Origin of the sequence: Teichococcus coralli, from assembly GCF_009829925.1 — a bacterium.
GTDB classification, from domain to species: Bacteria; Pseudomonadota; Alphaproteobacteria; order Acetobacterales; family Acetobacteraceae; genus Pseudoroseomonas; species Pseudoroseomonas coralli.
The window spans coordinates 389,932-445,852 of record NZ_SNVJ01000001.1 but is presented as its reverse complement, the minus strand read 5'-3'; the positions used below and the strand labels follow the sequence as shown (position 1 = coordinate 445,852).

Below are 55,921 nucleotides of genomic sequence, written 5' to 3'. Positions count from 1 at the left end.
CGCGCGCTGGGAATCTGAGGTGAAGGAGGCGGTGAAGAACGGCCTGGCGCCGCCGATGGAGCCGCCGACAGCGAAGGAACCGCAACAGCTCTGGAAGCGCCGCGCCCACAGCACTGATCCCACCGTCGAAGCGGCCCGTGATCTGAGCCGCGCCAATCCGCGCGGGCTGCTGCTGCACCGGGACGAGCTGGTGGGCTGGATCGCCAGCATGGGCCGCTATGGTGCGGGCAGCGGTGGTGGCACTGCGGACCGGAGTTTCTGGCTGCAAGCCTATGAGGGAAGCCGCTGGACTTCTGACCGCGTAAAGGATGGCGACGACGGCGCCGACATTCCGCACCTGACCTGGGGAATTCTCGGCGGGGTGCAGCCCGACCGCCTGGCTTCGGTGATACTGGCCGGTGACGATGACGGCCTCGCCGCCCGTTTCATCTACACCTGGCCGAACACGCCACCCGGCAAACCGAAGCGACCCAGCGGCGATGGCTTACCCTTTCTCTTGATGCCCGCCCTCCGCCGCCTGCGGGAACTCCCGATGCCAAACGGAGAGCCGGTGACGCTGACCTTCAGCGCTGAGGCCGCCGACCTGTTCGACGAATGGCGCGGCGAGGTGAAGGAGATGGAAGCCGACGCCGCCGGGCTGTTCCTCTCCTGGATAGGCAAGCTTCCGGGCATGACGGTGCGGCTGGCGGTGATCTTCGCCCATCTCGACTGGCTCGCCGCGCCGGATGGTACGCCGCCGCCCGACCACATCAGCGCCGATGCGGTGGTGCGCGCCCAAGGCTTCCTGGCCGACTATGCGGTGCCGATGGCAAAGCGGGCTTTCGGTGAGGCGGCATTGCCCGAGGCGGAGCGGGACGCGCGGCGGCTGGCCCGTTGGATGCTGCGACAACGCCCGCGCCGCGCCGTTCTCAACGCGCGACAGATGCGCCGGGAAGCCAACGGTCCGGGGATCGTCAGTGCTCCACGCATCGAAGCGGCCTTGCAGGAACTCGCGGCGCTGGGCTGGGTGCGCCCCTCCGACAGCAAGGCCGGCGGACGCCGCCGTGCCGACTGGGACGTGCATCCCGCCGTCCGGGAGGCTGGCTAATGAGCGGATGGCGGCGGCACCTCGCCGCCCTTCACGCGGCGGACATGCCCATGCCGGAAGTGCCGGAACTGACGAAAGGGGGTTTTGGCAGCTTTGGCACTTTTGACAGCGGCATATCTGGTGAGAGGAAGGATGCGCCGCTGCCTCGCGCCCTGGTTCGGAACGGGCTGCAATGCCCGCCCTCTTGGACGAACGCATCCGCGCCGCCCGCGCAGGGTGCCTTCTGCGGTTGCTGTGGGCGACACAGCCCCTATGCTGGCGGGCGATGGTGGCAGGAGCGTGAGGACCCCTCCGGTTGGTGCTGCTGGAATTGCCATCCACCTGTGCATCTGACGGCGGACGCGGTGGTGGAGGTGCGCACGTGAGGGCGCCTGTCCGCTCAGCGCCCTTCTCAGACATCCGGGTGGCCGATGAGCTTTCCGGAGAGCGGACATGCGCCTCCACCCGCCACTGGCCCAGATCGCGTGGACGGCAGACCTGCGCGACCACCTATCAGACGCGGCTGCTTGTGAGAGAGACATCTCGACCGCTGGGGTCCGATCGTGGCGCAAGCGGGCGTTATGGACGGCTGGCCAAATACGCTAAGCAGAAGAGCCGCTCCGAAGAAGAACGGCGAAGCGTGCCTGCGCCTGAAAAAGCCTCTCGTAAGGATACGATCATGAAGCGCCGCCATCTCCTGCCGCTTCTTGCGGCACCTGTCCTGATCACCCGTGCCCGGGCGCAGGGCAGCGCCCAGGGCCGCCCCATCACCCTGATCGTGCCCTACGCGGCGGGGGGCGGGACGGACATCGTGGCGCGCGAGCTGGCGCCGATCCTTATGGAACAGCTTGGTCAGACCGTGGTCGTGGAGAACCGCGGCGGCGCGGCAGGCCATGTCGGCGCCACCTCCGTTGCCCGCGCGCGACCAGACGGCACCACTTTGCTGTTCGCCGTCTCGACCAACATTGTGGTCAATCCGCACCTGCAGCGGAACGATAAGATCAACCTGTCCACCGCGCTCACGCCGGTCACCAAGGCCAGCTCCTACCAGTATGTGCTGGCGGTCGACCCAAAGCTGCCGGTGACCAGCCTGCGGGAGCTGATCGCGGCCGGGAAGCAGCCCAACGCGGATTTCAGCTTCTCCTCCGGTGGGGTCGGCTCCAACAATCACCTGGCGGGCATCCTGTTCGCCGAAGCAGCCGGGCTGCGGATGGAGCACATCTCCTACCGCGGCACGGCGCCCGCCCTGCAGGACGTGGTGGCCGGGCGGGTGACGATGAACTTCTCCTCTCCGCCGCCCGCGGTGCCGTTGGTCAAGGATGGGCGGCTGCGGGCGCTGGCGGTGACGGGTAACCACCGCCTGCCGTCGCTGCCGGAGGTGCCGACGCTGTCCGAAGCTGGGCTGCCCGGCATCGTCATCCTGGGCTGGCATGGCATCTTCGCGCCCACGGGTACGCCGGAGGCCGAGATGAGCCGCCTGGAAGCCGCGGCCAACAAGGCCATCCGCGACCCGCGGTTCGCTAAAAGCCTGGAGCGGGACGGGCTGGAGGTCGCGGCCGAGCAGCCGCGTGCCGACTTCGCCAAGGCCATCCGTGAGGAATACGAGTTTTGGGGTGTGAAGGTGCGAGAGTTGGACCTCAAGGCCGAGTAGCCGCCGATTGGAAGTAAGATGTGTCCGCTTTGCCTGAGCCTCTGCGCAAAGCGGACAGTCTGCAGACGGCCAAACCCGGACTTCAGGCAGTATGTGGCAAAGCCCATCGAAGGGCTGACGGCAGCAGTTCCCTCCGGGTTTTAACCCTAGTCGCCTGTCGCTGGGGCTCCTCTGGCGCTTCCTGAAAGTGCAGGGGTTCGATCCCCGCCGCCCTCCTAGGTGACAAACTGCCCCAAGGGGTTCCGCCTCCTCTTCCTCGGAAATCCAGCAATCAAGAGGCGAAAGCGTCTCATTCTGCGCTGCCCTGCCGCATAGAGGATAGAGAGATTCCTCTCTGCGTCGTGGCTAGACCGCAAGGTGGTGGCGCGACTCGGGAGGCTATTCCGACTTGGCTGCGGTGGCGGGAGAGGTAACAACCCCAGCCCCTCCAACGCGCCTCAGGGCACGACCGCGCCCTGCGATGGTTCACTCGGCACAAGCCGAAGCAGCGGAGGGTAACAGCGTTACTCTCTTTCCCGGCCCATAGCTGACCTCGGAACGCGGTACGAACTCCCCTGATAGCGGGAACATCCCAGGGGCCCCGCCGCAGGAGGGAGGGGGATGTGAAAGCCTGCCCAGCTTGCGTGATCTGACCGAAGCGGGGCTCCCTTTGCGGGGAGAGCAAAAACTGACGGGGGGCTTTCGAGAAATTGCTGCACTGAAGGGAACTGAGAGGGAAAACCCCTGTCACCTCTCTGGCCAAACCGCGCCCGCATCCACTTTTTGCTGTGTGCGAAATGAAATCTGAAAGCGGCGATCCGGAACCGGGTTTTGTGGATGCGCGGATTCGACCAAGGGCGCGGTCCCAGGGCAGAAATCGGTGGAGATTGAGCCCGCCCCTCCCGCTCCCGGCTTGCAGAAGGGAAGGACGGTGCCCTCTTCCCCCTTCTGCCTCTATATCCGTCTATGGCCAGCTACGTTTTTGTTGGGGGTAGCGTTGGGGGTAGATTGCTGGCGCCGAAGCGAAAGCCGCAGAAAACCTAAGACGCTGGCAGACACCCTCTCCGCCATCTTCCTGATCTTGCTGAGATATCTTCGCTGAGACCGCCTTGGGCACCCCCGTGGCCCAGGATAAAGCCCGCTCGGCGTTTCCGAACGCACCCCTGCACCGGGATTTTGCAGCACCGGCGTGCCGTTCCAGGCTCGATCGCACCGCTCACCCGTTCTCGGCAGTTCCACCGCCGCCTTCCGCCGGCGGCGGCATCGAGCGACCGCAACGACCAGAGGCACAACATCCTGCGGCAGGGCAGCGATACCCCGCTGCCAATGGCGAATGGCCCCAGGGGCATCGAGGCAATCGCCGGCCCATCCCTCAGGATGAGGCCCGGTTCCGCCGGCCATGCCAGCGCCGTCATGACCCTCCCGCTGCGGACCGAGGCTCCGTTCAGGGTGGTGATGGTCGCGCAACTCCGGCGGGAGGGCCGCCTTCCATGCCCGCATTCGCCCTCATGGCGCTCGAGGTTGAGATCAAAGCGCGAAGGCTTTGTCCGGAGAGCCGCGCGGAACGCTTCGAGGGTGATCGAAGGCCCGAGCTCGTCTTCCCCAGCGGACAGGACCGGCTGGCCCAAGCGTGGAACAATCCGTAAGAGGATGATCCGAACGGCGAAAGGAGCTGGGCAGGATGCGCTGGGGGAGCCTCGATGGGAAAGCTCGATCGATTGAAGCCGCCCCGATGGTGCGGGAGCGGGCGGGACGGGCGGTGGAGCCTTCCATTCCTCTCGGCCCGATCCGTGCCAAGGAGGCCGCCGCTGCGCGGCGCGGCCGGAACGTCGTCCCCCTCGCCGAGCCTTTGACCTCGCCAGGCGTGATGACTGACGCCTGAATGCGGCCGAACGAGGCATCCAGCCGCTGGCGCCTGCTCCGCTGGTTCATCTCCTCCGCCACCTTCAGCGTGCCGCAGGCGGCAGGACCCATCGCGTTCTCGCTGGTCGCCCTGAGCCTCACCGGCGACGCCAGCGGCGGCGCGGCCATCATTCTCGCGATGACGCTGGCCCAGGTGGCTGGGGCAGTCCCTGTCGCCCGGATCGGCAGGAGCCTGCCTGCGGCGACGTTCCTGAAGCTGCTGGTGGGCATCCGAACCGCAGCTCTCGTTCTGATCGCCGTGCTGGCGGCCGGCGGGGCATCGCTCATCTGGCTGATCCTGGCCGCGGCGGCCGGCGGCCTGGTGAATGGTGCGGCCCACGGGTTTCTGCGCGCGGTGCTCAACCAGTTGACGACCGCCTCGCACCTGCCCCGGGCGCTCGGCATCGCAGCCACGCTCAACGAGCTGACTTTCGTGCTGGCCCCGGTGGCCGCCTCGGGTCTGGGCACCGTCTCGCCGGCCTTTGCCGTGCTGGCGCTTGCGGCTCTGGGCGCCACGCCGATGCTGCTGGTGCCACGGACCCGTTCCACCCCCACCGACGGCACGCTCCACGCCGGCGGCGCGGTGCTCACCCCCGCCATCCTGCTCTGGCTCATGTGCGCCGCTGCAGGCGGCGCCACCGTTGCGGCCATCGAGATCGGTGCCGTCGCGCTGGCGCTCAGGTTCGGCTACGAACCAGCCCTGGCGTTCCTGTTCACCGTTCCGCTGTGCCTGGCCTCGGTGGCTGGCGGGATTTGGGTCAGCCTGCGGAACCGCCTGGCCACGCGAAAGGTCGTGGTGCTCCAGCTGTCCATCATGACCCTGGGTGCCGCTCTCGCGGCGCTTGAGCTCTCGGTGGCTGCAACCATTCTTGGCGCCGCACTCGTGGGCTCCGTTCTGGCTCCCTTGGGCACCCACTATTCGCTCGTGCTGGACGTGCTGGCTCCGCCGCAGAGGCGGGCGGAAGTCTTCGCCCTCCTGCGCACCGCGAATTCGGTCGGGGTGATTTTCGCCAGCGCGGTGCTGACCGTGGTTTCGCTGTCCGTGACGTTGATCGCTGTCGCCGGCCTGATGGCCGTCGCCACCCTGGCAGTCGGCATCGCCTCCAACGGGCGCCGCGTCCGTCCTTGCCAGGGACAGGCCCGGGCGGGCGCGCCATCATGCGAACCTGCCTCGGCACCGGATGCGTGCCTGGCGAAGGAGCCTGTCGGCCCCCGGTGCGAGGCCGAAGGCCGGCTGGCCAAGCAGGCCCGCACCGGCGGTTCGCGCCGCCGCTGACCGCCTCCACCGGTTGGCGCTGCCTGCCGCCTTCGGGCATGAATTGGGTGACATCGAGGAGGCGCGTGATGCGGGAGATGCCGAGGTTGAGGTTCCCGGAGGGCAGCCTGCTGGCGGCCATGCTGGGCGAGCACGCGCCCCCGGATATCCGGCGCGCGGCGCGGCGCCTGCGCGCGGAGGGCGCGGCGGCCCTGGCGATCGACGACGATGTTGCCGGCCTGGCGCGCGGGCTGGCCCTCTCCGAAGTGTCGCGCTCGCCAGCCGTGCCGGACGCTCTGCCGCCGTTGTTCTGGCTTGAAGCGCGCTGGCTGGATGGATCCAGTGCCCGCGGGATCGGCGGATGGCTTGTGGAAAAGAAGCCAGGCGGCCTCGCTGTCCGGAGCTTCGCCATCGCCGATGGCAACGACGCCGTGCCCGAGCCGAAAGGCGCCGTGACGGTGTCGTTCGGCGCGCACGTTCAGCAGGAAGAGGAGGACACCCGCTCCGTGAGAGGCCTGCTCACCGCCGTCAGCCTGCCCGATATGATGTCGCAGATGGGAGAGAGTTCTCCCGTCGTGCTGATGCCGGCCGATGCGCCGGAGCGCGATGCGAGCCTTCTGCGTGGCTTCAGGCTGTCCGTGGCGGTGTCACGAGACGCGGTGCCAAGCTGAGCCTGCCTGTTTCAAGGCGCCGGCCGCCACCGCGCGCAGGTCGGGGCTGAAGGATGGCGGCGATCGGGGCATGGACTGAACGTCCGGCCCGCGCTCCGGAGCGGGAGGACATCAAGGGAACCACTCAGCCCGTTGCCGCCGGACACCCCCTGGACGCCAGGCTGGCATCCGTCGGGCGCTGAAGGCGCCTGGCCTGCGAAGGCCCTCTCGGCCATCGGAAATCCCGTCCATTACATCTTGTTCACGGAGGCGGTTTCAGGGCCTAGGATCATGGACTTCCGGAGGCATTCGACGTTCCCCGTCTTCGATGAAAAAAGCTTCCCCACGGCTTGTGCAACCGGATGAGCGCGGCCCGGTGCTGATCGAGCGGCGCAACCTCAAGATGGCCGCTTCCGCCCATGCCTATGTGCGGGGCAGCACAGTTCGCTTCTATGAGTGGCTGGAGCAAGGCGGGCGAACAGAGTTGCCGGAGGGGCCGGGAGTCTGGATCTGTGGGGATTGCCATGTCGGCAACCTCGGGCCCATCGGCGGTGCGGATGGCGATCTGGAGGTGCAGATCCGTGATCTCGACCAGACGGTCATTGGCAACCCGGCCCACGACCTGGTCCGCCTGGCCCTTTCCCTTGCCACCGCCGCCAGGGGATCCGACCTGCCGGGCGTCACCACCGCGCGCATGCTGGAAGCCATGATGGCGGGCTACGAGGCGGCGTTCGAAGCAGGCGCGTCAGACGACCGGCGCGATCAGGCTTGTGCGGGCAGTGAGGTGCCTGCTGCAGTCAGGAAGCTGATGCGGGATGCGGCGCGCCGTTCGTGGAAGCACTTGGCGGACGAACGCATCGAGGGGCTTGATCCGGTGATCCCGCTGGGGCGCCGTTTCTGGCCCTTGCAGGATGAAGAGCGGCAGGCGCTTGAGGAACTGGTCGCCTCGGAGGAGGTGCACGCCCTGGTGGCCTCCCTGCGAGGCCGCGACAGCCAGGCGAAAGTGTCGATCGCCGACAGCGCCTTCTGGCGCAAGGGCTGCAGCTCCCTCGGGAACCTGCGCTTCGCTGTTCTCGCGGCGATCCAGGCCGCCGAGGACAGGCGCGCCCGCTATTGCCTGCTCGACGTGAAGGAGGCGATCACCGCCGCCGCGCCGCGATACGCCGACGTTGCGATGCCACGCGACAACGCGGCCCGTGTGGTGGAAGGCGCCCGTCACCTTTCTCCCAATCTCGGCCAGCGGATGCTGGCGACACGGCTGCTTGGCAAAGGCGTCTTTGTGCGTGAGTTGCTGCCACAGGACCTCAAGATCGAGATTGAACGCCTTGTTCAGGACGAGGCCGCCGCGCTGGCCCGCTACCTCGCCACCGTTGTCGGGCATGCGCATTCCCGTCAGATGAGCATCCAGGAACGCAAGGCATGGCTGGGTGAGTTGCAGCGGAACCGTTCAAAGCGGCTCGACGCCCCTTCCTGGCTCTGGCGGGCCGTTGTGGAGCTCGTGGCCAGCCATGAGGCGGCCTATCTCGAGCACTGCCGCCGCTACGCCCTGGAGACGCGAGCGGCCTGAAGCAAGAAGCCACCGGCCGGATCGCAGGCGCGCAGGGTGGGGCGGTGCTCGGCCGGGGCCGGCCGTCTCCCGCGGCCGATGTGCGGCTTGCCCGCGGCGCGGGCTCCCGAGGGGGAGAACGCGGCCTGCATGCCTTCGGAGGCCGGGGCGGTGAGCCCTGCCGGCGAGGCGCATCCCCTGGATGTCCGATCGGCCGGGCGCAGGGCCGCGGACATCCCGGCCGGAACGGTTCCACTGGAGCGTGCCGGGAGAATGAGCGGCTCTGGGGCACCTGCTTCCGCCGCGTTGGGAGGCATCAGGCTGGCCGACGGCCTCCGGTGAGCGCACGGCAAGCCTTCCGCCGGGATCGTCGGCCCCTCAGAAGGCGTAGCGCACCCGGCAGTAGGGCATGCGGGCGGCCAGCAGGTCCTTGAAGCGTTGCAGCCAGCGGCCCTTCCATCCCGCGCGGTAGCGGAGATTGACGCCGCCGCTTTCGGAGACCTTCTCCTCCTGGATGTCCGGCCGCCAGAGCAGCTCCTCCGCCTTCGGGTGCCAGGCGAGGTTGATCTCGTGCAGGTCCCGGTTGTGGGTGAGCATGATGATCTCGGCCGCCAGTTGATCCTTCACGGCGGCAGGCAGGATGTCGTCCAGCGCCTCGAACAGCGCGCCCCATTCCGCCTCCCATCCCTCGCGCAGCACGACCGGGGAGAAGTTCACGTGGACCTCGTAGCCCGCGCGGTGCAGATCCGGAATGGCGGCGATGCGCTCCGCCACGGGCGAGGTCCGGACGTCCAGCAGCTTCGCAAGTCCAGGCGGCATGAGGGACATGCGGATGCGGGTGCGGCCCGCCGGATCATAGTCCAGGAGGTCCGGGTTCACCCACTTCGTCGCGAAGCTGCCCTTCGCGTTCGGCAGGGTGCGGAACAGGGAGACCAGGTCGCGGACGTTGTCGGAGATGGCGGCGTCCACGGAAAGGTCGCCGTTCTCGCCGAGGTCGTAGACCCACGAATGCGGGTCCACCTGGTTCGGCGCTGCCTTCGCACCCTGGCGCGCCGCATGGCCGGCGATCGCGGCAAGCATCGCCTCGATGTTGACGAAGACGCTGATGGGGTTCGCATGCCCCTTGCGGCGGGCGACGTAGCAATAGGCGCAGGCCATGGCGCAGCCGTTGGATGAGGAGGGCGCGATGAAGTCCGCGCTGCGCCCGTTGGGCCGGAAGGCCAGGCCCTTCTTCACGCCGAGCACCAGGGCCTGGCGCTTGGCGGCCAGGTAGTCACCGGGATCGCCCTCCCGGAGTTCCGGGATGCGCCAGTGGGAGGCGACCGGGATGCGCTCCGCTTGCGGGAAGCGGGCCAGGATCTCCCGCCCGCGGGCGTGCTGCTCCACGGCGGATTCGAGGTAGATGCGGCTGATGTCGAGCGGGATGGCGGCCATCCATGTGGGATGTGGGGGTGGCACTCGCTCTTTCCAGGAGCGGGTCCGGATCGCGGGCTGATCCTGGCCCGCTTCTCCGGGCCGGTCCCAGGGTGCGCCTCGGCATCCCGGTGCCCGCTTCGGTGACGCCGGGCGTGCCATAGGCGCCAAGCGGCAGGCCCCGTTCGCGCCGCGTGCGGGCGGCCGCCCGTTTCGCCGCGGTCCACTTCACGACCCTCTGGCGGAAGCGTGACCAAGGGTGCGTGAACAACGCTTCCGCGACGTTCCCAAAGCCGATCCGCCCCCGTTACGCTGCTTCAAAGCGCATCGGGGGGATGGCGCATGGTGGGGGATGTGAGCCGGGCCAGTTCAGCCCGCGGGGAACGCTTCCTGGCCTGGATGGCGATGCATCGGCTCAGGGCCGACCCGAGCCTGCAGGAGGCCGGCCTCGATCTGGCGCAGGTCGAGCATTTCGGCCATGGCTACCGCAGCCTGCCCGGGAACTCGGCGGAGGCATGGGCGCAGGCCTGGAAGGCGTCCCTCAGGCAGCAAGGCGAGGGACGCCTCCGGTGGCAGGCCTATCGCGAGCTTCCCAGCCAGGCGCCCTTCCGCCGAGACGCCGCGCTCTACGACATGGCGTCCGGGCTTCGCCTTCTGCTCGGCGTTCCGCTCCGGCAGGTCGCTCTGCTGCCCCTTCGGGATCCCGCCAGGGAGCGGCGCCTGGTCGTCGGCCCCGAGGGCGACTGGGTGCTCTTCTGCCAGCCCCGGCTGCTGGAGGGAATGGGCGCCGATGTGCCGCCGTTGGAGCGGGTCTGGCATGCTGAAGGCCCAGCGCTGGGTCTCGACGCCATCGACGAGGCGGTCCTGGACCAGATCGCGGATGGCTGGCGGCCTGTTGGCCAGGCGGAATTGCAGATCGACGCCGATGCCGCCCAGGCGGGGCTGCCCGAGAAGGCGGGAATGAGGATTCCGGTGTTCCCTGCCGCGGAAAGGATCAGGGGCTTCAAGCGCGCGCTCGGGATGGGCAAGCGCACCCGGTCCTGCCTGATCCCGGAGGACCTGGACGGCGCGCCAGGCCGCTACCCGCCGCTTCTGGCCGCCGCCGCTTCCGAACTGCTGCTTGGCGCCGCGGCCCGGAAGGGTGAGGGGGCAGCCCGAGGATACCTGCGGCTGCTTCCCGACATGGCCTGCCGGGAGGTGGTGGAAGCCCTCGACGGCCTCTTCGGCGGCAACTGGTCGCTGGGAGCCTTCGCGGCCGGGGGCCTGGCCCCGCTTCCCGGCGCGGTCGTCTGCTGCCCCGGCCACCCCGTCTCCTGCACTCTCCTGGAGCCCGACTGGGATGACCGGACGCGCTGCGCCCGCTTCGACAAGCTTCCCGGCATGCCGACACTGCCGCAGGCGGAGGTTGTCCGCATCCGCCAGGGCGGCATTCCCTCGCCGGGCCTTCAGGCCAGCCTCGTCGGTCGTTCGGCCGTGGTGGCGACACTGACGCCCTAGCTTTGCAGTTTCCCCATCGGCGCTCCCGAAAGGCCTCCCCGGTGGTGCGTTCGCGCCGGTGGGGCATTTCCTGCGTCGCGGAACCCAATTATGGGTGGCGCCTTTCCGGCCCTGCGAGTTCCCATGCCCGACGAGCAATACGCACCGCTTCAGCCTCCGGGGACCGTCCCTGGCAGTCCTGGCGTCCCGCTGGATCGCCTTGAGCGGGCGGTGCTCGACCTGGCAGCCAGGCTGGAGGAGCTGCGGAACGCCTTCGCCGCGCAGACTGGCCGGGCCGATGCCCTGGAACGGCAGGCCACCGACCTTGAGCGCCAGCTCGCCATCGCCGAAGCAAGGCTGGCGGTGGAGATGATGCATTCCGCCGGCCTGGCGGCACAGGCGTCCCACCTGATGGCTGTCGCCGCCGAGGCCGACCTGCCTGGCCTGGCCGGCCTGGTGGAGGCGGGGAGCGTCGGAGGAGCAGCGACGAGCCGGCTGGCGGAGATCTACGCAGCGGCCTTTGACGCCAAGGCGGCTGAACTCGGCATCGAGGATCCGGCGCGGTTCCGGGACGCCTGAGCGGCGGGGCGGAAGATCAGGTCGCCTGCTCGGAGGAGGCTGCGAGGCGGCCGGCCCCCGAGCCGCCATGTCGGGCAGCTTCTGCACCACGGGCGCATCTTGCCGCCTCGCCGCCGCCGGCCTGCCCTTGAACGGCCGCACCGCCGGAAGTGGCGGAGGAGCGGAAGCCGACTCAGCCCCGGCCGGCGAGAAAGGGGTTGGACCGGCGCTCCTCGCCCAAGGTCGAGCCCGGGCCGTGGCCGCACAGAAAGCGGATGTCGTCGCCGAGCGGCAGCAGCTTGTCCTTGATGGCCGCGATCAGCGCCACCGGGTCGCCATAGGGGAAGTCGGTGCGGCCGACCGAGCCGCGGAAGATCACATCCCCCACCACCGCGACCTTGAGGGACGTGGAAACGAAGGCCACGTGGCCGGGCGTGTGGCCGGGGCAGTGCAGCACTGCGAACTCCTGGCCGGCGATCGCAACCGTTTCGCCTTCCACCAGCCAGCGGTCAGGGCTCACCTTCTCCAGCCCCTCGATGCCGAAGCTCGCTCCCTGGTCCGCCAGGCCTTCCAGGAGGAAGGCATCGCGGCGGTCCGGCCCTTCGATCGGCACGGCCTCACCCTGCCGCGCTTCCAGCGCGCGCTTCAGCGCGGCGGCGCCACCGGCATGGTCCAGGTGGCCATGGGTGAGGAGGATACGGTCCACGCCGAACCCCGCCTTGTCCAGCGCGGCAAGGATTCGCGGCACATCGCCACCGGGGTCGATCACCGTGCCGCGCCTGGTTTCCGCGTCCCAGATCAGGGCGCAGTTCTGCTGGAAGGGCGTAACCGGGATCTGTGCAGCCTGGAGTTGGGGCATGCGCCTTGCCTGCCATGGCGGGCCGAAGGGGTCAACGACCGGGCTTCCCCGACAGGCTCCGCCATCCCGGGGACGTCTGGCCCGGGCCGCGCTCGGGGAGCCGGTACGATGGACCGGCATGGAGGCAGGCCGGAACGGCGGGCGGCCTTGCCGTCCCCCGGCTCTTCCTCCGCGGTTCCGCCTTCGCACGGCGTTGTCCGCCACAGGAGGAGGGAGGGCCTGGCGGCCCTGAACTTTTCCGCCTGTGCCCTATGCCCCGCGCAACCCTATCCTGGTGCGCCATGACCGACACCTGCTGCTGCCCGCCGATCGCCCCGCGTCCGGAAACCTCTCGGCCCGACACCGCACCCGTTGTTCCCGCCGCTACCGGCACGGTGCCGCCGGCGCCGATCCTTGCCCTGCCTGGCGGCACCGTGACGGTGGGCACCGCCGATCCCGTGCTGCGGGAGGATGGCGAGGGACCGGCTCGGCGCGTCACGCTGCGCCCCTTCCGGATGGACGCGCATGCCGTGACCAACCGGCGCTTCGCGGCCTTTGCCGCGGCCACCGGCTACCGGACGGATGCGGAGCGCTTCGGCTGGTCCTTTGTCTTCCAGCTTCTCCTGCCGCCCGGCCATGGCGGCGGCCGGGTGGAGGGCGCGCCCTGGTGGGTCCGCGTCGAGGGGGCCTGCTGGGCGCAGCCGGAAGGGCCGGGCTCGTCGGTCGCGGCGCGGATGGAGCATCCGGTGGTGCATGTCTCCTGGAACGACGCCGCCGCCTTCGCCGCATGGGCCGGCGGCAGGCTGCCCGGCGAGGCCGAGTGGGAGCATGCCGCCAAGGGGGGCGACGATGCCGCGCGCTTTCCGTGGGGAATGCAGGAGCCCGGCGAGCAGGATGCCCTGTGCAACATCTGGCAGGGCGACTTCCCCCGCCACAACACGCTGGCGGACGGCTTCCTCGGCACCGCGCCGGTGGACAGCTTCGCGCCCAACGGCTTCGGCCTGTTCAACGCCTGCGGCAACGTCTGGGAATGGTGTGCCGACCCGTTCCGCGTCCGCTCGCTGGCCGGCGCCGCGAAGCAGCGCAACCGCATGGCGCTCCAGGAGGGCGAGCGGGTGATGAAGGGCGGCTCCTACCTGTGCCACCAGAGCTATTGCTACCGCTACCGCATCGCCGCCCGCTCCGGCCGCAGCCCCGACACCTCAGCCGGGCACACCGGCTTCCGGATCGCCTACGACGCCTGACGCGGCGCGCCCGGCATCGGCCGGCGTGGCCGCCAGCAGCACGCGCGCCACGGCGATCAGGCGCGCCACGGTCGGCGCCGTCTCGCCACGGCGCCAGGCCAGCATCATCTCGGCGAAAGGCATGTTGCGCCCCGCCAGCGGCCGGTAGATCACGCCCTCCATGCCGAGCCGCGTGGCGGAGGCCGGCATCAGGGCGACGCCCACCCCCGCGCCGACCAGCCCGGCGACGGCGGTGAGCTGGTTCACCTCCTGCACCACATGCGGGCGCACCCCGGCCCTTGCGAGGGCGCCGCGGAAGCGGCTGTCCACATAGCCGGCCATTCGCGGCGAAGTGGCCACGAAGGGCTCCCCGCGCAGCGCGGCGAGCGGCACGGACTGCGCCGCCGCCAGCGGGTGCTGGGCGGGCAGCGCGACGACATAGGGCTCGCGCCACAGCACCAGCCGTTCCAGCTCCTCGGTTTCCGGCATCGGGCGCAGCAGCGCCGCATCCAGCCGCCGCGTGAGGATCGCGGCGGCGGCATCCACGGTGAGCATCTCGACCAGGCCGAGATGCACGTCGGGGCAGGCCGCGCGGAAGCGGGTCACCAGCCGCGGCAGGATGCTCATCGGCGCGGCCTCGACGAAGCCGAGGGCGAGCTGCCCCACCTCGCCGCGCGCGGCACGGCGGGCGGCCTCGGCGGCGGCGCCGGCCTGCGCCAGCGTGGCCCGTGCCCCCTCCAGGAAGATCGCCCCGGCCACCGTCAGCGAGACGCGGCGGCTGCCGCGCACCAGCAGCGCGACGCCGATCTCGCCTTCCAGCCGGGCGATCTGCTGGCTCAGCGCCGACTGGGTGAGGCGCAGGCGCGCCGCCGCGCGGGTGAAGTGCAGCTCCTCCGCCACGGCGACGAAGCAGGCGAGCCGCCGGGCATCCAGCGCGGTTCCGTCTTCCATCAGCAGATCTGATTGTTCCATTAGCGGAAAGCGCCGGAAACTTATGGCAACGGCCATCCGGCGGGCAAGCCGGAGGTCATCAGGAGAGGGACGGCACCCATGGTGACTGCGCGCATTCCGGCTTCCATCGCACCGCGGCCGCGCCCGACCCGGCGCGCGCTGGGCGGGTTGGCCTTGGGGGCGCTGGCCGCCGGCCTTCCCGGCCGCGCCATGGCGGCCTGGCCGGACCATCCCGTCACCGCCATCGTTCCCTACCCTCCGGGGGGCAACAACGATATTCTTGCGCGGCTGCTCAGCCCGGCGGTGGAGCGGGCGCTGGGCCAGACCCTGATCATCGAGAACCGGGGCGGTGGCGGCGGCACGATCGGCGCCACGGCGGCGGCCCGCGCCGAGCCGGACGGCTACACGCTGGCCTTCCTGGACATCGGCACGCTCGCCATCGCGCCCTTTCTTTTCGCGCGGCTGTCCTACCAACCGGAGAGCTTCGAGCCCCTCATCCGGCTGACCGAGGTGCCGCTGACCGTCGGCGTGCCGGCCGGCAGTCCCTACCGGACGCTGCAGGACCTGCTGGCCGCGGCGAAGGCGAAGCCGAACGGCATCACCTATGCCTCGCCGGGCAACGGCACGGCCGGGCACCTCGCCGCGCAGATGCTGGTCTCGCTTTCCGGCGCGCGCATGGTGCACGTGCCCTATCGCGGCAGCGGCCCGGCGGTGACCGAGCTGACGGCCGGGCGGGTGGACCTGCTGATCGACGGCACCCTGCTGCCCGCCGTGCAGCAGGGCCAACTGCGCGCGCTGGCCACCACCGGCCCGCATCGCTCGCCCTTCCTGCCGGATGTGCCGACCGTCGCGGAGGCGGCGCTGCCGGCCTACTCCTTCCTGTCCTGGCACGGCGTGGCGGCGCCGAAGGGCACGCCTGCGCCGGTGCTCGCGCGGCTCAACGCGGCCTTCGACGCCGCGCTGCGCGATCCGATGGTGGTGGAGCGCGCGAAGCAGCTCGGCCTGCCGCTGAAGGGCGGCACGGCGGCGGAATTCGCCGCCTTCGCCTCGGAAGAGCGCAAGAAGATGGAGAAGCTGGTGCAGGAAAGCGGAGCGCGCGTGGAATGAGCGGCATGACCGGCGATGCCGCGCAGCGGCCGAACATCCTGCTCGTGACGGTGGACCAGTGGCCGGCCTCCCTGACCGGCTACGAGAACCATCCCGCCATCCTGACGCCAACCCTGGACCAGCTCGCCCGCAATGGCGTGCGCTTCCCGCGCACCTATTCGGAATGCCCGATCTGCATCCCGGCGCGGCGCAGCCTGATGACCGGCACCACGCCGCGCAAGCATGGCGACCGTTCCTTCGACCCCGCCGCGCGGATGCCGGCGCTGCCGACGCTCGCCGGCACGCTGCGAGGGGCGGGCTATCGCTCCGTCGCCGTGGGCAAGCTGCACGTCTATCCGCCGCGCGACCGCATCGGCTTCGACGAGGTGTTCCTGGCCGAGGAGGGAAGGCCACACCTCGGCGGGCCGGATGACTACGACATGTTCCTGGCCGACCAGGGCTTCGCCGGGCAGGGCTTCCTGCACGGCATGAACAACAACGACTATCTCTGGCGGCCCTGGCACCTGCCCGAGCGCACCCATGTCACGAACTGGACGACCTGGCAGATGTGCCGCGAGATCAAGCGGCGCGACCCGACGCGGCCGAACTTCTGGCACCTGTCCTACACCCATCCGCACCCGCCGCTGGCGCCCTTGCAGGCCTATCTCGACATCTATCGCGACGCGGAGCCGCCGGTGCCGCCGGTGGCCGACTGGGCGCGCGACGAGGCGGCGCTGCCTTATGCGCTGCGTTCCATCACCGACTACTGGGCGCATGTGAAGCCGCACCACCTGCGCGGCATCCAGCGCGCCTTCTACGCGCTGTGCACGCATATCGACCACCAGTTCCGTGTCGTGCTCGGCACGCTGCGCGAGGAGGGGCTGCTGGACAACACCGTGGTGCTGTTCACCGCCGACCACGGCGACATGCTCGGCACGCATGGGCTCTGGGCCAAGCGTGTCTTCTACGAGGACAGCGCGCGGGTGCCGACCATCCTGCTCGGCCCCCAGGGCGACCCGCGCACGCCGCCCGGCGCGGTGGACAACCGCCTGGTGCAGCTCGCCGACGTGATGCCGACGCTGCTCGACTTCGCGGGTGTGGCGGTGCCGGAAGAGGTCGAGGGGCGCTCGATGATCGGCGACGCGCGGCGCGAGATCCTGACCGCCGGCTGCCGCGACGACGCCTCGGCGACGCGCATGGCGACGGACGGGCGGTTCAAGCTGATCTGGTACCCCAACGGCAACCGCATCCAGCTTTTCGACCTGCAGGAGGACCCGCAGGAGATGCAGGACCGCGCCGGGGACGCCTCGCTCGCACCCCGGCGTGCGGCGCTGGAGCAGGCGCTGGTGGAGGCCGCCTGGGGCGTGGATGGCGACTGGATCTCAGGCGGCCGGCTGACCGGGGCGCCGGCGCGCGCATTCCGGACGCAGGCCAACCGCGGGCTTTCCGGCCAGCGCGGCAACCATTTCCCGCCGCCGCCGCAGGCCGGGGCGGATGTGGTGGTCGGCACGCCGGGATGAGTGCGGCGCGTTCCGGCCCCGACCCCGGCCCCGATCCAGGCCATCGCCTCGCCCTGCGCGGCGCCGGCAGGCGGCTGATGGAGGCGGCGGCCGGCCCTTCGGGGTGCAGCGGACCTTGCGCGACCCGGTCTTTCGTCCGGTGCCGCTCGCGGTGGCGGAGGTTGAGTTCGCCGCCGCGGAACATCATCCGTCGGTACAGGAAAGGCAGGAACCTGGTCTTCAGCAGCCGGGCGCTGCGGCGCGGCCTGCGTGGATCCAGCGCAAAGCTCGGCCTGACCTTGCCGCCATCGGTGAACGCCGCCAGCCCCACCTGTCCGTAGGCCATACCTTCCTCGTCCTGCCCACGGTGTCGGTCACCGCGAAATGCGCGGTCCCGCCGGGGCCAGGCACCGCCTTCAGCCGGGGGCGGCGCGACCAGCGGCCACGGTGATGCCGGCGCCCTCCACGATCAGCACGGCCGCGGCCGCCTCCGGCGTGCCCGGCGGGCTGTCGCCCGCCTTGGGGCGGGCTGGCAGCCCCTGCGGAATGTCCCTGCTGTCCTCCTGATCGGTTGCCGGAGTGCCGGGCGCATCGCTGGAGGGCATGCTTAAGAAATCAACACTTGCGGAATGCGTTAAGCGACATAGTATCCGGAAGTGTTCCGGCGCTGCTGCGGCGGCCAAGCTTGAGAGGCGCGGGAAAAGGTTGTGTCTGGCGCGTGGCGGATGGCTGGTCGCTTCCGCCTCCCTCCAGGGCAAGGACAGAACATGAGCGAGTCGCTTCCACAGACTGCCGGGCCGCCGCTGCTCCACGACGCCGCCCCGCATTTCCGCGCCCGCACCACCATGGGCGACCGTGCGCTGTCCGATTATCGTGGGGGCTGGCTGCTGCTGTTCTCCCATCCCGCCGACTTCACGCCGGTCTGCACCAGCGAGTTCATCGCCTTCTCCCGCGCCGCCGAGCGGTTCGAGGCGCTCGGCTGTGCGCTGCTGGCGCTCTCAGTCGACAGCCTGTTCTCCCACTTCGCCTGGATCCGCAGCATCCACGCGCAGTTCGGCGTCAAGGTGCCGTTCCCGATCATCGAGGATCCCTCGATGGCGATCGCGCGCGCCTATGGCATGATCGCCCCGCAGGCACCCGATGCCGCCATGGTGCGGGCCGTCTTCGTGATCGATCCCGAGGGCGTTATCCGAGCCATCAGCTGGTATCCGATGACCACCGGGCGGAGCGTTGAGGAACTGCTGCGCCTGGTGGAGGCGCTGCAGACCGCAGATGCGCATGACGTCTCGACCCCGGAGGGCTGGCAGCCCGGCGACAACGTCATCCTGGCCCCCGAGCTGACGCCGGAGGCCGCCCTCGCGGAGCGCGGGCAGGGCGGCGACTGGTACTTCAGGACCGGCCCGCTGCCGAAAAACGGAAAGGGCCGCCTCCGATGATTCCGGGCGCCGTGAACATCGCCGAGGGTGCCGCCCTGCTGCGTGTGCTCGCCAACCCGGCCCGCCTCCGCATCGCCCTCCATCTGCTTGGCGGCGAGCGCTCGGTCGGGCAGCTGGAGGAGGATCTGGCGCTGAAGCAGCCCAACCTTTCACAGCATCTCGCTGAGCTGCGGGATGCCGGGCTGCTGCTGGCGCGGCGGGAATCGCGGGCGGTGTTCTACCGGGTGGCGCCCGGGCAGCCGCGGCACCTGCTGGTCAGCCTTCTGCACGGCCTGGGCGGCGCCGCGCCGGCCGCCGCGCCGCCGCCGCCTCGGCCGATCCGTCAGCCGGTGGCCGCGGCCAGCTTCGCCGTGGTGGAAGCGGCGCGATGAGCGGCCGGCCCGCCTACGCCTGTCCGCCACCAGCCGCACTCCGCATGGCGGCGGGCAGGAGCGACCCGCCGCCGGCCATCGAAGGACCGGCCGCGCTTCCGCTGACCCCTGGAGCTTGAGCATGGTGTTGCAATCCGTCCTGGCCGTGCTCTCCGGCAGCCTGGTGGGCTTCACCCTCGGCCTGATCGGCGGCGGCGGCTCCATCATGGCGACGCCTTTGCTGCTCTATGTCGTCGGGTTGCAGCCGCATGTCGCCATCGGCACCGGGGCGCTCGCGGTCTCGGTCAACGCCTTCACCAACTTCGCGGGCCATGCGCGCGCGGGCAACGTCCGCTGGCGCGACGCCGTGCTCTTCGCCACCGTCGGCGTGGCCGGCGCGGCCACCGGCGCATGGTTCGGCAAGAGCTTCGACGGGCAGCGGCTGCTTTTTCTGTTCGCCGTGCTGATGGTGGCCGTTGGCATCCTGATGCTCCGCCGGGGCCGTGCGCAGCCCGCCGCTCCCGGAGAGCAGCAAGACCCGGACGCCGGGCGCCGGACCATGCTGGTCGTGGCCAGCGCGCTCGGCGTCGGCGTGCTTTCCGGGTTTTTCGGCATCGGCGGCGGCTTCCTGATCGTGCCGGGGCTGCTGTTCTCCACCGGCATGCCGATACTCGCCGCGGTCGGCTCATCCCTGCTCGCGGTCGGCGCCTTCGGGCTGACGACGGCGGTCAGCTACGCCTCGTCCGGGCTGGTCAACTGGGTTGTCGCGGCGGAATACATCGCCGGGGGCCTCGCCGGCGGCTATCTCGGCATGCAGCTCGCCTGCCATCTGGGCTCCCGCAAGGCCACGCTGAACCGGATCTTCGCCGGGCTCGTCTTCGTCGTCGCCTCCTACATGCTCTACCGCAACGCCGCCGCCTTCGGGCTTGCTCCCTGAGGCGCGGCCGGGCACCCGCGGCCGGGGTGCGGAAACCGGCTCCCGACACTTCCCGCAAGGGCCCCTTGCTCCCGGTGAACGCGGCCTCCCTGCACGACATATGCCCCGCGGCACGCCCCGGAGGGCGCAAGCGCCTGGGGCGATGCCGCGGTCACCGCGGGGAGCGGAGGGCGTCTCCTGCCGGTTGCGCCGCCTTCAGCACAAGCTGGGCCAGGGCCTGGCCCAGGCAGTCGTGCAGGCGGTCCGTCGTTGCCCGGTGCTGCCCCGCCGGCGCGCGCTCGATGTCGAGCCGGTCGTTCTCGGCCCAGGTCTGCATCAGCTCATAGCGCTGCAGCAGCGGTACGCCGCTGCCCAGCGCGGCCATGCGCAGGACGTCGCGGTAGGTATCCACCCGGGCGTTGGCACGCAGGAAACGCGAGAACTGCTGGTCCATCAGCACCACGTCGCTGCCCGCCGCCTGCGCCGAGGCAATGCCGTTCTCCAGGGCCGACGCCATCTCCTGCGGATCGGTGTTGCGGACGGTCTCGACCGTTCCGGTCTGCCAGACCACCAGATCGAGGGGCAGGGCGCGCAGCGACGCGGCGAGCAGCGTCCGCTGTTCCTCCGTCGTGCTGCCGCGCTGGGCGCGGATGTCCAGCCGCACCTCAAGGCCCGGCACCCGGGATCGCAGCGCTGCGGAAAACCGGTGTGGCCAGGCCGCCTCCGGCGAGGAGTTCCCCGCCCCAAGCCCCGAGGCGGTGCCCAGCACGAGCAGCTGCAGCCGCCCTTGCCGCAAGGCCTTCGCGACATGCGGCAGGCTGGCGCCCGGATCGGCAAGCTCCTCCGGCACCTCGCAGGCCGCGCGCTCGGGCGGCACGGGAGATGTTTGCGCCGCGGCCTGCCGCAGCGGCCATGCCACGAGCGCCATGAGCAGCAGCCAACGGAGCAGGGTCATGAATGTGACTCCCGTGCGGGGGAAGGAGGGGGGACGAGAAGGGGGGAAGCATCCGCCGGCGCTTCGGCCGGGGGCCGGCGTTGCGAGCGGGCGGCGCGGCCGAACCAGGCGTTGACCATGGCGACCCCGGCAAGCGCGGCGAAGCCGATCAGGTTCGTCGCCGCCTGCGCCAGGGCGCTGTCGTCCTGCTCCAGCACGACGCGCCCCAGGAAGGACAGCAGGATGCCGGCGCAGAACACCGGCAGACCCTGCTGCCCCATCAGGATCAGCGGCGCGACGAGGCGCCCGCGCAGCCAGGCGGCGTCAAAGGGGACGAACCAGGCGACCAGCCAGGCCAGGGAGAGGATGGAGAGCAGCCGGAGCGGATGCAGCCCGGTCTTGTCGATGGAGCTGAGCACGCGGGCGATGCGGCCCGGCAGGCCCGGCGCGACGTCGGGAACCGCCCAGAAGGCGAGCATGGCGGCGGCGCCAAGCAGCGTGACGAGCATGGCGCCCGCCGTGATCGTCGCCTGCAGCGGGGCGATCCGCGGCACCGCGAGCGGGCGTCCGCCGGGCGGCGCGTAGCCCAGCACGCAGCCGGTGAAGAACAGGACCTGCCAGGCGAAGGGGTTCAGGAACCACCCGCCGCCGATCCAGTTGGGCAGGTTCAGGCCGGTGATCCGCACCGCGACATAGCCAGCGATGGAGAGCGCCATGAGCACCAGCGGGTGGCGCCGCAGCGCCAGGGCCGGCGCCAGCATCAACAGCAGCGCCACGTAGAGCGGCAGGATGTTCAGCAGGTTCGGCTGGTAGCGGAGGAGCAGCGCCTCCAGCAGGGCGCGGTAGGGCTCCGTGACAAAGGGATCCAGCAGCATCTCCTCGACATAGGCCGGGTTCAGCAACTCGGCCGAATAGCCGACCTGCGCCGTCACCAGCACGAACACGAGGATGTGCGCGACGTAGAGCGTGGCAGTCCGGCGCAGCACATCGGCCGCGGCGAAGATCCAGCCATGCTTGTCGGCCGTCGCGCCGTAGGAAAGTCCGGCGGCATAGCCTGCAAGCAGGACGAAAGCTTCGGTTGCGTCGCACAAGGCCAGGTTGCGCAGCGTGTACTCGTTGAGCTGGTTGCCCGGTATGTGGTCGATGAAGATGAACAGCAGCGCCACGCCACGCGCGAGGTCAACGCGCAGGTCCCTCTGGGCGCTGGTGCGGATAAGCCTCGTCATGGCCTTCAATCCCGGGCGAGAGAGGTGCGCCGGAGGCGCTGGAACGGCTTGTGCCACCTTGCCATGCTCGTTACCTTCTCGTGACTAATAGCCGAGGTCTGCTGCACCGGACCAGCCCGGTCATGCCGCTTCGAGATTGGCGCGGAGGCAGAAGTCAAGCTGATGCGGCTTGTTCGCCTGTTCACGATTGCAGCCAGTGCCCTCGCCCTGGCCTTTCCTCCAACGACTGCGCGGGCGGGCGATGCCTGTCCGGTGGTGCAGCGCGAGGAACTCGTCCTGCCGGCCACCCGCGCCGCCCTGCGGGCGGGCCGGCCGGTGACCATCCTCGCCCTCGGCTCATCTTCCACCGAGGGAGTGGGCGCCAGCTCGGCCCAGGGAACCTACCCCGCCCGGCTGCAGGCAAAGCTCCGCCATGCGCTGACCGGCCACGCTCTCAGCGTCGCCAACCGTGGCAAGGGCGGTGAGGACGCGGCCCAGATGGTGGCGCGCCTCGGCCGCGAACTGGAAGCGACGCATCCGACCCTGGTCATCTGGCAGGCCGGCGCGAACAGCGCCGCCCGGCGTGAGAATCCGGCGCGCTTCGCCGCCCTCATGCAGGAAGGCATCGCCCGCATCCAGGCAGCCGGGGCCGACCTCGTGCTGATGGACAACCAGCGCTCTCCCGTCATCCTGGCCTCCACCGGGCACGAGGCCTTCGATGCGGCGCTCGCCCGGCTGGCCGATGCGAACCATGCCTCCCTTTTCTCTCGTGGGGCGCTGATGCGGCGCTGGGAGCAGGCAGGCCTGCCCGCCACCGCCGTGCTCTCGGCGGACGGCATGCATCACAACGACCTCGGCTACGAATGCCTCTCGGCGGCGCTGGCGGAGGCGATCCTGGCCGCGACCAGCCGTGGCGCAGCACTCGCCGCGATGCATTAGGCCGCGGCGCACGACCCTCCTCACGCTCCAGGCGGACGTGTGAAGGGCTGAACCCTTCCTCGCGAGCGGCGTTCATGCGCCATGCACTCCCTGGCACAGACCGCCCCGGCTGCCGGAAAGGCGCCCTTCGACTTTGATGAGGCGTTCCGCCGGCTGCGGGCCGCCTTGGGCGATCTGCCCAAGGCCGCCATGTTCGAGCTGCGGGACCGCGGCTATGGCAGCCTCTTCGAGCAGCTGGTGGCAAGCCTGATTTCCGCCCGCACACGGGACGAAACAACCATTCCCGTCTGTCTCCGTCTCTTCGAGGCGGCGCGCACGCCGGAGGCGATGGCGACTCTGGACGAGCCGGCCCTTGTGCGCCTGCTGCACGGTGCGACCTTTCCGGAGCCCAAGGCGCGCGACATCCTGGCCTTGTCGCGCAGGATCATCGGCGAGCTCGGCAGTGTGGTGCCGGACACGCCGGAGGGGCTGACCGCCTTCCGCGGCGTCGGCCCGAAGATCGCGGCGCTGACGCTCGGCGTCGCCCTCGGGCAGCCGCGGATCGCGGTGGACATCCATGTCCACCGCATCGCCAATCGCTGGGGGATCGTGGCAACCTCCACGCCGGAGAGGACGCAGGCGGCGCTGGAGACCGTGCTGCCGGAGCGCTACCGGGTGGAGATCAACGAGCGCCTGGTGCCCTTCGGCAAGCATGTCTGCACCGGAGAGCGCCCGCTCTGCTCGCGCTGCCCGCTGCTGGACATGTGCCGCCAGGTCGGCGTCACCACGCACCGCTGAGGTTCAGCCCTCCAGTTCACGCCGGACGATTGCCGCGCCTTCCGCCATGGCGCGCAGCTTTCCGAAGGCGCGCGCGCGCGGCAGGTACTTCATGCCGCAATCCGGTGCCACGACCAGCCGCCCCGCGGGGAGCCGCTTCAGTCCGGCGCGGATGCGGGCCGCGACGGTCTCCGGCGTCTCCACCTCGGCGCTGCCGAGGTCGATCACCCCGAGCATGATCCGCTTTCCCGGCAGATCGCCAAGCACGGCGAGGTCGAGCTTTGGCTGCGCCGCCTCGATGGAGATGGTGCCCGCCTTGCAGTCGGCGAGCTGCGGCAGGAAGGAGTAGCCGGAGGGCTTGTCCTTCACCACGGCGGCATAGCCGAAGCAGACATGCACGACGGTTTCGCCCGTCAGCCCTTCCAGCGCGCGGTTGAGCGCCTTCACGCCGAAGCGGGCGGCGGCCTCGGGGCGCGCCTGCATCCAGGGCTCGTCGAACTGGATGACGTCCACCCCGGCGGCCTTGAGGTCCTTCGCCTCCGCGTTCACCGCGGCGGCGTAGTCCATCGCCATGGCTTCCTCGTCCCGGTAGTGCTCGTCCGAGGCCTGCTGCGAGAGGGTGAAGGGGCCGGGCAGGGTGATCTTGGTTTTCCGGTCGGTGTTGGCGACGAGGAACTCCACGTCCCGCACCTCCACGGGCCGGTTGCGGCGGATTCTGCCGATCACGCGCGGCACCAGCGTCTCCTTGCCGGCGCGGCCCATGGTGCGGGCGGGGTTGTCCACGTCCACGCCGTCCAGCGCCAGGGCGAAGCGGTTGGAATAGCTTTCCCGCCGCACCTCGCCATCGGTGATGATGTCGAGCCCGGCGCGCTCCATGTCGCGGATGGCGATCAGCGTGGCGTCGTCCTGCGCCTGCTCCAGCACCTCCTCGGGGATGCGCCACATCTGCTTCATCCGCACGCGCGGCACCAGGTTCTTGGCCAGCACGTCGCGGTCCACCAGCCAGTCCGGCTGCGGATAGCTGCCGACGACGGTGGTGGGCAGGAGGGTGTGCGTCATGCGTCAGACCTTCGGAGCAGGGGGTAGTGCGGTGGGCTGGTAGGCGAGGAGGCGCCATTCTCCGCCTTCCCGCGCCCAGAGGGCGAGGGTGAGGCTGGCGATGCGCCTCTCCGCGCCGTTGCGGATGATGCGGGCGCTCATGCGGCCGAGCGCGGCGGCGGCGTCCGGCCCGGCTTCGAGCACCGTCTCGGTCTCGTGGCCGACATCAAGGTAGCGCAGGCCGCCGTTGGCGATGCTGGCGAGATACTCCTCCTTGCTGTCGCGCGTCGCGTCCGAATGGGCATAGACGGCGCGGTCGGAGAGCAGCGCGGCGAGGGCCTCCACGTCGCCGCGCAGCATGGCGTCGTAGCGTTGCGCCTCCAGGGCGCGAATCTCGTCCTGCATGAGCACCTCAGCGGCGATTGGGCGCGAGCAGCCGCTCGGGCCAGGTGGCGAGACGAAAGAAATCCAGCTCACCCTCGCCGCTGGCTTGATAGGCGGCGGCGAACTGCCGGGCGAGCGCGGCGAGCGGCATGGGCGCACCCTCCCGTTGCCCCACGGCGAGCGCGAGGTCGAGATCCTTGGCGATAAGGTCGAGATCGGCGGCGGGCGTCCAGTCGCGCGCCTTCAGCATCGCGGCCTTGTAGGCCAGCAGTGGCGAGGCGACGACGCTCCTGGACAGCGCCTCCACCATTCCCTCCCAGTCAAGCCCGAGGCGCCCGCCGAAGGCCAGCGCCTCGCCAATGACGACGGGCGTGAGCGCGACGACGAGATTCACCATCAGCTTGACCGTGCGCGCCTCCTCGCCGGCACCGCAGCGCAGCGTTTCCTTGCCGAGAACCCCGAGCAGCGGCGCGCAGCGGTCCAGCGCCTGCTCCGGCCCGGAGGCGAAGAGGGTCAGCGCACCCGCCGCCGCCGTGCTGGTGCTGCCGGAGACGGGGCAGCGCAGGTAGTCCGCGCCGCGCGCCGCAACCGCCTCGGCCACCTGGGCGGAACAGGCCGGAGAGACGGTGCTGAGGTCGATGAAGACCTGCCCCGGCCGGATCTCCTCCGCGAGGCCGCCCGGGCCAAGGGTGGCGGCGAGCAGCGCCGCGTCGTTCGGCACCATGGAGAGGATGATCTCGGCCTCCTGCGCCAGCGCCGCCGCGGTGACGGCGGGCCGCAGCCCTTCACCGGACAGGCTCGCGAGGCGCGCGGGGTCGGTGTCGGTCGCGGTGACTTCCGCCCCGGCGTCCAGCAACCGCCGGCAGAGCGGGGTGCCCATCCGCCCGACCCCGATCCAGCCCAGCTTCCAGCCTTGCAGCGCGCCCATCGCTCACCGCCTCCCTGTCACAGGCCGAGATAGAACTTGCGGACCAGCTCGCTGTCGCCGAGCGCCGCCGGGGAGTCGCCCTGGAAGGCCACCTTGCCGTGCACCAGCACATAGCCCCGGTCGGCGATGCGGATCGCCTGGTGGAAATTCTGCTCCGCCATCAGCACGGTCAGCCCCAGCCGCTCCTTCAGCTCGCCGATCTTTTCGATGGTGCGGGCGACGAGGATCGGCGCGAGGCCGACCGAAGGCTCGTCCACCAGCAGGATCTTCGGCGCGCACATCACCGCGCGGCCGAGCGCCACCATCTGCTGCTCGCCCCCGCTCATGCTGCCCACCGGCTGGGAGCGGCGCTCCTGCAGGCGCGGGAAGGCGTCGTAGCAGAAGTCGAGGTTGCGCCGAAGCACAGCGCGCGCGCTGCGACGATAGGCGCCGAGCAGCAGGTTCTCCTCCACGGAAAGGCGCGGGAAGAGCCGGCGCCCTTCCGGCACGATGGCGATGCCGAGATCAACGATCTCCTCCGGCGCGCGGCCCACCAGGTCCACCGACTGCCCGTCGAACGTGGCGAGGATGCGACCGCGCGTCGGCCGCAGCAGGCCGAGGATGCAGCGCATCAGCGTGGTCTTGCCGTTGCCGTTGGTGCCGAGCAGGGCGACCGTCTCGCCCGACGCCACGGCGAGCGAGACGCCGTCCAGCGCGCGCACGGCGCCGTAGCCGGCGTCCAGCTCCTCGATGCGCAGGCTAGCGGCCAAGATAGGCCTCCTCCACTTCGGGCAGGGCGAGCACCTCGCGCGGGGCGCCGTCCGCCACCTTGCGGCCGGCGACCAGCACGGCGAGGCGCTGCGAGAACTCCGTCACCGCGCGCATGACATGCTCGATCATGATGATGGTGGTGCCGCCGGCGTTCAGCCGGAAGAGCAGGGCGAGGATCTGGTCCACCTCGGCATGGGAAAGCCCGGCCATGGCCTCGTCGGCGATCAGCAGTTCCGGGCGCAGGGCGGTGGCGCGGGCGAGTTCCAGCCGGCGCAGCTCGACCTGCGTCAGCTCCTTCGGCATCCGGTGCGCCTTGGCGGACAGTTCCACCGCTTCCAGGCATTCCATGGCGCGGGCCTCGGTGGCCGCCTCCCGTCCGGCATAGGCGAGGGGAACGCGGATGTTCTCGATCACCGTCAGGCCGCGGAAGGGGCGCGGAAGCTGGAAGGTGCGCGCCAGCCCGCGCCGGGCGCGCTCATGCGGCTTCAGCCCGGCGAGCCTCTCGCCCTTGAAGGTGAAGGTGCCGTCATGGCTTGCGAAGGCCCCGGCGAGACAATTCGTGAAAGTGCTCTTGCCCGAGCCGTTCGGTCCGATCAGCCCGAGCCGCTCGCCCGCGCGCACCTCCAGATCGATGCCGGAGAGGGCGGTGAAGCCGCCGAAGCGCTTGCCCACGCCCTCGGCGCGGAGCACGATGTCATTCATCGCCGCCCCCGGAACAGGCCGATGATGCCGTGCGGCGCCACGCAGACGAAGACAACCAGCACCCCACCGACGATCAGCAGGTTGGCGGCGGAGGAGATGGTCACGGTGGCAGCCTGTTGCAGCGAGGCCAGCAGCACCGCGCCGATCAGCGGCCCGGCCCAGCTGGCGGTGCCGCCGATCAGCGGCATGGCGATGGCGTTGACCGCATAGGCCAGTCCGAAGGCCGAGTTGGGCTCCACATAGGAGCCGAGATAGGGCAGGGGGGCGCCGGCCACCGCCATCATGGCGCCGCTGATCGTGGTGGCGACCAGCTTGAGGCGCAGCGTCGGCACGCCGGCGGCCTCCGCGGCCGCCTCGTCGTCGCGGAGCGCCGCAAGGCCGAGCCCGAGGCGGGATTTCTCGATGGTCCGCGCGACGGCGACGGAAGCCGCCGCCAGCACCACCGCCACGGCGCAAAGATAGCCGCTGTAGCTGTCGAAGCCGAGCGGCACCTCGCGCGGGCGCAGCACATAGGCGCCCCGCGAGCCGCCGACAAAGCTCCAGTTCACCACCAGCGTCTGCAGCACTACGGCGAGGCAGAGCGTGGCGATGGCGAAATAGGCGCCGCGCAGCCGCAGCGTCAGCACGCCCGTGCCGAGGCCGAGCGCACCGCCGACGATCGCCGCGAAGCCGATGCAGGGCAGCAGCCCGAGCCCCAGCGCCTTGCCGATGGCGACGGTGGTATAGGCGCCGGCGGCGAAGAAGGCGGCGGCGCCGAAGTTCACGTAGCCCGCATAGCCGCCCAGGATGTTCCAGGCGGTGGCGAGCACGACGTATTGCAGCACGAAGGTGGCGGCGAAATAGGCGTATTCGCTGCCGAGGCCGCGCAGCGCCAGGATGACCAGCAGCGCCACCACGGTGGTGGCCAGCCAGAAACCGGCATGGCCGAGCCGGCGCGGCGCCGCCGCCGGCAGGGCGGTGAGCGTCGCGCCGCTCATGCCGCCCGTCCGAACAGGCCCTGCGGCCGGATCGCCAGCACCAGCAGCAGGCAGCCGAAGGCCACGGCGGGCGACCAGGAGGGGCCGTAGAAGGTGGCCGTCACGTTCTCCACCACGCCGAAGGCCAGCGCCGCCAGCACGCAGCCGCCCAGCGAGGCCAGCCCGCCCATGATGACAATCGCGAAGATGCGCCCGATGAAGATGTGGCCCGACCAGGCATCCACCGGCTGCACCACCACCAGCGCGCCGCCCGCCAGCGCCGCGAGCGCGACGGAAATGCCGAAGGCGAGGCGCTTGATGCGCACGGGATCGATCGCCAGCAGCCGCAGCGCCTCGCGGTCCTGCGCCACGGCGGCGATGGCGCGGCCGGCGAAGCTGCGGCGCAGGAACAGCGCCAGCGCGCCGATCGCCGCCAGCGCCACCACCGCCGGAACCAGCATGCGCAAGGGCAGGTCGATCTCGCCGAGCCGCCAGGTGGTGGAGGCGTAGGCCGCATCGGCGAAGTGCTGCTCCGGACCGACGGTCAGCACCAGCCCGACCTCGATCAGGAACATCACGCCGAAGAAGAAGGCGAGGCCCTGGATGGCCTCGTCGCCGCGCCGTTCGAAGAAGTGGTGATAGACGCCGTAGACCGCCGCCCCCAGCAGCCAGAAGGCCGGCGTGAGCAGCAAGGAGAGCAGGAGCGGGTCCAGCCCGGTGGCGCTCCAGAGCAGCGCGACGAGCAGCGCGCCCAGCACCATGAAGGCAGGGTGCGCGATGTTGACCACGTCCAGCATGCCGAAGGAGACGGAGAGGCCGGCCGCCGCCGCGGCATAGAGGCCGCCGAGCAGCAGGCCCGAAACGATCCCGTTCAGGAGAAGGGCGAGGTCCGGGTCCATCACAGCGCCATCGCCGGAGGTGGTGACCAGCGGTGTGAATCGCGCCGCATCAGGCCGCGCCCGCCGTATAGGGCTTGCGCAACGCGCCCGACTTGTAGCGCGAGGGGTAGAGGATCACCTGCGTGCCCGCCTTGCGGAACTGCTCGATGCCGTTGCCCTCCACGCCCTGGTACTGGGTGTAGAGGTTGCGCTCCTCCGTCCATTCGCCAACCTCGTCGAACTTCAGCGGGCCGATGACGGTGTCGAACGGGTGCTTGTGCATGTCGGCCGCCAGCGCCGCCTGGTCGAGGCTGCCCACGCGCTTCACCGCCTGTTCCAGCACCTGCATCTGCGTATAGGCGAGTGGCGGCACGTAGTGGCCGAGCGCATCGGCGCCTTCCTTCGCGGCCAGCGGCTGGTAGCGCTCGATAAGCGCCTGGGTGCCCGGGAACTGCAGCGTCGGCTCGGGCGCATAGACATCCCAGACGACGAGGTTGTTCAGGATCGGCCCGAGCTGCAGCTTCTGCGCGGTGATGTGCGGCCCGATCATCGGCCCGCCGAACATCGGGAAGTTCACCCGCAGCTCGCTCGCCGCGCGCAGCATCCCCGCGGTGTCCGGCGGGTAGGAGCCGACGAAGACGATGTCCGGGCGGGCCGCCTGCACCGAGCGCAGGATCGGCGTGAAGTCCACCGTGCTCGGCGGATAGGCGCGGTCATAGACCACGCGCAGCCCGTGCTGCTTCGCGAGGTAGCGCGCGCTCTCGGCGGTGCGCTGGTGGAAGTCGCTGTCGAGGTTCACCAGCGCGATGCTGCGCGGCTTCGGGTCCATCGCCATGGCGAGGTCCATGAAGCCCTTGGCGAAGGTCTCCTTGACGTTGGAGCCGGCGGGGTTGATCGAGAAGTAGCGGTCGTACTTGAAGTCGCTGTTCACGCCGGTGCCGAAGAGCGACACGAAGGTCATGTTCCGCTGCATCACCACCGGCATGGCCGGCGCGATGATCGCCGTGGCATAGCCGGAGACGACGAGATCGACCTTATCGACGTCGATCAGCTTGGTGTAGATGCCCGGCACCTGTGCGCCGGTGCTCTGGTCGTCGTAGTGCACCAGTTCGACGGGGCGGCCGAGCAGCCCGCCCTTGGCGTTGACATCCTCCGCCCAGATGCGGTGCGCGAGAAGGGCAGGGCGCCCGTTGCCCGCCAGGCCGCCGGAGAGCGACATGGAATAGCCGATGCGGATCGGCGGTCCCGAGGGTGCCGCCTGCGCGCGGGCGCTGGCCGGCACCGTGGCGATCGCTCCGGCCGCCAGGGCGAGGCGGCCGAGATCCCGCCTGCTGAAGTCCTTCATGGAAACCTCCTCCTGCGGCCCGGTTTCTTTGCCCGTGGCGCGCGTGACGTACCGGTTGGCGCGCTACTCCGCCGCGACCTTCGAGGGATCGGCGCCGACGCGGGCGGACGTGTCGTGCGGGGCGCGGCGGGCGATGCGGAAATCGTAGCGGACGCTCGGAAGCTCGGGGACGGGTGAAGCCTCCAGCCCAGTCTGCGGCTGAACGACGAGGGATTCCGAGACGCCGAACACGGTGTCGGAATCGATGTGCGCGTCGTCGCCGAGGTAGAGGGCCGTCACCAGCTCGCGGTAGCCCTCGGCGCCGATCAGCATGTGGATATGCGCCGGGCGGACGCCGTGCCGGCCCTGCCGCCGCACCAGCTCCCCCACCGGCCCGTCCATGGGAATCGAGTAGCCAAGCGGGACCAGCGTGCGGATGGCGTAGCGGCCCTCGGCATCGGTGCGGAACTGCCCGCGCATGTCCATCACGGCGGGGTCGTTGGTCTGCAGGTCGTAGGCGCCGTCGGCATCGGTCTGCCAGACCTCAACGACCGCGTTTGGCACGCCCTCGCCGGCCTCGTTCAGCACGCGGCCGAACAGCACCATCTCCGGCCCCTTGGCATGAGCCGCGATGCTCTCGCCGTAGCCGTATCGCGGTGAGGCCTCGCGGTAGAACGGGCCGAGCAGGCTGGTCTCGGTGGCGTCGCCCACGCGGTTCGCGCTGTCGTCCATCAGGTTCACCAGCCGCGAGAGGCCGAGCGTGTCCGAGAGCAGGATGAACTCCTGCCGGATCGGCGTGCAGGCCTGGCCGACGCGGGTGAGGAAGGCGATGGCGGCGAGCCATTCGCCGGGCGTCAGCTTCACCTCGCGTGCGAAGCCGTGCAGGTGGCGGACAAGGCTCTCCATCACCTCCCGCAGGCGCGGGTCGGAGGTGGAGGCCATCTGCGCGATCACGGCATCCGTGACGGTGTTCTGGTCCAGGTCAGCCATTGCTTGTGTCCTCCATCCGGGGCGGCTTCTCGCGGGCCCATCCTCGGTCGCACGTCATGGCAAGGCGCGGGGGCGCCCTAGTCGGGCCGTATGCCAGCCGCCGCGATCACGGGGCGCCACTTGGCGATCTCGTCCCGCGTCATGGCCGCCAGCTGCTCCGGCGAGCCGCCCACCGGCTCCACGCCCTGCGCGCGCAGGTTGGCCAGGGCCGCGGGGTCGGCCAGCAGCGCGTTGGTGGCGCGGTTCAGCCGCGCGACGACCTCCGCCGGCATCCCGGCCGGGCCGTAGAGCGACCAGCGCCCCTCGACCACGAAATCCTTCACGCCCGCCTCCTGCATGGTCGGCACGGCAGGCAGGATGGTGACGCGCCTGGCCGAGGTCACGGCCAGGGCCTTCAGCGTGCCGGCTTCCAGATGCGGCTTGAGGCCGAGCGGATGATAGAACATCGCGTCCACCCGCCCTGCCAACAGGTCGGTGATCGCCTGGCTGGCGTTGCGGTAGGGGACGTGCTGCGTCTCCAGCCCGGCGCGCAGGTTCAGCAGGGCCTGCGAGAGATGGCCGGTGGTGCCGTTGCCCGCCGAGGCGAAGCTCAGCGGCTTCGCCCTGGCCAGGGCGATCAGCTCCGCCACCGAGCCGGCCTTGAGCGAGACCGGCACGCCCAGCACGGTCGGCGTCGTGACGAAGGGCGCGATGGGGGTGAAGTCCTTCACCGCATCGAAGCCCAGCTCAGGGAACAGGCTGCTGTTGATGCCGTGCGTGCCATTGGTGCCGAGCAGCAGCGTGTAGCCATCGCCCGGCGCCTGCGCGACCGCCTGCGCGCCGACATTGCCGCCGGCCCCGGCGCGGTTCTCCACCACGACGGGCTGCCCGGCCTCCTTGGCGAGCGCGTCGGCCAGGATGCGGCCCAGCGCATCCGTGGTGGTGCCGGCGCCGAAGGGCACGACAAGGCGGATCGGGCGGTCCGGCCAGGCGGCCGCGGCCTGGGCGAAGGCGTGGTGGCGCAGCACCGGCACGGCGGCGGCGGCGCCCAGGAGGGCGCGGCGCGTTGCATGGTTCATGCTGAGACTCCCGCGGGGAGGGTGACGTAGTCCGCGATCGGCCCCGTCGCGACGCCGCGGCACAGCGGAAGGCAGGCGGGTGGGAAGTCCTGTGTGAAGCGGGCGCCCTGGTCGGCCAGGCGGCCCAGGAAGCGGTCGAGATGGCGCATGGCGCCGTTCGGCAGGTCATGCAGCACGAGCGCGACCGGCGCGGGGCCGCGGCACAGCGCAAGCGCCCGCTCGACCCAGCCCTCCGCATCGCGGTAGTCGCCCGGCACGGCGTTCCACAGCACGCAGGTGAAGCGGCCGCGCACCAGCAGGTCGAGCGCGGCGCCGCTCAGCAGATGTGGCCCGAGCGCGCCTCCGCCGCCTTGCGGGCGGAACAGCCGGTCGGGATGCGCGAGTTTGCCGATGAGATCCTGGGTGCGACCGATCTCGGCGGCGGCATCTTTGTCCGGCCGTCCGCCGAGCGGGCCGGAATGGCTCCAGCTATGGTTGCCGATCCAATGCCCCTCGGCATGAGCGCGCGCGGCCAGGGTGCGACAGGCAGCAAGCTTGCGGCCGATAACGAAAAAGGTGGCGCGCAGCCCACGCGCGCGCAGGACGTCCAGCACGCCCGGCGTCACCTCCGGCTCGGGGCCGTTGTCGAAGGACAGGGTGACGCAAGGGCCTGCGGTCATGGCCCGTCAGGCTCTCTGGCCGGGCACGGAAGGGCGCGGCCCCGGAGGCGAAACAGCCCGCTGCCTGCCGCCGTGCCGCGCATCGCTTCAGCCCTCGTCCTCGACGGTGTTGACCAGGGTGCCGATGCCCTCGACCTCGATCTCCACCGTGTCGCCAGCCTTCATGAAGACCGGCGGCTTGCGCGCATAGCCGACGCCGCTCGGCGTGCCGGTGGCGATCACGTCGCCCGGCTCCAGCGTCATCACCTCGGAAAGGATGGCGAGGATGCGCGGCACGGAGAAGATCATGTCGGAGGTGTGGCTGTCCTGCATCGTCGTGCCGTTCAGGCGCGAGCTGATGCGCAGCGCGTTGGGGCCCTGCGGCAGCTCGTCCGGCGTGACGATCTCGGGGCCGAGGCCGCCGGTGCGGTCGAAGTTCTTGCCCATGGTCCACTGCGCGGACTTGCGCTGGTAGTCGCGGATCGAGCCTTCGTTCATGCAGGTGTAGCCGGCGACGCAGGACAGCGCGTCCGCCTCCGTCAGGTGCCGCGCGCGGCGGCCGATGACGATGGCCAGCTCGGCCTCGTAGTCGAACTTGTCGGACACCTTCGGGCGGAGCAGCGCCTGGCCATGCGCGGCGAGCGAGGTCGGGCCACGGAAGAACACGGCGGGATAGTCGGGGATCGGGTTGTTCCCCTCCTTGGCATGCAGCGCATAGTTCAGGCCGATGCAGATCACCTTGCCCGGGCGCGGCACCGCCGGCAGCAGCCGCACATCCTTCAGCGGGCGGCGCGGCGCGCCCTCCAGCCTCGCCGCGAGGGCAGGGGCGCCTTCCGGCAGGCCAAGGGCGGCCAGTGCCTGCACCGGGTCATGCGGCAGGCCCGGCACCACATCGGCCAGGGTCACGACATCCTCGCCCAGACGGGCGCCAAGGGCCGCGCGGCCCTCATGCTCAAACGCGATCAGGCGCACGCACCGGTTCCTTCCGAAGTCCTCCTAGAAGATTTTATCGAAATTCCGGGAGCGTCAAGGAGGATTTCCGCAAACTCTTGTGCCCTTCCGCCAATCGCCCGATGATGGTTCGTCATGTCTGAGACGGCCGCCTTCCCCGACGCGCGCGATCCCACCCTCGCCACCGCCGTGCACCGGCGGCTGCGCGAGGACATCCTTTCCGGCCGGTTGCCGCCTGGGCGGAAGCTCAAGCTGCGCGACCTTGCCGAAAGCTACGGCGCCGGCGCCTCGCCGATGCGGGAAGCTCTCTCGAAGCTGGCCGCCGAAGGCCTCGCCGAGCGGCTGGAGCATCGCGGCTTCCGCGTGGCGGCGGCGGCCCCGGGCCAGCTCGACGGGCTGATCCGCAGCCGCGTCCTGGCTGAATGCGCGGCCTTGCGGGAAGCCATCCGGCGCGGCGACGCCGCCTGGGAGGAGGCCGTGGTGCTGGCCGAGCACCGGCTGAACCGTGCCGCCCGCTCACTCGACCCGCACCGCTTCGTCGCCAACCCCGAATGGGAGGCCTGCCATCTGCGCTTCCATCAGGCGCTGCTGGCCGCCTGCAGCGCACCGCCGCTGCTGGCCTTCTGCAACCGGCTGCGGGAGGAAGCACGTCGTTACCGGGCACTTTCCAACACCCTGGCTTATCCAGGCCGCGACGTGGCGGCCGAACATGCGGCCATCGCGCGGGCCACGCTGGAGCGTGACGCGGAAATGGCGGCAGCGCTGCTGGCGCAGCACTACGAACGGACCGGCGCCTTCATTGGCGCCGACCTGGGCCGCGGAATGGAATGAGCGGCGCGGGCCGTCCCTAGGAGGGTCCCTGGGAAGGGAGGCGCGCGGCCCCGTCGGCGGAGGGTCCGCTCCGGCCGGTCGGGCGCGCGGCTGGCCCGGGACAAGGCGAGAGGGCGCGGCCCGCACGCGCACAGACCGCGCGGATCGCCTGCCGGAGCTCATCCTCGCCAAAGGGTTTGCGCAGGAGGGGAAGCTTGGCGGCGGCGATCCGCTCCGGCATGCCGCCATAGCCGCTGGCAAGCAGGAGCGGCAGGTTGGGCCAGAGGCGGCTCACCGCCACGGCAAGCTCGATGCCATCGGGTCCACCACCAAGCATCACATCGGCCAGCAGGAAGTCGAACTGCGTTTGCTCCAGCGCATGCAGGGCTTCGTCGGTGCTGCTCACGCGCTGCACGGTGTGGCCGAGAGTCCTGAGCAGCTCAACCGTCATGGCGGCGACCTGGTCGTCATCCTCCACCACGAGAACCAGCATCGGCGCGTCCTGCGCCATGGGAGCCGGCGCCTCGCCCTGCGGCACCGTCACGCACTGGCCCGCGCCCTTCGCGCAGGGCAGGAGCAAGGCGATCCGCGTGCCCTTGCCGACCTCGCTGGCAACCCGCACCGTGCCGCCTGATTGCCGCGCGAAGCCATAGACCTGCGGAAGGCCGAGCCCGGTGCCCTTGCCGACGGGCTTGGTCGTGAAGAACGGCTCGAAAATGCGCGGCAGCATTTCCGGCGGTATGCCGTGGCCCTCGTCCTCCACACCCAGCTCGACGAAGTCGCCGTCCAGCCCATCCGGGTCGCTGGCGGCCTGGACATGCACCTTGCGTGCGGAAAGCGTCACCGTGCCCCCATTCGGCATGGCATCCCGCGCGTTGACCAGCACGTTGAGCATCGCCTGCTCAAGCTCGCCGCGGTCCACGAGCACAGGGCCCACGTCGCCTTCCGCCTCGGTCTTCAGGCGCATTCCGGCGCGCAGAACGGGCGCGGCCAGGCCGTGCATCTCCTGCATCCAGATCTGCAACTCCAGCGGATCGGACTGAAGCGGCTGCCGGCGGGCGAAGGTGAGCAGCCGCTGGGTCAGGGTGGCGCCGCGCCGCGCCGCCTGCATCATGCTCTGGAGCAGGCTGTTGCGCTGCTCCTCGGAATCGGCGCGCAGCAGGAGGGTCATGCCGCTGATCAGCACGGCGAGGACGTTGTTGAAGTCATGCGCAACGCCGCCGGTGAGCTGCCCGAGCGCCTCCATCTTCATGGTCTGGAAACGCTGCGTCTGCGCGGCCTGCCTCGCCGCCATCGCGGCCTCGACCTCCTCCTCCAGGAGAAGGTTGCGCCTGGCCAGCACCCGTTCCGCAGCCTTGCGGGCCGTGATGTCGAAGCTCAGGCCGGACAGCTGCATGGGATGGCCGTGCGCGTCATGCAGGAGGCGGCCACGGCCGGCCAGCCACCGCTCGCCGCCCCGCGCATCCCGCAGGCGGTATTCCACGGCGAAGTCCGGCTGCCCGCCCTTCAGGCTGCGCTCAAGCGCGGCCTCCACCGCAAGCAGGTCCTCCGGATGGACGCGGCCGGTCCAGGTCTCCCGGCAGGGTTCGGCCGAGGCGGCGTCGAGGCCGTGCAGCGCGCACCATTCCTTCGACCATGTCGCCCGGTTCTCGCCCAGCCGCAGGTCCCATTCGCCCGCGCCGGCGAAGGTGAGGGCCAGGCGCAGGCGCTCCTCGCTTCGATGCAGGGCTTCGCGGGCTGCGGCAAGCTCCGAGGTGCGGGAGGAGACGCGCTGTTCCAGCTCCTGGTTGGCCAGGCTCAGGGCGGCGTTGCCAGCCTCCAGCTCCTCGGCGAGAACCCGCATTTCCTCGAGCGCGATGCGCCCCTCCTCGTCCGGAGCGTCGCGGTCCCTCCGGGAGGCCATGACGTCAAGGAGCCGGGCGCCGGGCGTGCCGAGCCTGCCGCGGAAGTCCTGCGGCTTGCTCCGATGCATGGCGAGCTGCGCCTCGGCCTGCCGCAATGCCCTGGTGCGGACGTCGAGCTTCCGCTCAAGCTCGGCGCGCTCCTCGGCGAAAGCCTCAGCCTCCTCGCGGACCGACCCAAGGCTTAGCCGGAGCTGCTCGTTCTCGTCCTCAAGGCGCTTGGACGCGCTGTTCTGCCTTGCATGGCCTGCTTGCGTCGCATGATCCCGCCCGGCTTCGTTCATTGAATATGGTTCCTGGCGCCGCATGACGCATACAGCTGTAGCTTTCAAACCTGGTGCAGGTTGGCGGCAGACCGGTGTCAGAGAACCTCCACCTCGGAGGGTAACGAAGCAGTGGGACGGGAGGGGCGCGCACGGGGCATGACATTGTCGTGGTGGGCGCTGTCGCGGTGGGCGCTCGGGCGGGAGGTTCGGAGCGCCGAGAAAGACATGCCGCGACCGGTCCGCGGCTCGTCCGGCTACGACCCTCGTCGCTCAGCGCAGCAGGCGCGTTCCGCGGCGCCGCGGCAGCCCGCCTCCCCATTCTTCCCGATCGGCCTAGACTGGGCAGGAGGCGGGGCACAGGCGCCTGCCGGAAGGAGGTATGTTGGACCGGGATGAGACAAGGCTTGCGTCAACCTGGCAGGGAACGATGGGTGAGGTCCCGCCGCTGGTGGCGCGCCTGGAGGCGGAGGCCCGGCGCGTGGAGACGCCCTGCGGCAAGGGCAACATGGCCTGGCGCCTCTGGGGCGAGGGGCCGCCGCTGGTGCTGCTGCATGGCGGCGCTGGTTCCTGGCGGCACTGGGCGCGCAACATTGGCGCCCTGGCGCGTGGCCGGCTGGTGCTCGCGGCCGATCTCCCCGGCCTCGGCGACTCCGACCTTCCGCCGCCGCCGACGACGCCGGAGGGTGTCACCCAGGTGCTTTCCGCCGGCCTGGATGCACTCCTCGGCCCCGGCACGCGCTTCGACCTGATGGGCTTCTCCTTCGGCGCCGTTCTCTCCGGCGGGCTGGCCGCGCTGCGTGACCGCGACCTGCGCTCGCTGACGCTGGTGGGCGCGGGCGGTCTCGGTCTGCCGCGCCCGCCGGTGGTGCTGGAGAAGATCCGCGACAAACAGGGCGAGGAGCGGGCCGCCGCGCACCGCGCCAATCTCGCGCGGCTGATGCTGGCAGATCCGGCGCGGATCGACGCGACTGCGCTCGCCATCCAGAGCTGGAACAGCGATCACACCCGGATCAACTCGCGCAGCTTCATGCCGGCGACATGGCTGCGCGACACGCTGCCCGGCGTCACGGCGCCGCTGAACGTCATTTATGGCGAACGCGATGCCATCGCCTATCCGCAGCTCGAGTCGCGCTTCGCCCTGATCCGCGGCATCCGGCCGGATGCCCGTTGCCGCGCCATTCCCGGCGCCGGCCACTGGGTCGCCTACGAGGCGGCGGACGCCTTCAACCGCGCGGCGGCGGAGATGCTGCCCCCCGGCGCGGGTTAGGGCGGCGCGCCTGCCGCCCCCCCCCGGGGGTGCTCAGGCGGCGGCGCCGCCGCCCTGCGCCTGGATCGCCTGCCAGATCTTGGTCGGTGTTGCCGGCATGTCGATGTGGTGGATGCCGACCTCGGAGAGGGCGTCCACCACCGCGTTCATCACCGCCGGCAGCGAGCCCGCGCAGCCCGCCTCGCCACACCCCTTGGCGCCAAGCGTGTTGGTGCGCGCCGGCACGGGGTGGCTGCGGAACTCGAAAAGCGGCGCATGGACGGCGCGCGGCAGGCCATAGTCCATGAAGGAGCCGGTGAGGATCTGGCCCTCGGAGTCGTAGGCGGTCAGCTCGGTCAGCGCCTGGCCGATGCCCTGCACGATGCCGCCATGCGCCTGGCCCTCGACCAGCAGCGGGTTCACGATCACGCCGAAGTCGTTGACCATGACATAGCGGACCACCTCGGTCTCCCCGGTGTCCGGATCGATCTCCACCTCGGCGACGTGGCAGCCATTGGGGAAGGCGGAATCCTCGTACTGCTCGGCATGCGAGACGTCGAGCGTGCGGGGCAGGTCGTCCGGCAGGTCGCCCGCCGTGCGCAGCCGCTCCGCCAGCTCCATGATGCCGATGCCGCGGTCGGTGCCGGCGATGGTGAAGCGGCCGCCGGAGAACTCGATGTCCTCCGCCGATGCCTCCAGGAAGTGCCCGGCGAGCTGCCGGCCCTTCTCGATGACCAGCGCGCTGGCGCCGGCGATGGATTGGCCGCTGGCCATGATCGAGCGCGAGCCGCCGGTGCCGCCGCCGGCGATCAGCTGGTCGCTGTCGCCCTGCAGCAGGTTGATCTTCTCGAAGGGAACGCCGAGCCGGTCCACCAGCACCTGCGCGAAGGGCGAGGCGTGGCCCTGGCCGTAGTCCAGCGTGCCGGTGATGATGGTGACGCTGCCGTCCGGCTCGAAGCGGATGCCGCCCATCTCCTTCGAGGGCGGCGCCGTCACCTCCAGGTAGTGGCCGATGCCGCGGCCGCGCAGCTTGCCGTTGCGGCGGCTCTCGGCGCGGCGGGCGGCGAAGCCGTCCCAGTCGGCGGCGGCCAGCGCCTCGTCCAGGATGGCCGGGAAGTCGCCGCTGTCATAGGTCGTGCCGGCCGGGGTCTTGTAGGGGATCTGGTCGGGCTGGATCTGGTTGCGGCGACGCAGCTCGACGCGGTCGATGCCCATCTCGCGGGCCGCCGTGTCGATCAGCCGCTCCATGTAGTAGTTGCCCTCCGGCCGCCCGGCGCCGCGATAGGCGCCGACCGGGGTGGTGTTGGTGACCATGCAGCGCGTGGCCACCTCCACCAGCGGCGTGCGGTAGACGCCGACGACGTTCTTCACCGTGTTGCCGGTGGAGGGCAGGGTGGTGGCGTTGCTGAGATAGGCGCCAAGATTGGAGTGGCCGCTGATCCGCACGGCCAGGAAATGCCCCTCGGCATCCAGCGCCAGCTCGCCGGTCATGTCGTGGTCGCGGCCGTGGCTGTCGGAGAGGAAGCTGCCCGAGCGCTCGTCGGTCCACTTCACCGGACGGCCGAGCGTGCGGGCGGCGTGCAGCAGCGCGATGTATTCGGGATAGACCGAGGCCTTCATGCCGAAGGAGCCGCCGACGTTGCCGGTCAGGATGCGCAGCTTCTCCGGATCGATCCCCATCACCTTGGCGATGTTGCCGCGCATGCCGAACACGCCCTGGCTGCCCATGCGCAGCACGTAGCGGTCCTCGCCGGCCTCGAAGCTGGCGATCGCCGCGCGTGGCTCCATCGGCGCGACGATCACGCGGCTGTTGCGCAGCGGCACCCTGGTGACATGCGCCGCGCGGGCGAAAGCCTCCGCCACCTTGCCGGCATCGCCGTAGTGGAAGTCCACCACCAGGTTGCCGGGCACGTCGTCGTAGAGGGCCGGGGCCTCGGCGGCCTCGCGCGCCTCCGTCACCGCCGGAAGCGGGTCGATGTCGAGGATCACCGCCTCGGCGGCGTCGCGTGCCTGCTCAACGGTCTCGGCCACCACGACCGCCACGGGGTCGCCGACATAGCGGACCCTGTCGGTGGTCAGCGGCGGCTGGCGCGGGGTGCGGGCGTCGGAGCCGTCGCGGTTCTTCTGGGCGACCGTCGCCAGCATGGGGCCAAGGCCGGCGCCCTCCAGATCGTGCCCGGTATAGATCGCCAGCACGCCGGGCATGCCCTTCGCCTCGGCGCTGTCGATGCCGCGCAGCACGCCATGGGCGTAGGGGCTGCGCACCATCACGGCGCGCGCCTGGCCGGGGAGGCTGAGGTCGTCGCTGTAGCGGCCCTCGCCGCGCAGCAGCACGGGGTCCTCCTTGCGGGAGACCGGCTGGCCGATGCCAAACTTCACCTGGGCCGGATCAAAGGGAGAGTTCATGCGTCTCGGCTCGCTTGATGTCTGGGGGCGGCCCGGAGCCCCAGGGGGCGTCGGACGGCCGGGAAGGACGGAATGACCCTGCCAGAATGGACGCCATGGGCGCGGCTGAAAAGGCCGCCGGGCCGGATGGCGGGGTCTGCCAGGGCGGGCACCGCTCACGATGCCGAGCCTTGCAGGGGCGGGCAACCGGCTCGCCGGCCGCCTGGCCCTGTGCTTGGCAGCGCCGCGCAAACGCGCAAAGCTTCCCGCAAATGGGGAGAACGGACGACCATGGCGAAGCGTGGCCTGCAATTCGGCATCTTTCTCGCGCCCTTCCACCGGCTCGGCGACAACCCCACCCTCGCCATGGCGCGGGACATCGAGATGATCGAGTGGCTCGACCGGCTCGGCTATGACGAGGCCTGGATCGGCGAGCACCACTCGGCGGGCTGGGAGATCATCGCCTCGCCCGAGCTGGTCATCGCCGCCGCGGCCGAGCGGACGAAGCACATCCGCCTCGGCTCGGGCGTGACCAGCCTGCCCTACCACCACCCCTTCCTGGTGGCGCAGCGTTTCGTGCAGCTCGACCACATGACTCGCGGCCGGGCCATGCTGGGCTGCGGCCCCGGCGCCCTGGTCTCCGACGCCTACATGCTGGGCATCGACCCCGCCACCCAGCGCCGCCGCATGGACGAGGCGCTGGAGGCCATCATGGCCCTGCTGGCCTGCGACGGCCCGGTGACGCGCCGGACGGACTGGTTCGAGATGAACGAGGCCCGGCTCCATCTCCGCCCCTACAGCGACCCGCATCTGCCGATCGCGGTAGCCAGCACCCTGACCCCCTCCGGTCCGACGGTGGCGGGCAAGCACGGCGTTGGCATCCTCTCGCTCGGCGCCGGCATGCCGGGCGGCCCGGCGGCGCTGCCGGGCCAGTGGCGCATCGCCGAGGAGGCGGCGGCCAAGCACGGCAAGACCGTCCGCCGCGCCGACTGGCGGCTGGTGATGAACGTCCATGTCGCCGAGACCGACGAGAAGGCGATGGAGGAGGTGCGGATCGGCGAGCGGATGGAGACCGTCACCTACTTCGAGGATGCGCTGGGCCGCCCCCCCGGCCGCTCGGAGGACCCGCTGACCGACGGCGTGAAGTCCGGCAGCACCCTGGTCGGCTCGCCGGACACGGTGGCGCGCGGCATCCAGAACCTGATCGAGAAGAGCGAGGGCGGCTTCGGCGGCTTCCTGTTCCGCGCCAATGACTGGGCGGACAGGGAGCAGACCTGGCGCAGCTACGAGCTGTTCGCCCGCTGGGTGATGCCGCGCTTCCAGCAGTCGCTCGACACCGTCCGCTCGTCCCATGCCTGGGCGGTGGAGAACCGCAAGACCATCTTCAGCCCGAACGTCGAGGCGCTGCGCAAGGCCTTCACCGACGAGGGCCGCGCGGTGCCGGAGGGCTTCGACGCCCGGGCCTCCGGCGCGCGGGATGCCGACCGCGCCGCGGACTGAACCGCCTCAGCCGGCCGCCTGCGCCCTGAGCGCGGGCCGGCCGGGCTGTACGCCACTGAAGGTGACGGGCGCGCCGGCGAAGGCCGCGCGCAGTTCGGAAAGCGGCAGGTCGCGGCTGATCAGCACCACGGCCTCCTCGGCGCCGCGGGCGTCCGGCAGGGCGGCGGGCGGCGTGAAAAGGCTGCCCACCGCCTGCACCAGCAGCGGCGGCGCCCCGGCCTCCGGGTAGAGGAAGCCCTTCACCCGCAGCATCCGGTCCCCCGCGAAGGCGGCGAGGTTCTCCAGGAAGTCGAACTTGTCGTCCAGCGTGGCGCCTTCGCTGAAGCGCGCCAACGCCGTGGCGATGCGGGGATGCGGCAGGGCGGCTGCCGCCGGCGGGGCGAGCGCCGCTCCGGAGGGCAGCGGCGCGGTGAAGGCCAGGGCGGCGCGGCGGGCGCGGTCCGGCTCCTCCACCAGCGTGGCGAAGGGGTTGACGGTGGCCACCAGCGCGCGCGCCTCGGCCAGCGCCTCCGGAGCCGCGAGGTCGAGCCGGGTCAGCACGATGGTGGCCGCCGCCGCGAGCTGCGCCGCCACCTCCTCGAAATGCTTCGCCCGCTCGGCCGCCTGCCCGGCATCGCAGGTGGCCAGCACCCGCACCCGCATGCGGAGTGGCGCCAGCGCGCCCAGCGTGCGCAGGATCGGGCCGGGCATGGAGAGGCCGCTGCACTCCAGCACGATCCGCCGGAAAGGCGGGCTGCCGCTTTCCGCCCGCGCCTCCAGCAGCGCGCCCACCGTCTCGACGAGGTCGTTGTTCAGCGTGCAGCAGACGCAGCCGTTGGACAGCATCGCCATCGGCAGTTGGCCGCTGGTGGCGATCACCGCGCCATCGATGTCGATCTCGCCGGCCTCGTTGACGATCACCGCCGTGTCGGCTGCTTCCGGCAGCGCCAGCCAGTCCATCAGCAGGCTGGTCTTGCCGCTGCCCAGGAAGCCGGCGAGCAGCACGAACTCGCCCGGAAGGGCGAGCGCTGGCGCCTCGCTCATGCCGGCTCGGCCTCGCGCGCCTTCTGCGCCGCCACCGAGTCGCGGATATCGGCCAGCAGCGCCGCCACGTCGAACACCACGCCGGCGCGGATGGTGTGGCGCAGCGCCTGCCGCCACTCCACCTGGCCGCTCTCGTCGTTCAGCCGCATCGCGCCGGTGCCGTAGAGCAGCTTGAAGTCGTTGAGCGGGTTCTCGTCCAGCACCAGAAGGTCGGCGGCCTTGCCGACCTCGATGCTGCCCGTCTCGTCCTCCAGCCCGCAGAGCGCGGCGCCCTGGATGGTGGCGCTGCGCAGCACCTCCAGCGGGTTGAAGCCGGCCTCCTGCAGCAGCTCCAGCTCGCGCACGTAGCCGAAGCCGAAGGTCTGGTAGATGAAGCCGGAATCGCTGCCGGTGCAGACGCGGCCGCCGCGGTTCTTGTACTCGTTGAGGAACTGCATCCACAGCTGGTAGTGCTGCTTCCACTCGATCTCGTTGGTGGTGGACCAGCGGAACCAGTAGGAGCCATGCCCGCCGCGCGCCGGCTGGAAGAAGCGCCACATCGAGGGCCAGGTGTAGGTGTCGTGCCAGTCGGCGCGGCGGTAGCGCATCACGTCGCGGTTGGCGTCGTAGATGGTGTAGGTGGGCACGAAGGTGAAGTCGAGCTCCAGGAACTGCTCCATCACCTCGTTCCACTTGGCGCTGCCGGGTTCGGCGGCCTGCGGAAAGGTGCGGCCCGCGGTGGAGAAGCGGTAGTACTCGTCGTTGTAGTTGTACTCGGGCGCGTAGTCGCCGACGATGCGGCGCTCGTAGAGCGCTTCCGGCAGGCCGTAATAGTGCTCGGCGCTGGTCATGCCCCAGCGCGCGGTGGTCAGCGCGTTCATCCGCGTCACCGCCTGCTGCGCATGGTGGCAGCCGGTGCGCAGGCCAAGCGCCTTGGCCTCGGCCAGCGCCGCCTGCATCAGCGCGGGCGGCGCGCCAAAGAACTTCACGCCATCGGCGCCGCGCTCGCGGACCCCCGCCAGCCAGGCTCGGGCCTGGTCCGGCGTGTGGATCGTCTTGAGCATGTCGTTGACGCCAGGGAAGTAGGGATGCGCCAGGATGCGCGGCGCGGTGATCGCGTTCGCCGCCGAGGCCTGCTTCTGCTGCAGCACCCAGCCCAGGCCGTTGAAGCAGCCCATCTCGCGGATGGTGGTGACGCCATGCGCCAGCCAGAGCTTGTAGACGTAGCTGGCCGGGGAGGCGCCGCCATGCAGCCCGTGATAGGGCACGCCGATATGCGCGTGGCAGTCGATCAGCCCGGGCGTGACGAAGCGACCGTGGCAGTCGATCTCCTCGGCGCCGTCGGCGGGGGGACGGCGGGAGGGGCTGATCGGCTTGCCCGGCACGCCCACCGGCACGATGGCGGCGATGCGGTCGTTCTCGATGACGATGTCGGCCGGGCCCCAGGGCGGTGCGCCCGTTCCGTCGATAACCGTTGCGCCGCGAAGGATCAGCCGGCGGAAGGGACCGGCGCCATGCTCCATCGCGGTGGCGGGCGCCAGCGGCGGCATGCCGTTCTTCGCGTTGCGGGCGGTCATCTCCTCGCCAGGCGCGGCGGCGGCAATCGGGTCGTCAGTCATGGACGGTTCCTCCAGAACTCGGGCCGTGGCCGGGGGCTGCCCCCGGCTGGGAATTCCGGGAGGGGCAGCACCCCCTCCTGGTGGTCAGCGCCGGTAGCGACGCCCGATCAGTGCCGACCCGACAAGCGTCAGCACCATGGTGACGAAGAGCAGGATGAAGGCCAGCGAGGCGCCGAACGGCCAGTTGTTGCCGCGCACGAACTGGTCGTAGACCGCCGGCGCCATCATCTTGAACTGCGGCCCGCCGAGCAGCACGGGCGTGGCATAGGCGTTCATGCACAGGATGAACACCAGCACCGAGCCCGCCGCCACGCCGGGGATCGCCAGCGGCAGCACCACGCGGCGGAAGGCGGTGAGCGGCCGCGCGCCGAGATTGGCCGCCGCCTCCTCCGCCTGCCGCGGGATGCCCTCGATCACCGCCGAAAGCGTCAGGATCATATAGGGCAGCACCACCGCGACGATGCCCACCACCACCGCGAAGGCGTTGTACAGCAGCGGCAGCGGCGCATCGGTCAGGTGCAGCCCCTGCAACGCGGCGTTGATCGCGCCGTCGTTGCCGAGCAGCGCGATCCAACCCGCCGAGCGCACCACATTGCCGACCAGCAGCGGAAACAGGATCAGGATCGTGGCGAGGCTCTTCCAGCGGCTCTGCATGCGCGCCAGCCAGTAGGCGGTGGGGAAGCCGAGCACGAGGCAAAGCAGCGTGCAGCCCAAAGCCACCGCCATGGTGGTGAGCAGGACCGAGCGGTAGTAGGGGTCCTGCACCGCGCGCAGGTAGTTCTCGGCGCTCATCGCCTCCACCATCATTTCGGTGGGGCTGAACTGGTTCAACGAGATGCGGGCCAGCAGCAGCATCGGCGCCACCATGAGCGCCACCACCAGCAGTCCCGCGGGAAGGATGAGCGCCGCCATGCCTCAGGCCTTGAACTGCTTGTTCCAGAAGTCGAGATACTCGTTCAGGTGCTTCTGCAGGTAATCGTAGTCCGGCTGCACCAGCCGGCTCTCCTCCTCCTCCGTCAGGCTGATCTCCTGCATCAGGTCGGCGTCGAGCTTGGCGTCCTTCACCGTCGGCAGGTAGCCCATCTTGCGGGCGAAGGCGGTCTGTGCCTGCGGCTGCAGCATGGCGTCGAGGTAGGTATAGGCGTTGTCCACGTTGCGGGCGTTCTTCGGGATCGCCGCCTCGAAGACGATGGAATAGGCGCCCTCCTTCGGCACCACGTGCTTCACCGGGATGTCGGCCTGCTTCCACATGAAGCCGCGCGCCAGCCACATCGGCGTCAGCCACACCTCCTCCGACTTCAGCGCCGCCGCCAGCGCCTCGTTCGAGGGATACACCTTGGCATCGAGCTTGCGCATCTCCAGCAGCATCTTCTCGGCCGGCTTGTAGTCGCTCACGCCGCCGCCGCCGGCCATCGCCGCCGCCAGGGTGTTGGTGTTGTAGAGGATGTCCGAGAAGCCGACGCGGCCCTTGTACTTTGGATCCCACATGTCGGCGAAGGCCGTCGGCTTGGTGGTGACCTTGTCCGGATTGTAGAGCAGCACCAGCGCCGAATAGATGTGCGGGATGGCGTAGCTCTTCTTCAACGCCGGGATGACCGCCTCGGAGCGGCTTAGCCGCCCCTTGTCCAGGTCCTGCAGCGTGCTCTGCTGCTGCACCAGGTACATGTCGGTGTCGGAAAGGCAGGAAATGTCATAGGTGCCGCGGCGCGCCTGGCGCTCGGCCAGCATCTTGGTCTTGCGCGGATCGGCGCTGGCGACGTCCTGCAGCACCTCGATGCCCTTGGGCTGCACCAGCGGCTCGTCGATGTTCTGCCGCAGCAGGTTGCCGTAGTCGCCGCCCCAGGTGCCGACGACGACGCGCCCATCGGCGGCGCGGGCAAGGCCGGGAAGGCCGGCGGTCAGGGCGGAGAGGGTGGCGGCGCCCCCGGAAAGCGCCAGACGGCGGGTGATGGTCATGGTTCTTGTCTCCCTGTTATCGGCGATTCATTGGGCCGGCAGCAGCCGGGCGGCGGCGGCATCCCAGGTAAGCGCGACGGCGTCGCCCGGGGCGAGGCGGCGTAGCGGGTCGCCCTCCGGCGGGGTCGCCCGGATCACCACGAGCGAGGTCCCCGCATAGTCCACCACATATTCGGTCTGCGCGCCCAGATAGGTGATGGCCTCCAGCCGCGCGGCGCCCTCGCCCGGCGAAGGGGCGGCGAGGGTGATGCGCTCCGGCCGCAGCGCCAGCACCATCTCCCCCCTGGCGGAGGGCGTGCCGGCGGCGCGGGGCAGCAGCGCGCCGCCCCTGGCGCGGAAACCGGCCTCGCCCTCGGGCTGGCCCTCGATCAGGTTGCAGCGGCCGACGAAGCCGGCCACGAAGGGATCGCGTGGGCTTTCGTACAGCTCCTCGGCGGTGCCGACCTGGCGCACCCGGCCGCGCTCCATCACAACCAGCCGGTCGGCCATGGTCAGCGCCTCCTCCTGGTCGTGCGTCACGATCAGGGTGGTCAGGCCAAGGCGCTGCTGCAGGCCGCGGATCTCCATCCGCACCTCGCCGCGCAGCTTGGCGTCCAGGTTGGAGAGCGGCTCGTCCAGCAGGAACACGGCGGGGTTCACCACCAGCGCGCGGGCCAGCGCCACGCGCTGCTGCTGCCCGCCCGAGAGCTGGCCAGGCAACCGGTCGGCCAGATGGTCGAGCCGCACCATCCGCAGCGCCTCCACCACCCGCGTCTCGCGCTCGCCGCGGCCGACCTTGCGCATCTCCAGCCCGAAGGCGACGTTCTGCGCCACGCTCATATGCGGAAACAGCGCGTAGGACTGGAACACCATGCCGGTGTCGCGGGCATAGGGCGGCCGCCGCGTCACGTCCTGCCCGGCGATGCGGACATGGCCGGCGCTGGGCGGAATGAAGCCGGCGACCATGCGCAGGGTCGTCNCCGGCGCTGGGCGGAATGAAGCCGGCGACCATGCGCAGGGTCGTCGTCTTGCCGCAGCCGGAGGGGCCGAGCAGGGCCACCATCTCGCCCTGCCGCACGTCCAGGTCGACGCCATCCACCGCCACCGTGCCGCCGTACCGCTTGGTCAGCGCCTCCAGCACCAGATCTCCCATCAGCGCGCTCCTTCGGTGCGGGTCACAGGGCGGGTCATACAACCCTCGAAAGTTTCACGAAGCGGTCGGTCAGCAGCATCAGCGCGGCCACAAGCACGATCTGCACCGTGGCGACGGCGGAGAGCGTGGGGTCCATGCGGAACTCCAGGTAGCTCAGCATGGCGACAGGCAGGGTGGTGCGCCCGGGCCCGACCAGCAGCAGCGTCAGCTCCAGGTTCTCGAAGCTCTGGATAAAGGAGAACAGCGCGGCGGCGACGATGCCTGGCCGCATCATCGGCAGCGTCACCCGCCAGAACACGGTCAGCGGCCGGGCGCCGAGGTTGGCCGCCGCCTCCTCCGCCGAGCGGTCCAGCCCCGCCAGGCTGGCCGAGACCAGGCGCACCGACCAGGGGATGGTCAGCAGCACATGCGCGGCCACCAGCCCCTCCAGGGTCGCGGTGATATCCCGGTCCAGCCAGAACTCGGCGCGGAGATAGAACATGTAGAGCGCCGTGCCGGCGACCACCCCGGGCACGGCCAGCGGCCCGAGCAGCAGCGCGTTCAGCGCCTCCTTGCCGCGGATCCCGCTGCGCTGCAGCGCCAGGGCGGCGGCGGTGCCGAGCGGCACGCCGATCAGCGTCGCCAGCGCCGCAACCTCCAGGCTGGTGATGAAGCCGCGGGCGAATTCCTGCTGGCTCCAGGCATTGACATACCAGCGCAGCGTCAGCGCCTCCGGCGGGAAGCTGACGATCTCCTGCCGGAAGAAGCTGATGGTGACGACGGTGAGGACCGGCGCCAGCATCAGCAGGAAGGCGAAGGCGATGCTGCCGCGGTACAGCGCGCGGCGGAGCAGGGCGGCGTCCATCAGGGCCGCTCCCGCGGCATGTGCTGCTTGGTCATCGGCTGGGTTCCTGCCTCACCAACGCTCGTGCTTCACCACCTCGCCGCCCTTCACGATCAGCGGCATGTGGCGACCCTGGCCGGTCAGCAGCGCGAGATCGGCCAGCGGGTTGCCGTCAACTACGATCAGGTCGGCATGCGCGTCGGGCGCGATGCAGCCGATCTCGCCCTCCATGCGGCAGAGCTGCGCGGCGATCCAGGTTGCGGCGGCGATCACCGATTGCGCCGGCATCACCCGGCCGCGGATGACGAATTCCTCGGACTGGTGGCGGTGCATCGGGCCGAGCAGGTCGCTGCCATAGGCCATGGGCAGGCCGGCGCGCTGCATGGTGGTGAGGGATTCCATCCCCGCCAGCCGCACGTCGTCCACCTTGCCCACCGCCTCGGCGCCGATGCCAAGCGCCTCGCCCTCCTCGGAAAGCTTGTCGTAGGTGACAAGGGTCGGCACCGCCACGGCGCCGCGATCGGCGGCGAGGCGCGCCGTCGCCTCGGTGATCAGGTTGCAGTGCTCCAGCGAATGCACGCCGCACTCGACGGCGCGGCGGATCGCCGCATCGGTATAGAGGTGCGCCGAGACATAGGTGCCGGCGTTGTTCGCCTCTTCCACCACGGCCGTGATCTCCTCGCGGGAGAAGCCCAGGAAGTGGATGGGATCGGTGGGCGAGGCGACGCCACCATTGGCCATGATCTTCACGAAGCGGGCGCCGGCCTTGATCTCCTCGCGCGCCGCCTGCCGCACGGCGGGCACGCCGTCGCAGAGCCGGCCGAGCGCGCCAAGGCGGCGGGAGAAGCGCGGCGGCGTGTCGTCGAACGGACCGCGGAAGTCGCAATGCCCGCCGGTCTGGCTGAGGGCCTTGCCGGAGATGATGAGGCGCGGGCCGACCACGGTGCCTTCCTCCACCGCCAGCGCCTGGCCGAGGTCGGCGCCGCCGACGTCGCGCACCGTGGTGAAGCCGCGCATCAGCATTTCATGCTGCAGGCGGATGGAGCGGGCGGCCACCAGCGAATCCGGCAGGGTGGCATTGCGCGCGAGGCTGGCCTCCACCGCCACCACATGCACGTGGCAGTCGATCAGCCCCGGCATCAGCACGCGCCCGCCGAGATCAATCGTTTCCGCGCCCTGCGGGGCGCGGGCCCTGGGCGACACTTCACGGATGCGGCCATCCTCGATCACCACCCCTTGCGGGCCGGTGGGCTCGGGGGCGGTGCCGTCAACGATGCGGGCATTGGCGATGAACATGGCGGGCATGAGCAGACTCTATCTTCGGAAGTCAATGGCCGGGGCGGAGCGGAATGCGCGACGAACGGCCGGGATGCCGCGCGGTGCGCGCCGCGGGCGGGCTTCCCGAACGCCTTTCCGGAGCGCGGCCCGGCCGCCGCGCCTCGTTCCGCCGCCTCGGCCGGCCGGCGCATGGGAGCCGCCCGGGCGCAAAGAGGCAAGCCGGAATTTCCCTCTCCCGGCGGCTTCGCGGGTGGGCTTTGCCGCCGGGCCGGGCAGCCGCTGCGCCGCATGGAGGCAGACGCCCGCCCGCTGGCCGCTCAGGCGGCGAGCGCCATGCCGTCGCGCTGCGGGTCGGCGCCGCCGGTGCAGCGTCCGTTGCGGATCAGCAGCCCATGCGGCGCGCCGAAGGCGTAGCTCTGATAGGAGCGGGCGACCGGGTAGCCCGTCGCCTCCAGCGCATGGGCGACGCCGTGTGGAATGCGGTTGGCCACGTCGATGGTGTCGCTCAGCGCCACGATGCGCGGTGCGGCGACCGCCTCGGCCATGCCCATGCCGAAATCCACCACGTTGCTGATCGCCTGTGCCAGCGCGGGCACGATAAAGGTGCCGCCCGGCGCCGCCAGCACCAGGCTGGGGCGCTCGCCCTCGAACAGGATGGTGGGCGCCATGGCGCTGGCGCGGCCCTTGCCCGGCGCGATGGAGGCGGCGCGGCCCGGGCGCGGATCGAAGCCGCTCATACAGCCGTTGTACATGAAGCCCAGCCCCGGCGTGATGGCGCCCGAGGGAATGCCCAGCGTGTGGGTCAGGGAGACCGCGTTGCCCTCGGCATCCACCACGCAGACCACGGTGGTGTCCGGCGGGTCCTTCGGCTCGCCGTCGCGCGGCACGCTGGCCTTCTCGCCGGCGCGGATGCGCGCCGCCAGCGCCGCCGCATGGTCGTCGGAAATCAAACGATCCAGCGGCACATCGACAAAGTCCGGGTCGCCCATATGCGCGTCCTTGTCGATGGTCATCCACTTCATCGCCTCGGCGAGGATGCGCAGGTGCTCGGGACCGTTGTGCTCCAGCGCGCCGAGCTCGAAATGGCCGAGGATGTGCAGCAGCTCGATCAGCGAGCCGCCGCCGCAGGGCGGTGGGTTGGAGGCGACGCGCAGCCCGCGGTAGCGGCCCCAGCAGGGCGCCTTTTCCCGCACGCGGTAGGCGGCGAGGTCCTCCAGCGTGACGCCGCCGCCGCGCGCCTGCATGTCGGCGGCGATCTCGCGGGCGATCTCGCCGCGGTAGAAGGTTTCGGTGCCTCCTTCGGCGATGCGCTCCAGCGTGCGCGCCATGTCCGGGTTGTGCAGCATGTCGCCCGGACGCTTCAGCGTGCCGTTGCTGCGGAAATAGACCTGCCGGCCGGTCTCGCTGAAGCGCAGCTTGTCCTCGACGTTCACCTGGCCGTCGCCGCCATGGTCGATGGCCCAGTAGTAGTGCATGTAGGGCCGCACCATGACGCCGCGCTTCGCCTGCGCGATGGCCGGCTGCATCACCTGGCGCAGCGGCATGGAGCCGAAGCGGCTCAGCGCCTCCAGGTAGCCTGCCACGTTGCCCGGCGTGCCCACCGAGCCGTAGCCGATGTCGTTCGACTGGTCGCTGAGCAGGAAGACGAAGCCGTCGCGCGACTGGCCGATGAACTTGTCCGCCCACATCCCGGGCGTTGCGGAGAGCGGCGCGCGGGCGAAGAATTCGAGCACGGTGTGCACGCCCTGTTTCGGCAGGCAGACCTGCATCGCGCCGAAGCCGCCGATGCCGCACATCTGCGGGTCCACCACGCCCTGGCTGAAGGCGCAGGCAATGGCTGCGTCCACCGCGTTGCCGCCCTGGCGCAGCACTTCGACCCCGGCCTCGGCCGCCTCCGGCTGCGCCGCCACCACCATGCCCCGCATCGCGCCTTCCCCTCCCTGCCGCCTCGTGTGAGGAGGGCAGCCTGGATCAGCGGCCGCCGCTCCGCAACGGGGCAGCGCTCAGGCTGGGTGGGATCCTGCCGCCCGGCTGGCCTCCAGCGCGCGCCGCAGGATCATCGGGATCATGCCGCCTGACCGGACCAGAGCAACCTCGCGCGACGTGTCCAGCAGGGCGGTGGCCATCGCCTCCCGCCGCTCGCCGGAGGCGCGCCGCAGGGCGATGGGGACCGCCGCTCGCGGGACGAGGGCCGAAAGGTCCCAGCCGATCTCGATCGTGTCGCCAGGCGCGAGGCCCAGCGCCTCCGGGCGCCAGCCGGCCGGCAGTTGCAGCGGCAGCACGCCCATGCCGACGAGGTTGGCGCGGTGGATGCGCTCGAAGCTGTTGGCCAGCACCGCGCGGGCGCCGAGCAACTGCGCCCCCTTGGCCGCCCAGTCGCGCGAGGAGCCGGTGCCGTAGCGCTCGCCGGCCAGCAGCAGCACCGGCAGCCCGGCCGCGGCATAGCGGGCGGCGGCGCGCCAGACCGGCAGCACCTCGCCGGTGGGGGCGAAGACCGTATGGCCCGGCTCCAGCCCGGGGCGCAGGTGGTTCACCACCGTGCGGTTCACGAAGAGCCCGCGCAGCATCACCTCCCAGTTGCCGCGGCGGGAGGCGTAGACGTTGAGGTCGCGCGGGTCCTCGCCATGCTCCACCAGCCAGGCGGCCGCGTCGCTGGTGGATGCGATCGCGCCGGCGGGGGAGATGTGGTCGGTGGTGATGTCGTCGCCGAGCACCATCAGCGGATGGGCGCGCAACGTGCCGCCCTCCGTGGCTGCTTCCTGGCCGAGGCGCACGAAGGGCGGGCGGCGCAGATAGGTGGAGGCCGGGTCCCAGGGGAAGCGCGGCGTCGCCGGCGCCGCCAGCGCGGCCCAGGCGGCGGAGGCGTCGGCCTCGGCCCCGGCCGCGGCGATGTCGGCGGGGTCCACAGCGGCGGTGGTGGCGGCCTCGATCTCCGCGCTGCGCGGCCAAAGGTCGCGCAGGAAGACAGGCCTGCCGTCCTTGTCCTGCGCCAGCGGCCCGGCGGTGATGTCGAACCCCGCGCGCCCGGCCAGCGCATAGGCCACCACCAGCGGCGGCGAGGCCAGCAGCCCCGCTTCAAGCTGCGCGTGGACGCGGCCGGGAAAGTTGCGGTTGCCGGAGAGCACCGCCACCGGCTTCAGCCCCTCCCGCTCCATCGCACGCTGGACGGCGGGCAGCAACGGGCCGGAGTTGCCGATGCAGGTGGCGCAGCCATAGCCGGCGACGCCAAAGCCCAGCGCCGTCAGATCCTCCAGCAGCCCGGCGCGACGCAGCCGCCGCTCGGCCGAGGGCGAACCGGGGGTGAGGGAGGTCTTCACCCATTTCGGCACGGTGAGCCCCCGCTCGCGCGCCCGCCGCGCCACCAGCCCTGCGGCGGCCAGCAGGGCGAAGTCGGACGTATTGGTGCAGGAGGTGATCGCCGCGATGGCCACGGCATCGGAGGGGATGCCTTCCGCCGCCAGGCCGCCCACGACGGTACCGTTCGCCGCCAGGGCCGCGGGCACCTCGGCGGGCGCCAGCCGGTCCTGCGGCCGGCGCGGCCCGGCGAGGGAAGGGCGTAGCGCCGAGAGGTCCAGCTCCAACACCTCCGTGTAACGCGGTTCGCTTGCCGGGTCGTGCCAGAGCCCCTGCGCCTTCGCATAGGCCTCCACCAGCGCCACCTGCGCGGCGTCCCGTCCCGTGGCGCGCAGATAGGCGAGGGTCTGCCCGTCGATCGGGAACATTCCCGTCGTGGCGCCGTATTCCGGCGCCATGTTGGCCACCACCGCGCGCTGCCCGGCGGTCAGCGAGCCGAGCCCCGGGCCGAAGAACTCGACGAACTCGCCAGCCACGCCCGCCTTGCGCAACAGCTCCGTCACCGCCAGCGCAAGATCGGTGGCGAAGCTGCCTTCCGGCAGGGCGCCGCGCAGCCGCACGCCGAACACCTCCGGCACGCGCAACGAGACGGGCACGCCGAACATCACGCCCTCGGCCTCGATGCCGCCGACGCCCCAGCCCAGCACGCCGATGCCGTTGACCATCGGCGTGTGGCTGTCGGTGCCGACCAGCGTGTCCGGCACCGCCCAGGTGGCGCCGTCGCGCTGCCCCGTGGCCACCACGGTGGCCAGCCGCTCCAGGTTGATGGTGTGCATGATGCCGGTGCCGGGGGGAAAGACGCGGAAGCCGCGCACCGTCTGCGCGGCCCATTTCATGAACCGGTAGCGCTCGGCATTGCGCTCCATCTCGCGCGCCATGTTGTGTGCCAGGGCGTCCGGCACGGCGGAAACGTCCACCGCCAGCGAATGGTCGGTCGAGGTCGCCACGGGCACGGAGGGATTGAGCAGGCGGGGGTCGCCACCCGCCTCCGCCAGCGCGTCGCGCATCGCGGCGATGTCCACCAGCGCCGGGCCGCAGGTGGTGTCGTGCATCAGGATGCGCAGCGGCGCGAAGGGGATCTCCGCCGTGCTGGTGCCGGTCGCCAGCCAGTCCAGCAGGGCCTGGCGGCCGTCGGCGCGCGCCCCGGGCTCCGGCTGGCGCAGCAGGTTCTCCAGCAGCACCCGGTGGCACAAGGGCATGCGTGGCAGCGCGGCACCGGCGGCGTGGGGGAGGTCCACGATGCGGCAGGCGCCGAACGGACCGTTGAGCGTGGAGACGGGCATGGCGGAAGCGCTGAACGGCATGGCAACTCCAGGCGGCTCGGGGCAGCCGCATCGCTGGCAGCATGTACTTTATAGATATATAAGACACAATATTCTGGCAGCCCGCTCACGCCGCCGTGCCATTCCGCCATGCCTGCCGCAGATCCGCCGGGGCCTTTCATGTCGCGTCCTTCCGCCGCCACGCTGCACCGCAAGCTCGCCCGCGCGATCCTGGCCCATCTCCAGGCCGGCGCCGCCCAGCCAGGCCTGCGCCTGACCGAGGCGATGCTGGCCCGCGCCGTCGGCACCTCCCGCGCGCCGGTGCGCGGCGCCATCGCCCTGCTGGCCGAGAGGGGCGTGCTGGGGCGGGAGGAACGCCGGCTGGTGCTGCGGCGCCTCCCCGCGCCGGAGGAGGGGGCCATCCCGCTGGACGCGGAGGAGCGGACAGCCGAGCGCCTCTACTGGCGCCTGGCGCGGGAGCGGCTGGCCGGGGCGCTGCCCGAACTGCTTGGCACCGCCGATCTCGCTCGTCGCTACGACGCTCCACGCGGCGCTGTCGAGCGGATGCTGCAGCAGGTGGCGGGAGAGGGGTGGATCGAGCGCAGCCCGGCGGGTGGCTGGCGCTTCCTGCCGCTGGTCGAGGGGCAGGCGGGGCACAGCGAGGCCCATCGCTTCCGCCGCGCCATCGAGCCCGCCGCGCTGCTGGACCCCGGCTTCGTTCTGCCGGCCGCCGTCGCCGACCGGTTGCGGCGGGAACAGGCGGCGCTGGCGGCGCGCGACCCGCGCGGCCTCGGCCCCCGCGAGGCCTTCGAGGCGAATTCCGGCTTCCACCTGGCGCTGATGCAGGCCTCCAACAACCGCTTCTTTGCCGATGCGGCGCAGCGCCTGACCCGGCTGCGGCGATTGGTGGGCTATGTCATCGCCGCCGACCAGGAGCGGCTCGTGGGCCAGTTCCGTGAGCACCTCGCCATCCTGGAACGGGTGGAGGCAGGCGAGATGGAGGCGGCGGCGGCGCTGATGCTGCGCCACCTCGATGCCGGCCACGCCACCCGGGAGCGCCTGCTGGCCAGCGGAGTGCCGGACGAGGCCTGAAAGCGCCGGCCTTCCCTTCCGGCCCGATCGCCCGGACACTCGGCGGGCGAATCCGCAAGCCCCTGTCAC

At 70.9% G+C, this 55,921-nt stretch carries 48 protein-coding genes (1 of these 48 cut by a window edge); 19 read left to right on the top strand and 29 right to left on the bottom strand.

The window, feature by feature from the left end:
- The 5 genes from E0493_RS02045 to E0493_RS02025 all read left to right on the top strand — a co-directional run.
- Positions 1 to 1,087, top strand: partial view of a DUF3987 domain-containing protein gene (locus E0493_RS02045; RefSeq protein WP_160935231.1) — the 3' portion only. 434 nt of this gene lie to the left of the window's left edge; 1,087 of the gene's 1,521 nt are visible here — the last part of the coding sequence; its start codon lies off the left edge, out of view; it ends in the stop codon at positions 1,085 to 1,087.
- Between the two features lie 658 nt (positions 1,088 to 1,745).
- Positions 1,746 to 2,717 carry a Bug family tripartite tricarboxylate transporter substrate binding protein gene (locus E0493_RS02040; RefSeq protein ID WP_160935230.1) on the top strand — a complete coding sequence of 324 codons (972 nt, stop codon included), beginning with the start codon at positions 1,746 to 1,748 and terminating at the stop codon, positions 2,715 to 2,717.
- 1,861 nt (positions 2,718 to 4,578) lie between these two features.
- Positions 4,579 to 5,874: an MFS transporter gene (locus E0493_RS02035; protein ID WP_202396838.1), complete on the top strand. Its 1,296-nt coding sequence runs from the start codon at positions 4,579 to 4,581 to the stop codon at positions 5,872 to 5,874.
- Between the two features lie 68 nt (positions 5,875 to 5,942).
- The gene (locus E0493_RS02030) at positions 5,943 to 6,524 is read left to right on the top strand and encodes a hypothetical protein (RefSeq protein WP_160935229.1); all 582 of its coding nucleotides are present in this window, start codon (positions 5,943 to 5,945) and stop codon (positions 6,522 to 6,524) included.
- A 355-nt stretch (positions 6,525 to 6,879) separates the two neighbouring features.
- Positions 6,880 to 8,070: a DUF2252 family protein gene (locus E0493_RS02025; RefSeq protein WP_367614439.1), complete on the top strand. Its 1,191-nt coding sequence runs from the start codon at positions 6,880 to 6,882 to the stop codon at positions 8,068 to 8,070.
- A gap of 357 nt (positions 8,071 to 8,427) precedes the next feature.
- Here the strand turns inward: E0493_RS02025 and E0493_RS02020 are convergent, their stop codons facing one another.
- Positions 8,428 to 9,507, bottom strand: coding sequence for a spore photoproduct lyase family protein (locus E0493_RS02020; RefSeq protein ID WP_367614438.1), 1,080 nt, complete (start codon positions 9,505 to 9,507; stop codon positions 8,428 to 8,430).
- Positions 9,508 to 9,867: 360 nt separating this feature from the next.
- Here E0493_RS02020 and E0493_RS02015 point away from each other — a divergent pair, with 360 nt between their 5' ends.
- Together E0493_RS02015 and E0493_RS02010 are read left to right on the top strand one after the other, a co-directional pair.
- Positions 9,868 to 10,959 carry a hypothetical protein gene (locus E0493_RS02015; protein WP_160935227.1) on the top strand — a complete coding sequence of 364 codons (1,092 nt, stop codon included), beginning with the start codon at positions 9,868 to 9,870 and terminating at the stop codon, positions 10,957 to 10,959.
- Positions 10,960 to 11,169: 210 nt separating this feature from the next.
- Entirely contained in the window at positions 11,170 to 11,517 is a 348-nt protein-coding gene (locus E0493_RS02010) for a hypothetical protein (RefSeq protein WP_160935226.1), read from the top strand.
- 172 nt (positions 11,518 to 11,689) lie between these two features.
- Here the strand turns inward: E0493_RS02010 and E0493_RS02005 are convergent, their stop codons facing one another.
- Positions 11,690 to 12,355 (bottom strand): MBL fold metallo-hydrolase, encoded by a 666-nt coding sequence (locus E0493_RS02005; RefSeq protein ID WP_160935225.1) that lies wholly within the window; start codon positions 12,353 to 12,355, stop codon positions 11,690 to 11,692.
- A 281-nt stretch (positions 12,356 to 12,636) separates the two neighbouring features.
- On the opposite strand from E0493_RS02005, the gene E0493_RS02000 reads away from it, so the two are divergent.
- On the top strand, positions 12,637 to 13,578 hold the full coding sequence (locus E0493_RS02000; RefSeq protein ID WP_160935224.1) for a formylglycine-generating enzyme family protein: 942 nt from the start codon (positions 12,637 to 12,639) through the stop codon (positions 13,576 to 13,578).
- Here E0493_RS02000 and E0493_RS01995 read toward each other — a convergent pair.
- A complete protein-coding gene (locus E0493_RS01995) occupies positions 13,537 to 14,508 on the bottom strand; it encodes a LysR substrate-binding domain-containing protein (RefSeq protein WP_160935223.1) in 972 nt (323 codons plus the stop codon). The genes E0493_RS02000 and E0493_RS01995 overlap by 42 nt on opposite strands.
- A 99-nt stretch (positions 14,509 to 14,607) precedes the next feature.
- Here E0493_RS01995 and E0493_RS01990 point away from each other — a divergent pair, with 99 nt between their 5' ends.
- Entirely contained in the window at positions 14,608 to 15,615 is a 1,008-nt protein-coding gene (locus tag E0493_RS01990) for a Bug family tripartite tricarboxylate transporter substrate binding protein (RefSeq protein WP_160935222.1), read from the top strand.
- On the top strand, positions 15,612 to 17,114 hold the full coding sequence (locus E0493_RS01985; protein WP_202396837.1) for a sulfatase-like hydrolase/transferase: 1,503 nt from the start codon (positions 15,612 to 15,614) through the stop codon (positions 17,112 to 17,114). Before E0493_RS01990 ends, E0493_RS01985 begins: the two co-directional genes overlap by 4 nt.
- 395 nt (positions 17,115 to 17,509) lie before the next feature.
- Here E0493_RS01985 and E0493_RS01980 read toward each other — a convergent pair whose 3' ends face one another.
- Positions 17,510 to 17,698: a hypothetical protein gene (locus tag E0493_RS01980; protein ID WP_160935221.1), complete on the bottom strand. Its 189-nt coding sequence runs from the start codon at positions 17,696 to 17,698 to the stop codon at positions 17,510 to 17,512.
- Between the two features lie 162 nt (positions 17,699 to 17,860).
- Between E0493_RS01980 and E0493_RS01975 the strand changes: the two genes are divergently transcribed.
- From E0493_RS01975 to E0493_RS01965, 3 genes are all read left to right on the top strand, one after another.
- The gene (locus E0493_RS01975; RefSeq protein ID WP_160935220.1) at positions 17,861 to 18,529 is read left to right on the top strand and encodes a peroxiredoxin; all 669 of its coding nucleotides are present in this window, start codon (positions 17,861 to 17,863) and stop codon (positions 18,527 to 18,529) included.
- Positions 18,526 to 18,900 (top strand): ArsR/SmtB family transcription factor, encoded by a 375-nt coding sequence (locus E0493_RS01970; protein WP_160935219.1) that lies wholly within the window; start codon positions 18,526 to 18,528, stop codon positions 18,898 to 18,900. The genes E0493_RS01975 and E0493_RS01970 overlap by 4 nt, the downstream gene beginning before the upstream one ends.
- 121 nt (positions 18,901 to 19,021) lie before the next feature.
- Positions 19,022 to 19,816 carry a sulfite exporter TauE/SafE family protein gene (locus tag E0493_RS01965; protein ID WP_160935218.1) on the top strand — a complete coding sequence of 265 codons (795 nt, stop codon included), beginning with the start codon at positions 19,022 to 19,024 and terminating at the stop codon, positions 19,814 to 19,816.
- A gap of 151 nt (positions 19,817 to 19,967) precedes the next feature.
- Here E0493_RS01965 and E0493_RS01960 read toward each other — a convergent pair whose 3' ends face one another.
- Together E0493_RS01960 and E0493_RS01955 are read right to left on the bottom strand one after the other, a co-directional pair.
- Positions 19,968 to 20,750: an SGNH/GDSL hydrolase family protein gene (locus tag E0493_RS01960; protein WP_160935217.1), complete on the bottom strand. Its 783-nt coding sequence runs from the start codon at positions 20,748 to 20,750 to the stop codon at positions 19,968 to 19,970.
- Positions 20,747 to 21,955, bottom strand: coding sequence for an OpgC family protein (locus E0493_RS01955; RefSeq protein WP_160935216.1), 1,209 nt, complete (start codon positions 21,953 to 21,955; stop codon positions 20,747 to 20,749). The genes E0493_RS01960 and E0493_RS01955 overlap by 4 nt, the downstream gene beginning before the upstream one ends.
- A 162-nt stretch (positions 21,956 to 22,117) precedes the next feature.
- Here E0493_RS01955 and E0493_RS01950 point away from each other — a divergent pair, with 162 nt between their 5' ends.
- Entirely contained in the window at positions 22,118 to 22,873 is a 756-nt protein-coding gene (locus E0493_RS01950; protein WP_160935215.1) for an SGNH/GDSL hydrolase family protein, read from the top strand.
- A gap of 81 nt (positions 22,874 to 22,954) precedes the next feature.
- Positions 22,955 to 23,650 carry an endonuclease III domain-containing protein gene (locus tag E0493_RS01945; RefSeq protein ID WP_160935214.1) on the top strand — a complete coding sequence of 232 codons (696 nt, stop codon included), beginning with the start codon at positions 22,955 to 22,957 and terminating at the stop codon, positions 23,648 to 23,650.
- A 3-nt stretch (positions 23,651 to 23,653) separates the two neighbouring features.
- Here E0493_RS01945 and E0493_RS01940 read toward each other — a convergent pair whose 3' ends face one another.
- The 12 genes from E0493_RS01940 to E0493_RS01885 form a co-directional block, all read right to left on the bottom strand.
- Positions 23,654 to 24,688: a 5-methyltetrahydropteroyltriglutamate--homocysteine methyltransferase gene (locus tag E0493_RS01940; RefSeq protein WP_160935213.1), complete on the bottom strand. Its 1,035-nt coding sequence runs from the start codon at positions 24,686 to 24,688 to the stop codon at positions 23,654 to 23,656.
- A gap of 3 nt (positions 24,689 to 24,691) precedes the next feature.
- The gene (locus tag E0493_RS01935; protein WP_160935212.1) at positions 24,692 to 25,072 is read right to left on the bottom strand and encodes a nuclear transport factor 2 family protein; all 381 of its coding nucleotides are present in this window, start codon (positions 25,070 to 25,072) and stop codon (positions 24,692 to 24,694) included.
- 7 nt (positions 25,073 to 25,079) lie between these two features.
- Positions 25,080 to 25,979, bottom strand: a complete 900-nt coding sequence (locus E0493_RS01930) for an NAD(P)-dependent oxidoreductase (protein ID WP_160935211.1) — start codon at positions 25,977 to 25,979, stop codon at positions 25,080 to 25,082.
- 17 nt (positions 25,980 to 25,996) lie between these two features.
- Positions 25,997 to 26,728, bottom strand: a complete 732-nt coding sequence (locus tag E0493_RS01925; protein ID WP_160935210.1) for an ABC transporter ATP-binding protein — start codon at positions 26,726 to 26,728, stop codon at positions 25,997 to 25,999.
- The gene (locus E0493_RS01920) at positions 26,718 to 27,431 is read right to left on the bottom strand and encodes an ABC transporter ATP-binding protein (protein ID WP_160935209.1); all 714 of its coding nucleotides are present in this window, start codon (positions 27,429 to 27,431) and stop codon (positions 26,718 to 26,720) included. Before E0493_RS01920 ends, E0493_RS01925 begins: the two co-directional genes overlap by 11 nt.
- Complete coding sequence (locus E0493_RS01915; RefSeq protein WP_160935208.1) at positions 27,428 to 28,408, bottom strand: branched-chain amino acid ABC transporter permease; 981 nt, start codon at positions 28,406 to 28,408, stop codon at positions 27,428 to 27,430. Before E0493_RS01915 ends, E0493_RS01920 begins: the two co-directional genes overlap by 4 nt.
- Entirely contained in the window at positions 28,405 to 29,286 is an 882-nt protein-coding gene (locus E0493_RS01910) for a branched-chain amino acid ABC transporter permease (protein ID WP_160935207.1), read from the bottom strand. The genes E0493_RS01915 and E0493_RS01910 overlap by 4 nt, the downstream gene beginning before the upstream one ends.
- 49 nt (positions 29,287 to 29,335) lie before the next feature.
- Positions 29,336 to 30,610 (bottom strand): amino acid ABC transporter substrate-binding protein, encoded by a 1,275-nt coding sequence (locus E0493_RS01905; RefSeq protein WP_160935206.1) that lies wholly within the window; start codon positions 30,608 to 30,610, stop codon positions 29,336 to 29,338.
- A 63-nt stretch (positions 30,611 to 30,673) separates the two neighbouring features.
- Positions 30,674 to 31,579, bottom strand: a complete 906-nt coding sequence (locus E0493_RS01900; protein WP_160935205.1) for a dioxygenase family protein — start codon at positions 31,577 to 31,579, stop codon at positions 30,674 to 30,676.
- A 77-nt stretch (positions 31,580 to 31,656) separates the two neighbouring features.
- Positions 31,657 to 32,637 (bottom strand): Bug family tripartite tricarboxylate transporter substrate binding protein, encoded by a 981-nt coding sequence (locus E0493_RS01895; protein ID WP_160935204.1) that lies wholly within the window; start codon positions 32,635 to 32,637, stop codon positions 31,657 to 31,659.
- Positions 32,634 to 33,296, bottom strand: coding sequence for a polysaccharide deacetylase family protein (locus E0493_RS01890; RefSeq protein WP_160935203.1), 663 nt, complete (start codon positions 33,294 to 33,296; stop codon positions 32,634 to 32,636). Before E0493_RS01890 ends, E0493_RS01895 begins: the two co-directional genes overlap by 4 nt.
- 87 nt (positions 33,297 to 33,383) lie before the next feature.
- On the bottom strand, positions 33,384 to 34,247 hold the full coding sequence (locus E0493_RS01885; protein WP_160935202.1) for a fumarylacetoacetate hydrolase family protein: 864 nt from the start codon (positions 34,245 to 34,247) through the stop codon (positions 33,384 to 33,386).
- A gap of 114 nt (positions 34,248 to 34,361) precedes the next feature.
- On the opposite strand from E0493_RS01885, the gene E0493_RS01880 reads away from it, so the two are divergent.
- A complete protein-coding gene (locus E0493_RS01880) occupies positions 34,362 to 35,057 on the top strand; it encodes a GntR family transcriptional regulator (protein WP_160935201.1) in 696 nt (231 codons plus the stop codon).
- A gap of 16 nt (positions 35,058 to 35,073) precedes the next feature.
- On the opposite strand, the gene E0493_RS01875 is transcribed toward E0493_RS01880, so the two are convergent.
- Positions 35,074 to 37,221 (bottom strand): hybrid sensor histidine kinase/response regulator, encoded by a 2,148-nt coding sequence (locus E0493_RS01875; protein ID WP_160935200.1) that lies wholly within the window; start codon positions 37,219 to 37,221, stop codon positions 35,074 to 35,076.
- A gap of 409 nt (positions 37,222 to 37,630) precedes the next feature.
- On the opposite strand from E0493_RS01875, the gene E0493_RS01870 reads away from it, so the two are divergent.
- Positions 37,631 to 38,470: an alpha/beta fold hydrolase gene (locus tag E0493_RS01870; RefSeq protein ID WP_160935199.1), complete on the top strand. Its 840-nt coding sequence runs from the start codon at positions 37,631 to 37,633 to the stop codon at positions 38,468 to 38,470.
- Positions 38,471 to 38,503: 33 nt separating this feature from the next.
- On the opposite strand, the gene E0493_RS01865 is transcribed toward E0493_RS01870, so the two are convergent.
- Positions 38,504 to 40,855 carry a xanthine dehydrogenase family protein molybdopterin-binding subunit gene (locus tag E0493_RS01865; protein ID WP_160935198.1) on the bottom strand — a complete coding sequence of 784 codons (2,352 nt, stop codon included), beginning with the start codon at positions 40,853 to 40,855 and terminating at the stop codon, positions 38,504 to 38,506.
- A gap of 270 nt (positions 40,856 to 41,125) precedes the next feature.
- Here E0493_RS01865 and E0493_RS01860 point away from each other — a divergent pair, with 270 nt between their 5' ends.
- Positions 41,126 to 42,334 (top strand): LLM class flavin-dependent oxidoreductase, encoded by a 1,209-nt coding sequence (locus tag E0493_RS01860; RefSeq protein ID WP_160935197.1) that lies wholly within the window; start codon positions 41,126 to 41,128, stop codon positions 42,332 to 42,334.
- Positions 42,335 to 42,340: 6 nt separating this feature from the next.
- On the opposite strand, the gene E0493_RS01855 is transcribed toward E0493_RS01860, so the two are convergent.
- From E0493_RS01855 to acnA, 9 genes are all read right to left on the bottom strand, one after another.
- A complete protein-coding gene (locus E0493_RS01855) occupies positions 42,341 to 43,357 on the bottom strand; it encodes a CobW family GTP-binding protein (protein ID WP_160935196.1) in 1,017 nt (338 codons plus the stop codon).
- Positions 43,354 to 44,955: an amidohydrolase family protein gene (locus E0493_RS01850; RefSeq protein WP_160935195.1), complete on the bottom strand. Its 1,602-nt coding sequence runs from the start codon at positions 44,953 to 44,955 to the stop codon at positions 43,354 to 43,356. The genes E0493_RS01855 and E0493_RS01850 overlap by 4 nt, the downstream gene beginning before the upstream one ends.
- 84 nt (positions 44,956 to 45,039) lie before the next feature.
- Complete coding sequence (locus tag E0493_RS01845) at positions 45,040 to 45,867, bottom strand: ABC transporter permease (protein WP_160935194.1); 828 nt, start codon at positions 45,865 to 45,867, stop codon at positions 45,040 to 45,042.
- Between the two features lie 3 nt (positions 45,868 to 45,870).
- Positions 45,871 to 46,911 (bottom strand): extracellular solute-binding protein, encoded by a 1,041-nt coding sequence (locus E0493_RS01840; RefSeq protein ID WP_160935193.1) that lies wholly within the window; start codon positions 46,909 to 46,911, stop codon positions 45,871 to 45,873.
- Positions 46,912 to 46,938: 27 nt separating this feature from the next.
- A complete protein-coding gene (locus E0493_RS23675) occupies positions 46,939 to 47,856 on the bottom strand; it encodes an ABC transporter ATP-binding protein (RefSeq protein WP_408888300.1) in 918 nt (305 codons plus the stop codon).
- Positions 47,857 to 48,077: 221 nt separating this feature from the next.
- Positions 48,078 to 48,887: an ABC transporter permease gene (locus E0493_RS01830; RefSeq protein WP_160935192.1), complete on the bottom strand. Its 810-nt coding sequence runs from the start codon at positions 48,885 to 48,887 to the stop codon at positions 48,078 to 48,080.
- Between the two features lie 51 nt (positions 48,888 to 48,938).
- Positions 48,939 to 50,171 (bottom strand): metal-dependent hydrolase family protein, encoded by a 1,233-nt coding sequence (locus tag E0493_RS01825; protein ID WP_160935191.1) that lies wholly within the window; start codon positions 50,169 to 50,171, stop codon positions 48,939 to 48,941.
- A gap of 290 nt (positions 50,172 to 50,461) precedes the next feature.
- Positions 50,462 to 52,069 carry a gamma-glutamyltransferase gene (gene ggt, locus E0493_RS01820; RefSeq protein ID WP_160935190.1) on the bottom strand — a complete coding sequence of 536 codons (1,608 nt, stop codon included), beginning with the start codon at positions 52,067 to 52,069 and terminating at the stop codon, positions 50,462 to 50,464.
- A 78-nt stretch (positions 52,070 to 52,147) separates the two neighbouring features.
- Positions 52,148 to 54,802, bottom strand: a complete 2,655-nt coding sequence (gene acnA / locus E0493_RS01815; protein WP_160935189.1) for an aconitate hydratase AcnA — start codon at positions 54,800 to 54,802, stop codon at positions 52,148 to 52,150.
- Positions 54,803 to 54,940: 138 nt separating this feature from the next.
- Here acnA and E0493_RS01810 point away from each other — a divergent pair, with 138 nt between their 5' ends.
- Positions 54,941 to 55,852, top strand: a complete 912-nt coding sequence (locus tag E0493_RS01810) for an FCD domain-containing protein (RefSeq protein ID WP_160935188.1) — start codon at positions 54,941 to 54,943, stop codon at positions 55,850 to 55,852.
- Positions 55,853 to 55,921: the final 69 nt, after the last annotated feature.

Excerpts from the sequence above, each read along its gene's own strand:
- E0493_RS01890 (WP_160935203.1), bottom strand. The coding sequence starts at position 33,296 with ATGACCGCAGGCCCTTGCGTCACCCTGTCCTTCGACAACGGCCCCGAG.
- E0493_RS01905 (WP_160935206.1), bottom strand. The coding sequence starts at position 30,610 with ATGAAGGACTTCAGCAGGCGGGATCTCGGCCGCCTCGCCCTGGCGGCC.
- E0493_RS01965 (WP_160935218.1), top strand. The coding sequence starts at position 19,022 with ATGGTGTTGCAATCCGTCCTGGCCGTGCTCTCCGGCAGCCTGGTGGGC.
- E0493_RS01935 (WP_160935212.1), bottom strand. The coding sequence starts at position 25,072 with ATGCAGGACGAGATTCGCGCCCTGGAGGCGCAACGCTACGACGCCATG.
- E0493_RS01900 (WP_160935205.1), bottom strand. The coding sequence starts at position 31,579 with ATGGCTGACCTGGACCAGAACACCGTCACGGATGCCGTGATCGCGCAG.
- E0493_RS01970 (WP_160935219.1), top strand. The coding sequence starts at position 18,526 with ATGATTCCGGGCGCCGTGAACATCGCCGAGGGTGCCGCCCTGCTGCGT.
- E0493_RS01825 (WP_160935191.1), bottom strand. The coding sequence starts at position 50,171 with ATGCCCGCCATGTTCATCGCCAATGCCCGCATCGTTGACGGCACCGCC.
- E0493_RS01985 (WP_202396837.1), top strand. The coding sequence starts at position 15,612 with ATGAGCGGCATGACCGGCGATGCCGCGCAGCGGCCGAACATCCTGCTC.
- E0493_RS01865 (WP_160935198.1), bottom strand. The coding sequence starts at position 40,855 with ATGAACTCTCCCTTTGATCCGGCCCAGGTGAAGTTTGGCATCGGCCAG.
- E0493_RS01930 (WP_160935211.1), bottom strand. The coding sequence starts at position 25,979 with ATGGGCGCGCTGCAAGGCTGGAAGCTGGGCTGGATCGGGGTCGGGCGG.
- E0493_RS01860 (WP_160935197.1), top strand. The coding sequence starts at position 41,126 with ATGGCGAAGCGTGGCCTGCAATTCGGCATCTTTCTCGCGCCCTTCCAC.
- E0493_RS01995 (WP_160935223.1), bottom strand. The coding sequence starts at position 14,508 with ATGGAAGACGGAACCGCGCTGGATGCCCGGCGGCTCGCCTGCTTCGTC.
- E0493_RS01915 (WP_160935208.1), bottom strand. The coding sequence starts at position 28,408 with ATGAGCGGCGCGACGCTCACCGCCCTGCCGGCGGCGGCGCCGCGCCGG.
- E0493_RS23675 (WP_408888300.1), bottom strand. The coding sequence starts at position 47,856 with ATGGTCGCCGGCTTCATTCCGCCCAGCGCCGGCCATGTCCGCATCGCC.
- E0493_RS02030 (WP_160935229.1), top strand. The coding sequence starts at position 5,943 with ATGCGGGAGATGCCGAGGTTGAGGTTCCCGGAGGGCAGCCTGCTGGCG.
- E0493_RS02035 (WP_202396838.1), top strand. The coding sequence starts at position 4,579 with ATGCGGCCGAACGAGGCATCCAGCCGCTGGCGCCTGCTCCGCTGGTTC.
- E0493_RS01855 (WP_160935196.1), bottom strand. The coding sequence starts at position 43,357 with ATGAGCGAGGCGCCAGCGCTCGCCCTTCCGGGCGAGTTCGTGCTGCTC.
- E0493_RS01955 (WP_160935216.1), bottom strand. The coding sequence starts at position 21,955 with ATGACGAGGCTTATCCGCACCAGCGCCCAGAGGGACCTGCGCGTTGAC.
- E0493_RS01975 (WP_160935220.1), top strand. The coding sequence starts at position 17,861 with ATGAGCGAGTCGCTTCCACAGACTGCCGGGCCGCCGCTGCTCCACGAC.
- ggt (WP_160935190.1), bottom strand. The coding sequence starts at position 52,069 with ATGCGGGGCATGGTGGTGGCGGCGCAGCCGGAGGCGGCCGAGGCCGGG.
- E0493_RS01875 (WP_160935200.1), bottom strand. The coding sequence starts at position 37,221 with ATGAACGAAGCCGGGCGGGATCATGCGACGCAAGCAGGCCATGCAAGG.
- E0493_RS01950 (WP_160935215.1), top strand. The coding sequence starts at position 22,118 with ATGCGGCTTGTTCGCCTGTTCACGATTGCAGCCAGTGCCCTCGCCCTG.
- E0493_RS01810 (WP_160935188.1), top strand. The coding sequence starts at position 54,941 with ATGTCGCGTCCTTCCGCCGCCACGCTGCACCGCAAGCTCGCCCGCGCG.
- E0493_RS01940 (WP_160935213.1), bottom strand. The coding sequence starts at position 24,688 with ATGACGCACACCCTCCTGCCCACCACCGTCGTCGGCAGCTATCCGCAG.
- E0493_RS01960 (WP_160935217.1), bottom strand. The coding sequence starts at position 20,750 with ATGACCCTGCTCCGTTGGCTGCTGCTCATGGCGCTCGTGGCATGGCCG.
- E0493_RS01830 (WP_160935192.1), bottom strand. The coding sequence starts at position 48,887 with ATGGACGCCGCCCTGCTCCGCCGCGCGCTGTACCGCGGCAGCATCGCC.
- E0493_RS01990 (WP_160935222.1), top strand. The coding sequence starts at position 14,608 with ATGGTGACTGCGCGCATTCCGGCTTCCATCGCACCGCGGCCGCGCCCG.
- E0493_RS01870 (WP_160935199.1), top strand. The coding sequence starts at position 37,631 with ATGGGTGAGGTCCCGCCGCTGGTGGCGCGCCTGGAGGCGGAGGCCCGG.
- E0493_RS02000 (WP_160935224.1), top strand. The coding sequence starts at position 12,637 with ATGACCGACACCTGCTGCTGCCCGCCGATCGCCCCGCGTCCGGAAACC.
- E0493_RS01845 (WP_160935194.1), bottom strand. The coding sequence starts at position 45,867 with ATGGCGGCGCTCATCCTTCCCGCGGGACTGCTGGTGGTGGCGCTCATG.
- E0493_RS01945 (WP_160935214.1), top strand. The coding sequence starts at position 22,955 with ATGCACTCCCTGGCACAGACCGCCCCGGCTGCCGGAAAGGCGCCCTTC.
- E0493_RS02015 (WP_160935227.1), top strand. The coding sequence starts at position 9,868 with ATGCATCGGCTCAGGGCCGACCCGAGCCTGCAGGAGGCCGGCCTCGAT.
- E0493_RS01880 (WP_160935201.1), top strand. The coding sequence starts at position 34,362 with ATGTCTGAGACGGCCGCCTTCCCCGACGCGCGCGATCCCACCCTCGCC.
- E0493_RS01895 (WP_160935204.1), bottom strand. The coding sequence starts at position 32,637 with ATGAACCATGCAACGCGCCGCGCCCTCCTGGGCGCCGCCGCCGCCGTG.
- E0493_RS01840 (WP_160935193.1), bottom strand. The coding sequence starts at position 46,911 with ATGACCATCACCCGCCGTCTGGCGCTTTCCGGGGGCGCCGCCACCCTC.
- E0493_RS01980 (WP_160935221.1), bottom strand. The coding sequence starts at position 17,698 with ATGCCCTCCAGCGATGCGCCCGGCACTCCGGCAACCGATCAGGAGGAC.
- E0493_RS02040 (WP_160935230.1), top strand. The coding sequence starts at position 1,746 with ATGAAGCGCCGCCATCTCCTGCCGCTTCTTGCGGCACCTGTCCTGATC.
- E0493_RS01850 (WP_160935195.1), bottom strand. The coding sequence starts at position 44,955 with ATGACTGACGACCCGATTGCCGCCGCCGCGCCTGGCGAGGAGATGACC.
- E0493_RS02005 (WP_160935225.1), bottom strand. The coding sequence starts at position 12,355 with ATGCCCCAACTCCAGGCTGCACAGATCCCGGTTACGCCCTTCCAGCAG.
- acnA (WP_160935189.1), bottom strand. The coding sequence starts at position 54,802 with ATGCCGTTCAGCGCTTCCGCCATGCCCGTCTCCACGCTCAACGGTCCG.
- E0493_RS01910 (WP_160935207.1), bottom strand. The coding sequence starts at position 29,286 with ATGGACCCGGACCTCGCCCTTCTCCTGAACGGGATCGTTTCGGGCCTG.
- E0493_RS01920 (WP_160935209.1), bottom strand. The coding sequence starts at position 27,431 with ATGAATGACATCGTGCTCCGCGCCGAGGGCGTGGGCAAGCGCTTCGGC.